This window comes from Conexibacter sp. JCM 18997 (assembly GCF_055391915.1).
This window is the reverse complement of sequence record NZ_AP043885.1, coordinates 1371795-1425983: the sequence shown is the minus strand read 5'-3', so window position 1 is coordinate 1425983 and position 54189 is coordinate 1371795. Positions and strand designations below refer to the sequence as shown.

Here is a 54189-nt window from a genome sequence, read left to right as displayed (position 1 = left end):
AGCCGCCGGCGGCCCTCGGCCGTCGCGCCCCGGGCCACGTCGTACTGGGCCAGCGTCACGTCGCTGAGCAGCGCGATCACGCCGCCCGCCTGGGCGGCCGCGACCTGCAGCTGGCCGACGGCGCGTTCCAGCAGGACGCGATCGCCGGTCATCGTCAGCGCGACCACCGCGTCGAGCAGCAGGCGCGCGGCCGCCTCGGCGTCGCCCGCCTCCAGGAGCTTCTCGGCCTCGGCGTCCAGCACCCGCTGCGCGCCGGCCGGATCCCCGCCGCGCAGGCGCAGGTGCCCGCGCAGCCCGAGCGCCAGCGCGGCGTCGGTCGGGTCCAGGGCGCCGGCCGCGCGATCGACGAGCGCCAGCGCGCGTTCGGCGGCGCCCACGACCGCCAGCTCACGCGCGGCCTCGAGCTGCAGGCGGGCGCGCGGGCGGCCCGCCGGCGAGAGCTCGGCGGCCCGCGCGAACGCCTCGGCGGCCTCGGCGTGACCGCCGACGGCGCGGGCGCTGACGGCGACATCGGCCAACGCGCCGGCGACGTCGGGATCGACGTCGTCGACGGACGCGGCCAGGTGCCAGGCCCGCCGGCGCGGATCGGCGGTCGTGGCGGCCAGCGCTCGATGTGCGCTGCGCCGCTCGGCGCCGTCGCCGGCGTGATAGGCGGCGGCGCGCAGCAGCGCGTGGTCGAAGCGGACCGTGCCCTCGGCGACCGTGAGCAGGGCGCGCCGCTCGGCCGCGTCCAGCGCGCGCTCCTCCAGGTCCAGCTGCGCCAGCGCGTCGGCCAGCCAGGCGGCGGGTCCGCGGTCCATGGCCGCTGCGACGACGAGCGCCCGGCGTTCGTCCCGGCTGAGCTCGCTGAGCTGGCGGTCGAACGCCGCGGCGATCTGCTCGCCCGGGTGCGGCGCGATGCCGAGCGGCTGGCGACCGGCGCGCTGCTCGTCGTTGATCAGGCGCGGCAGCTCGCGCAGGGCCAGCGGGTTGCCTGCGGCGCTGCGCACCAGCCGGGCGGCCACCCCCGGATCCAGACCGGCGGCGTGCGTGCGCAGGAGCGCGCCGGAGGCGTGGTCGTCCAGGCCGCCGAGCGTCAACCGCTGCAGACCCTCGGCATCGGGCATCGATCCCGCTCGCGCGGCGAGCACGAACCCGACCTGCGTGCCCGCGGCCCGCCGCGCGGTGTAGAGGATCGCCTGGCGCGAGGCGTCGTCGACCCACTGGAGGTCGTCGACCAGCACGAGGACCGGGTCGTCGCAGTGGCGCAGCAGCGCCAGCAGCGCCGCGAACACGGCGAACCGATCATGGGCGGCGGGCGGCGACAGGGCCAGGGCGGACGAGAGGGCCGCCGCCTGCGCGGGCGTGAGCTCGTCGCGCAGGCGCAGCAGCGGCTCGCTCAGGTTGCGCAGCGCCGCGAACGGCAGCTGCGTCTCGGACTCCGCGCCGTCCACGCGCAGCACCGCCACGCCGTCGGCGGCGCGGCCCAGCTCGCCCAGCAGCGCGGTCTTGCCGATGCCCGGCTCGCCGTCGACCAGCAGCGCGAAGCCCCGCCCGTCGCGCACGTCGTCCAGTCTCGCGCGCAACAGCGCGAGCTCGTCATCCCGGCCCAGCAGCACGCCGCGCAGTCTGGCCGCGCCCGCGTCGCGCCGCAACCGACGCGCGGGTGTTCCCTCATGCGCACTAGCCTGCCGGGCGCATGATCCATGGGCGCGAGCGGGAGCGCCGGCTGCTGGCCGAGCGGACGAGCCATCTGACGCAGGGAACCGGCTTCTCCGTGCTGCTGGAGGGGCCGGCGGGGATCGGCAAGACGACGCTGCTCGAGGAGGCCGCTGGGGCCGCCGGTGCCGTCGCCCGCCTGCAGGCCTGCGGCTACGCGTCGGAGATCGAGATGCCGTTCGGTGGCCTGCTCGGGCTGCTGGCGCCGGTCCTCGGCCACCGCGGCGAGCTGGTCGACTCCCAGCGCCGGGCGCTCGAGGTGGCGCTGGCCCTGACCGCGCCCGCGCCGTTCGACCCGTTCGCGCTGCGCCTGGCCGTCGCGTCGCTCCTGGCCGCCGCCGCCGAGGAGCAGCCGGTGCTGGTCACCGTCGACGACGCCCAGTGGCTGGACGAGGACTCGCTGGAGGCGGTCCTGTTCGCGGCCCGGCGCCCGGCCGGTCCGGGCGTGGGGATCCTGCTCGCCGCGCGCGCCGGGGAGGGCACCTCGGTCTCGGCCGTGGGGATCGAGCACATCCCGCTCGCCCCGCTGGACGACGCCGCCGCACGCGCGCTGCTGGGCGACGGCGCGCCGCTGGCCCCGTCGGTCCGCCAGGCGATCCTGTTGATGAGCGCGGGCAACCCGTTGGCGCTGCGCGAGCTGCCGCAGTCGCTCAGCACGCGGCAGCGCCGGGGCGAGCAGTCGCTCGGCGCGGCCTTGCCGGCCGAGGGCCGGCTGGTCGAGGCGTTCGCCCGCGAGCTGGCCGATCTGCCGGAGGACGAGACCGTCGCGCTGTGCGTGGTGGCGGCCGCGTCGGGCAACGGCGCCGACCCGATCGAACCGGCGCTGACCGCGCTCGATCTGCCCGCCGATGCGGTGCTCGAACGCCTGGCGACGCGCGGGCTCGTGGTCACCGGTGCGCGCGGCCTGCGGCTGCGCCATCCCCTGATGGCCTCGGTCGCCTACCACCGACAGCCGTCGTCGACGCGCCGCGCGGTGCATCGCGCGCTGGGCACCACGACCGACGACGCCGGCCGTCGCGCCTGGCACCTGGCCCATGCGGTCAGCGGCCCCGACGCCGAGGTGGCCGCGCTGCTGGCCGAGGTCGGAGCGGCAGCGCGTGCCCGCGGAGCGCACGTCGAGGCGGGGCGCACCCTGGCCCGCGCCGCCGAGCTGTCGCCCGAGCCGGCCGCGGCGGCGCGGCTGCGCGTCGAGGCCACCCAGGACTTCGCCGTCGCCGGCCACGGCGCGGCCGCGTTGGCGCTGGCCGAGCGCGCGGGAGCCGACGAGGCGCCGGCGGAGGTGCGGGCCGCGGCGCAGCATCTGCGCGCGCATCTGCTGATGCGCGGCGGCGACCCCGCCACCGCGCTGGCGATCCTCGAGCAGCTGGCCGCGCAGGCCAGCGCCGCCGGCGACCAGGATGGTGCGGCGCAGCTGCTGCTGGAGGCCTCGATGACCCACATGTTCGGCGGCGACATGCACGCGCTGCTGGACAGTGCGGCGCGGGCCGCCGAGCAGACACGCGACGCCAGCCCGCAGCTGCACCTGGTGGCCACGCTGGTCAGCGGCGAGGCGCTCGTCGCGCTGGGCCGGGCGGCCGACGGCGACGCGTTGATCGCCCGGGCGGCGCCGCTGCTGCTGGATCCCGACCCGCTGTCGCCGATCGCCGAGGTGATCGGCATGGGGGCGATGGCCTCGATGTGGATCGAGCGCTTCGACCGGGCCGAGCGGCCGCTGGACGTGCTCATCGATCGGGCCCGAGCGGCGAGCGCCGCGGGCCGGCTGCCCTACGCGCTGGCCGTGCGCTCGCAGCTGCGCTGGCGGCGCGGCCGTTGGCCGGCCGCGCTGTCCGACGCCCAGGAGGCGGTGCAGCTGGCGCGCGACACCGGCCAGGACGGGATGCTCGCGGTCGCGCTGCCGGCGCTCGTGCGCGCCGAGGCGGGCCGCGGTCGCCTCGAGCGGGCGCGCGAGCACGCGCGGGAGGGGGTGGCGGTGGGGGAGGCCGCCGCCGGCGACGCGACGGTCGTGCACTCCCTGGCCGCCCTCGGGTTCGCCGAGCTGACCGACGGGCGCCCCGGCGAGGCCGCGGTGGTGCTGGACCGGGCCGCCGAGATCGCCGCGCGCTACGACCACGGTGAGCCGGCCCTGACGCTGTTCGCCGGCGATCACATCGAGGCGCTGGCCCGCGCGGGTCGCCGCGAGGACGCGCAGGCGGCGCTGGCCCGCCTGGACGCGCAGGCGCGGCGCACCGGTGGCGCGTGGGCCGCCGCCGTGGCCGCGCGCGGGCGGGTGCTGCTGGCCCCGGCCGACGCGGTCGACGGACACGCCGCCGACGCGCTGGCCGCACACGCGCGCGTCGACATGCCCTTCGAGCTGGCCCGCACCCAGCTGGCGATCGGCGAGCGGTTGCGCCGGGAGCGCCGCCGGGGCGACGCGCGCGCGCCGCTCAGCGAGGCGTTGGCCCGCTTCGAGCGTCTGGGCGCCGCGCCCTGGCAGGCGCGCGCCCGGGCCGAGCTCGAGGTCGGCTCGGGCGCGGCGGCGGAGGCCGGCGACGCCCCGCTGGACGAGCTCACGCCGCACGAGCTGCAGATCGCGTTGCTCGTCGCCGGCGGCAGCTCCAACCCCGACGTGGCGGCCGCGCTGTTCCTCAGCCGCAAGACCGTCGAGTACCACCTGAGCGCGATCTACCGCAAGCTCGGCCTGCGCTCGCGCACCCAGCTGGCGGCGTACGTGGCCGAGGTCAGCCCGCCCGGGGCATGAGGCGCAGCGTGGACGCGCGCGCCTGGTCGTTGGTGACGCTGTCGACGATCCGGGCCGCGTAGCGCTGGTACTTCTCGCGATAGGCGGCGTCGACGGCGTCGTTGACCGCGTCGTCGGCGGCGACGATCACCACGTCCTTCTCGACCCCGCCCACGGAGACGTGGCCCTCGCCGCTGGCCCGGGCCACGCGGTGCCAGCCCGTGTCCGGTCCATAGGCGGCGCGCACGAACACGTCGTCGCCTTCGCGCACCGCCCAGATCGGCAGGGGCTTTCGCAGGGTGCCGTCGCGGCGGCGCGGCGCGATCTGGAGCTCGTCGGTCGTGGCGACCGCGTGCAGCTCGTCGCTGGTCCAGGTGGTGGTGTTCGGCGCAGGCGATTCCATGGCCTCATGACTGTGCCCGCCTGCGGCGTCGGCCTATCGCTCATGACGCCGTGAGCCGGCGCGGGCGCTACTCCGGGTGCTCGGTGCCGCAGAAGCCGGCCAGGTACTTGTCGATCGCCACGACGCCGCGCAGGCGTCCGTCGGCGTCGACCACCGGGAGCCGGCGGCTGTCGGTGGCCAGCGCGGCGTCGCGCGCGTCGGCGGCGGAGGCGTCCGGCCCGATCGTCGGCTCGCGCTGGGCGATCGACCGCGCGGGGGAGTCCGCCGGGGCCGTGAGATCGGTCAGGTCGTCGACCCCGATGGCGCCGACGAACCGCTCGCCGTCGACCAGCACGGCCAGGCGCCGGCTGGAGCTGGTCGCGAAGTACGCGCGCAGCTCGCCGACCGTGGCGGCGCCGTCGACGGTGCTCAGCGTCGGATGCATGACGTCGACCGCCTGCAGGCCGTCGACCTCGGTGAGCAGGATCTTGGTCACCGCCCGCAACTGTAGACGTCGGGCCGACACGGGATGATGCGAGCGTGCGTCACAGCCCCAAGCACGCGGAGACCGACGAGGACGTCGTCCGCACGCTGATCGCCGAGAACCCCTGGGCGACGATCGTCAGCACCGGCCCGGAGGGGATCGTGGCCTCGCACTACCCGGTGCTGCTCGACGAGGCGCGCGACGGGCTCGCCGTGGTGACCCACGTGGGCCGACCGGACGAGCGCATCCACGGCTTCCCCGGCGCGGAGGTCCTGCTGATCGTCGCCGGGCCGCACGGCTACATCTCGCCCAGTTGGTACAGCGAGCTGGGCACGCGCGCGCCGACGTGGAACTTCAGCGTGGCGCACTGCTACGGCGTGCCCCAGGTGCTGGAGGCCGACGAGAACGTCGCGGTCCTGCGCCGGCTGGTCGCCCACTTCGAGCAGCGCGTCGAGCACCCCGTGTGGCTCGAGGACGACGTCGCCGCGCGGCTCTCACCGGGCACCGTGGGCATCCGTCTGCCCATCGACCGCTTCGTCTGCAAGGTCAAGATGAGCCAGGACAAGGACCCGCAATCCCAGCGCCAGGTGCTGGAGGCGCTGCGCCGTCCGGGCCCGTACCACCAGCCGGCGCTGGCCGACGACATGGAACGCGCGCTGGGCGCGAGTCCGTCAGACTGGCCCCGATGAACAAGACGACGCTCAACTGGATCGCCGCCGGCGGCTTCACGGTCGCCGCCGTGCTCTTCTTCATCAGCGGATCGACGATCTTCGGGATCCTGTTCGCCGTGCTGGCCATCCTGTCGGCCATCCAGGCGGCACGCGGGCCCCGCGCCTGAGCTACGTTGGGGTCATGGCTCGCTACGAACGTGCACCCCGAACCGAAGCCGGTGGGCCGCCGTCCCCGGACGGCACCACGCCGAAGGTGACCATGCGCCTGGGCGAGGATGGGACGTGGGCCGCCGTGCGTGAGCCGCGCGAGCTCGTCGCCGAGCAGGAGCAGCGGCCCAAGCCGCCCACGGCGGACGACCCGCGCTCCGGCCTGATGCGCGACGTCCCGCCCTACGGCGCGGCCTGAACCTCACTCGCCGGCGGCGACGCTCTTCAGCGCGGCCAGCGACTCGCGGATGATCTGCGGCAGGTCGTCCTGCGCGCCGTCGCCGGCCCAGCGCTCGACGGCGATGCGGAAGACCGCCGCGCCCGCCTCGGCGGCCAGACCGGCGGCCGGGTCGCCGACGCCGCGCGCGTGCAGCGCCTCGGTCAGCGCGCCGACCAGCGCGGCGAGCTTGATCAGCTCGCGCTCGCGCAGCTCGGCGCTGGCGGCGATCACCCGGCTGCGCTCCCGCGAGTAGGCGCGGCGCTGCTGGAGCACCGCGCCGGCGGCCTCCAGCGCGGCGGCCACCGCGTCCAGCGGGGTGGCCGAGGCGGGCGCCTGCGCGACGGTGGTGACCAGCAGCTCCTGCAGGACACCGGAGCCGGCGAACAGCACCTCGCGCTTGTCGGCGAAGTGGCGAAAGAACGTGCGCTCGGTCAGCCCGGCCCGCGCGGCGATCTCGGCCACGGTGGTGTTCTCGAACCCGCGCTCGCCGTAGAGCTCCAGGGCGGCCTGGGCGAGACGCTCGCGACTGTCGGGCTGCCAACGGACCATCGGTCGATCCTAGTTCATGTCAGTCACTGACATGCCCGTGCTACGGTGATGACAGAAACTGACATCGCGCGACCAATGGAGGTCATCGCATGCGCGTCTTCGTCACCGGGGCATCCGGCTGGATCGGCTCCGCCACCGTTCCCGATCTCATCGCCGCCGGCCATCAGGTCACCGGGCTGGCCCGTTCGGACGCCGCGGCCCAGGTCATCGCCGCCGCCGGCGCGGACGTCCTGCGCGGCTCGCTGGACGACCTCGACAGCCTGCGGGCCGGCGCAGCGGACTCCGACGGCGTCATCCACCTCGGCTTCGTCCACGACGACTTCAACCAGATGGCCGCGGCCGCCCAGACCGACCTGCGGGCGATCGAGGCGCTCGGCGGCGCGTTGGCGGGCTCCGACCGCCCGCTGGTGATCGCCTCCGGCACGCTCGGCCTGGCGCCGGGCCGCGTCGGCACCGAGGAGGACACGCCCGACACCGCGGCCAACCCGCGGGCCGTCGCCGCCCAGGCCACCGTCGCGCTGGCCGAGCGCGGCGTGCGGTCGGTCGTCGTCCGGCTGCCGCCCACCGTGCACGGCGACGGCGACCACGGCTTCCTCGCGGTCCTCGTCGGGATCGACCGCGACCAGGGCGTCTCGGGGTACGTCGGCGACGGGAGCAACCGCTGGCCCGCGGTGCATCGCATCGACGCCGCGCGGCTGTTCCGCCTGGCCGTCGAGTCGGCCCCCGCGGGGTCCACGCTGCACGCCACCGACGACGAAGGCGTGCCCGTGCGGACCATCGCCGAGGTGATCGGCCGCCAGCTGGACCTGCGGGTGGCCTCGATCGCGCCGGACGACGCGATCGAGCACTTCGGCTGGCTGGGCCGCTTCCTGGCCGCCGACGCGCCGGCGTCCAGCACCCTCACCCGCGAGCGGATGGGGTGGGCGCCGACGCAGCCGGGGCTGATCGAGGACCTCGACCAGGGTCACTACTTCCGCACGTAGCGCCCGCGCAGCCGCTGCTTCTGGGTGCGCGTCGCGGAGTCCGCCGCGCGCACCCGGACGATCGCGGTGGCGCGAGCCGTGCGGCCGTGGCCGCGGGCCACCGCGGCGCGCGCCGTGCGCGTCAGCGCCACCGGCACGACGCGGGCCTTCCCGGCGCCGACGGTGAAGCGGGCCGAGCCCAGCGACCGCAGCGTCAGCGTGCCCCGGCAGGTCGCGCCGGGGCGCGTCGGGCAGGCGATCCGCACCCGCGCGCTGCGGGAGCCGACCGACAGCAGCCGCAGGCCGACCTTGGGCGCCACGGTGCGGGGCGTGGGTCCGGTCGTCGAGGCGGTGCCCGGCGTGGGTGTGACCGGCGGCCCGGCCTCCGTCGCGGCCGGCGGCTCGCCCACCGGCTGGACGGCGCCGCCTCCGCCGCCTCCGCCGCCACCCGACGGCGGCTGGATCGGCGCGATGGCCGGGCCCCGGGCGAACACCTGTCCGGGGATGTGGATCTCCGCGGTCAGGTTGAGCGACTCAGAGTCGAACACGGCCGTCTGGCCGTCGGCGGAGAGGTCGGCGTAGTTGACGTCGTCCTCGGCCGGCGCGCCCGCATCGCCGGAGGCACGGCTGACCAGCGTCGTCGTGCTGCCGACGATCTGGCGCACGTAGGCCTTGATGGTGGCCGCCGGTGCGTCGGGCACCAACGGCGCGGTGGACAGGAACAGCACGCTGCCGCCGCTGGCCGAGATCGAGGCGTCCGACGCGAGCTCGGCGTTGGCGGCGCCGTTGGCGCCGGTTGCGCGGCTGATCAGGATCGTCGTCTGGGTCAGGCGGTCGCGGCGCAGGACGCGGCGGCTGACCGCGTCGACGTCGTCGTCGACCAGGTTGTCGGCGTTGGTGTCGAAGGCGATGAAGCGGCCGTCGACCGAGATCGACGGATCGTCGGAGGCGCTGTTGCCCGCGGCGCCTCCCGGGCCGGTGGCCCGGCTGACCAGCTGGGTCGTGTTGGTGGCCAGGCTGCGGGCGAAGACGTCCTGGGCCGCCGTGTTGTCGCCGGTCAGGCTCGCGTGGGAGGCGAACGCGACGACCAGGCCGTTGCCCGAGATCGCCGGGTCGGAGGAGTCCGCATCGGCGGGGGCGGCGCCGCGGCTGACGTGGATCGTCTGCCCGGCGGGGATGTCGCGCACGTAGACGTTGGAGAACGCGTCGTTGTCGCCGGCCACGAGGTTGTTGGACTCCGAGGTGAAGGCGACGCGGCTGCCGTCGGCGGAGATCGACGGCGCGCTGGACATGTCCAGGCCGCCAGCCCCGTTGACGCCGTCGGCGCGGCTGACCAGCTCCGTCGTCCCGGTCTGGGCGTCGTAGACGAACACGTCGGCGTTCCCGCCGTTGGCGTCGGCCGGCGACAGGTTGGTGGCCAGCGAGACGAACGCGACGTAGCGTCCGTCGTCGGAGACGTCGGGGAACAGCGACGCGTCGTTGGCCGCGGTGGCGCCGTTGCGCGACACCAGCTGCACGGTGCCGGTCGCCCGGTCGCGCAGGTACACGTTGGCCACCGAGTCGTCGTCGACGTCGCTGAGGCCGTCGGCGTGCGACGTGAAGGCGACGAACCGCCCGTCGGCCGACGACGTCGCCATCGTCGAGACGTCGCCCGCGGGGATGCCGGTCGGCGTGCGGCTGACGAGCGCCGTCTCCGGCGCCGCCAGCGCCGTCGATGTGAGGGTCAGGGCGACGGCTGCGCTGACCAGTGGAACGAGGAATCGCTGGTTCATGGCACCAGGCTGGCCTGGGGCACCACCGGCCGCATGAGGGGGAATCCCTCAGATCGGCGCGAGACACCGCTTCTCGGCATGGCATGCTTGCGCGCACATGGACGGCACGACGCTCGAGCGGGAGCGGGAGCTGACCCGGCTGGGCGAGGCGCTGGCCTCCGCCGCGGGAGGGCTGGGCACGCTCGTCGTGATCGAGGGGCCGCCGGGCATCGGCAAGACGGTCCTGGTCGAGCACGTGCGCGCGCTGGCCAAGGCGGACGGGTTCGGCCGCCTGCGCGCGGTCGGCGACGAGCCCGAGCGCTCGGTGCCCTGGGGCGTGGTCCGCCAGCTGGTGGAGCGCTCGATCCTGCGCTACTCCGGTGACACGCGGGCGGCGATCCTCGACGGGCCCGCGGGTGCCGCCCTGGCCGCGCTGGATCGCGCGCCCGACACCGACGAGGCCGAGCTGGCCCGCACGCTGCACGCGCTGTGGTGGGTGGCCGCGGACCTGGCCGCCGACCGCCCGCTGCTGATCACCGTCGACGACGCCCAATGGGCCGACGGCGCGTCGCTGCGCTTCATCGCCTATCTGGCCCGGCGCATCAGCGACCTGCCCATCGCGCTCGTGGTGGCCACCCGCCCGCCGAACGCCGACGCCGGCCCGCTGGCCGACATCGCCGCCGGCCGCGCCGGAGAGCGCCTGCTGCCCCAGCCGCTGTCACCCGCCGCGCTGGCGGTGATCGTCGGCCAGCACGAGGGCGTCACGCCGGCCTCCGAGGTCGTCGCCGCGCTGCACTCCGCCAGCGGCGGCAACCCGTTCCTGGCCGGCCAGCTGATGGAGGAGCTGACGGCCACCGGCGGCTCGGTGGCCAACGCCGGCGCCGCCCGGTCGGTTCGCGAGCTCGGCCCGCGGACCGTGTCACGCGCGCTGCTGGTGCGGCTCTCGCCGGACGCGCTGGCGCTGGCCGGCGCCGCGGCCGTGCTCGGCGCGCACTCCGACGTCGGCGCCGCCGGGGCGATGGCCCAGCTCGACGAGGCGACCGTCGCGGCAGCCGCCGGCGAGCTGCGCCAGGCGCACATCGTCCGGCCCGAGGCCAGCGGACTGGAGTTCGTGCACCCGGTGATCCGCGAGGCGATCCTCGGCGAGCTCCCCGCCCACCAGCGCGGCGCGCTGCACGCCGCCGCCGCGCTGGACCTGCACGCGCGCGGGGCGACCGCCAGCCGTGTGGCCGCGCATCTCGTCGACGCCACGGCAGGCACGCTGGCCGACGCCCCGCGGATCCTGCACACGGCCGCGCGGTCGCTGCTGGTCGACGGCGACGCGGCCACTGCCGCGCGCTACCTGATGCGCGCGCTGGATCAGGCTCCCGGCGACGACGTGCTGGCCGCCTCGCTCGGCGAGGCCCTCCTGCGTGACGGTCGCCCGGCCGAGGCGCGCACGCTGCTGCACGAGGCGCTGCAGGCCACGACCGAGGCCGAGCCGCGCGCCGAGCGCGCGGCGCTGGTGGCCGACGCGACCCTGGAGATCGACGGGGCGGCCGCGGCGGTCACAGGGCTGCGCAGCGCTCTGGACGAGCCGTGGGCCCAGGCGGAGCCCGCGCGACTGGTGCTGGAGGCCCACCTGGCCGGCATCTCCACCTATCTGCCGGCCGAGCGGGAGCGCTCGGGGCGGCGCCTGGCCGTCTTCGCCGACCGCCCGGGCGCCAACGCGCACGAGCGCATGCTCCTGGCGCTGAGCGCCCAGTGGCACTTCGGCGCGGCGGTCGATGCCGCGGGCGTGGTCGAGCTGGCCCGGCGGGCCCTGGGGGACGGGGCGTTCCTGCGCTCGGGCGGCGACGTGCTGGTGTGGGGCCACGCGATGCACGCGACCGTCTTCGCCGACGGCCTGGACCTGGTGGACCGCGAGCTGGACCAGGCGCACGCCAAGCTGCTGCCCCGCGGCGCGCCCCGGGACTTCGGCGCCGTCGCCTGCATCGAGATGCTCGCTGCGTGGCGCACCGGGGACGTGGCCACCTGCGAGAGCCGGGCCGCCAGCGCGCTGGAGGCGCTGGCGTTCGACGATCCCAGCGCGTTCGCCGCCGGGCTGCGCGCCGTCTGCACGCGCTTCCACGCGCTGGCCAGCATCGAGCGCGGGCAGCTCGACGTGGCCGCCGAGGTGCTGGCGCGCTGGGATCAGGACGTGGCCGCGTCCACGCCGGTCGTGACGGTGTCGCGCATCGGCGGCGCGCGCGCCGCGCTGGCCCTGGCCCGCGACGACCCGCGCACGGCGTTGCGCGAGGCGCGCGCGGCCGGCGCCGCCGAGGCGGCCAGCGGCGACAACCCGGCGATCGCCTGGCGGGTGCCCGCGGCCATCGCGGCGCTGCGCCTGGACGACCTCGCCACCGCCCGCGAGCTGGCCGCCGAGCAGCTGGCCCGGGCGCGTCGCTGGGGTGCGCTGAGCGACATCGGGGCCGCGCTGCGCCTGGCGGCGCGGGTCGACGAGGCGCAGCGGCTGGCGCTGCTGGAGGACGCGGTGGCCGCGCTCGAGGCGTCGCCCGCGCGCCTGGAGCTCGCCGCGGCGCTGTGCGATCAGGGCGAGGCGCTGCGCGTGGACCGCCAGCGACGCGCGGCCCACGTTCCGTTGGAGCGCGCGGCGGAGCTGGCGCAGACGCTGGGCGCGCACGTGCTGCACACGCGCGCGCTGGACAGCCTGGCCGCGCTGGGCGACCGGCCACGCCGACTGGCGTTCTCCGGGGCCGACGCGCTGACCGCCAGCGAGCGCCGCGTGGCCGAGCTGGCCGCCGCCGGCCGGTCCAACCGCGACATCGCGGTCGAGCTGTTCGTCACGCCCAAGACGGTCGAGAACCACCTCGGGCGGGTCTACACGAAGCTGGGCATCGGCGGCCGCCGCGAGCTCGGTGACGTGCTCGCGGCGGTCTGACCGATGCGGGTCAGCGGCCGCGGACGGTGAAGCCCGCGGTGGCGGCGGCCGAGGTGGCGCCACCCGCCTGCCCGGTGACGACGACCCGGTAGCGCCCGGGACGCAGCGTCTTGCTGGCGCTGATGCGGCCCTGGAAGCGGACGCGGTGGGCGCCGTCGCGCGGCACGGGCACCGAGAGCGTGCCGCTGACCGGCACCCACCGCGCGCACCGGTTGCGCCCACGGTTGCGCCTGGTCGGCGCGACGCAGCGGCCGCCGACGCTGCGGCCGGTCGCGCGGCGCAGGAACCGGAAGGCCACGGTGCCCGCCGCGCTGGTGGTGAAGCGGATCTGCGGACCCCGGGCGGTCGTGGTCAGCGCCGGCAGGGAGGTCCCGCGCCGGAAGGCCGACGGGGTGACCGTCAGGCCGCTGATGGTCGGCGCCGCGACGACCGGCGGCAGCGGGGGCGGGAGCACGGGCGGAACCGGCGTCGGCGGCACGGGCACCGGCGGCGGGGGCGGGGCGGAGACGCCGCTGACGCGGGCCACCTTCATCGCGGTCTCCAGCCCGACGAACAGCGTGTCGCCGGGGCCCTTGGCGATCTGGCGCGGGCCCGAGGCGGCGGGCAGCGCCAGCGCGGTGACGGTGCCGTCGGGGGCGATCCGCCCGACGTCGGCGCCGGCGAACCGGGCCACCCAGTAGGCGCCGTCGTTGCCGAGCACGAGCCCGAACGGGTCGGTCAGGGGCATCGGCGACGTGCCGCTCACGGCGCCCGCGTCGATGCGGCTGACCGCCTGCGGGACCGCACCGGGGTTGGCCACGGCGACCTGGGTGCCCGGACCCGCCGCCACCTCCTGCGGACCGCCGCCCGTGGCCGTGAACGTGACGACGCCCGCCGTGGTGACGCGCACGACCCGCTGGCTGCCGAAGTCGGCGATGTACAGCGCCCCGTCACCGCCGGAGGCGATGCCGCGGGCGCCCATGCCGGCCACGGTCTGCGTGGTGAACCCGGCCGGGTTGGCGGGCGCGAAGTGCACGACCTGGTCGCCGCTGCCGGTCCACAGGTTCCCGTCGCTGCCCAGCGTGATCGCGCGCGGGTCGGTGATCGCCGCGACCGGCGTGGCCACCGCGCCGGCGGGATTGGCGGGCGCGAACTTGACGACCGCGTTGTTCTTCGTGGCCCACATGCTGGTGCCGTCGCTGGCGATGCCCTCGGCGCCGGCCAGCGTGTCGACGTCGTACTCCGTGACGGTGCCGTCCGGGGCGATCCGGGCCAGCTCCATCGTCGAGTCCGACAGCGGCGTCCACACGTTGCCGTCCGGGCCGAGCGCCAGATGGCGCGGCTTCCCACTGAGGTTGGACAGCGTCGGCTCGACGGTGGGGACCGCGAGCGCTGGGCCGGCGGTGACGCCGACGGCCGCCGCTGCGGCGGCGAAGGCCGCGACACGACTGAAGGTGATGGCAGACATGCGGCATCGCTCCTGGATCGGTTTGGTGCGCACAGTCTTCCCGCGCCCCCGCAGGTCGAGTGTCGCACTCGCGACACCCGGTGTGTCAAGTCCATGGCGGATCGCACCGGTAGCGTCGGTGGCGCATGCCGATCCAAGCAAGCCAGCCCTACTTCTACGACTACGACGGACGAGCGCTGGCCGGCCGGGCCCAGGCGGTCGAGCTGCCGGCCGACGACCCTCGCTACGAGACGGTGCTCAAGCTGCAGCAGCGCCGGCGCCTGGGGGACGCCGAGGAGCTGGCCCGCCGCGCGACGGACGGCGACCGCCGGGCCGAGCAGATCCTCGGCCTGCTGCGCCTCGGGCATCCGCTGGCCTGGTGGCTGGGCAGCCATCCGGACCTCGTCGTGACCTTCGATCGGCCGGGCATCCCGGCGTCCTCGGTCTCGCTGGAGCGCTGGCGCGACCGCGACCCGCAGTCGACGCTGCTGCGGGTCGGGACGGTCGCCGTCGCGCGCGAGCTGTACGACGCGCGCGTCGCGGCGGGCGCGGACCCCTTCGACTCAGCGGAGACCTAGGACGGCCATCGTCTGGGCGGCCATCTGGGACTCGCCCAGCGCGTTGGGGTGGACGATGACCGGGTTGGTGCCCTGGAGCACCGGCTCGACCCAGCGCACGCCGATCGGCTGGCAGGCGTCGTGGCCTTCGGAGACCGTGTTGAGGTCGACGTAGGTGGCGCCCGTGGCGGCCGCCGCGCGCCGGACCGCGTCGTTGAGCGTGGTCTGGATGCCGCGCACGTAGGGGACGTCACCCTGGGCGATCGGCATCTTCGTGAAGCAGCCCCCGGACGCCGGCATGATCCACGGGTAGCCGAGGATCGCCACCTTGGCCGCGGGCGCCTTGGCCCGGACCGCGGCCAGCGCCTTGACGATCGCGGGGTAGGTCGTGGTGCGGATCGTGTCCTCGAAGGAGCTGCCGTAGCGGTCCTTGCACGGGCTGCCCATGCCGAGGGTCGACAGTCCGGCGCTGCCGCACTGCAGGATCGTGTTGATGAAGACGCTGCTGTCGTTGCCGCCGATCGTCATCGTGACCAGTCGCGTGCGCTTCTTGACGGCATCCAGCTGCGGCGCGACGCCCGGGTACTGCGCAGCGGCGAAGTGCGTGGTGTCGGCCGCGCCGCAGGTCACGTCGGTCAGCTCGGCGCCCAGCGCGTTGGCGATCACGTGCGGGTAGTTGACGCTGGCCCGCAGGCACTGCGGCGGTGCGGTCGGATCGGGAGGCAGGACCCCGGACGCGGCGCTGTAGGAGTCGCCCAGCGCGACGTAGGGCAGCGGGCCGGCGGTGGCCTGGGCGGCGGTGCTCGCGAAGGCCAGGACGGCGAAGACCGCGGCGAGCGTGAGCCGGCGGGCACGGGTGGGACGTCGGGTCATGCTCTCTCCTCCGGGGACCGAGAAACAGCGTTGCCTGCAATGAGTACCCGGGCACGCGCTGATCCAGTCGGACCGGGCTCGCGTTAGGACCGGTGATGCGTTCCTCGCCGCTGGCCAGCTCCTCCGTCCGTCGCCACTACGTGCGCGGCGCGCTCGGTCTGATCGCGCTGATCGTGGCGGTCGCCGGTGCCGCCTTGGTGACGCCGATCGCGCTGCTGGGACTGCTCGTCACGGTGGTCGCGTGGCGCGGCTGCCCGACCTGCTGGGCGCTCGGGCTGATGCAGACGCGCCAGACGTGTGCCGACGGTTCCTGCCGGAACTGAGAAGCTCACTGGTCGTGAGCGAATCCAAAACAGCGGCCGATCAGTTCGACGCCTTCATCAAGACCGAATGGCAGGACGTCTTTCGGACGGAGGTCCACGTCAAACTCGACAACGGATCCCGGTACGTCCCCAACGGCGGAGCCCAGGGCGTGCAGCTCCTGCGCAAGAACGTCAACGCCTTCGACGCGGCGCTGCGCCTGTGGGGCGGCCCGACCGACGAGCCGCCGCGCACCACGCCGGGCTATGACCGGATCGTCGATCAGGCCGGCATCCGGTACACGTGGGAGTGGTTCCTGATCGAGCCGACCCGCCCTTGGGCCAGCGGGGTTCCCGATCTGGTGCGCGAGCGGATCGAGGCCGACCTCGCGCGTCGCGAGATCGAGGCGACGGCCCGCAACAAGACCCGGGCCGAGGAGCACGGACGCATGACGCGGGCCGAGGACGACGCGGTCATCGCGCGCATGAACGACCGGCGCGCGGAGCAGGGCAAGCCGCCGCTGGACGAGCAGCAGGAGGCGTCGGTGCGCGAGAACCGGCGCAAGTCCCACACGCCCGTCTAGCGCACGGTCTGCGCGGAGGCCACCGTCGGCTCCAGCCCATCGGGGATCACGTCCTTGGGGCGGCGCGACATCGCCGCGAAGCCGCGCAGCACCCGCACGAGCTGCACGATGCCCTTCGGCGACCTGAGGTTGATCGCACTGAGCAGCTGCCGCAACAGCGACAGCTGGTCGAAGTAGACGCGCTCGGCGATCAGCTCGTCGTCACCGGCGAAGACGAAGAACGCGGTCATGCGGACCTTGAAGGAGCCGCCCGTCGGCGGCACGACCCCGAGCGGTCCGCGGTGGGTGCCCAGCAGGTAGAACTCGACCACCACCGCGTCGTCGCAGTGCCGGAGCGCGATCATCTCGTGGCGCTGGTCGGGGAAGGCGACGCGCGTCTCCTCGTAGTAGCCGCGCACGGCCGCGTCGCCGTCGTAGACGGTCTGCGTGGGGATGATCTCGTAGCGCGGATGCGGGAAGGTCGACAGGACGTCGTCCCACTGCTGTGCCACCTCGTCGCGGAAGTGGTCGAGGACGATCTCCTGGCGCCGGGCGCGGACCTGTTCGTCGAGCACGATCGGTGCGGCTCCTTCGTAGTGGGCGCATGATCATCTCGGTATCGACCCGCCGGTGGCCGGCGACGACCTAGTGCCCTGAGTCAGAAATTCGCCCGCATCTGGCGGCGGCGGCATCGTGCCTGCCCGCACCCGCCATCCACAGCCGTACCACCAGTACGACGGTGGATGGCGGTCACGGGCAGGCCCGCCCCGCCATCCACCAGTTGCACACGAATTACCGACTCAGGACACTAGGGCCAGCCCCAGATGCGGCGCAGCGACGCGCCGAGGATCTGGGCCTTGTCGGCGGGTCCGAGCTCGTCGGTGGCGCGGATGACGTCGATCGTCTCGCCGTAGTCGTGGGCGAAGACCGTCTGGTCGCTGCCCCACATCAGGCGCTCGGGCCCGAAGGCCGCGATCACCCGGTGCACGTGCGGCCAGACGTCGGCGTGTGGGTAGGCCTCGCGCGAGAGCAGGGGCAGCGAGGTCAGCTTGACGGCGACCTGCTCGAAGGCGGCCAGCTCGAGCAGGCCGTCCAGGCCGGCGAACGTGTCGCCGTAGTCGGCGTCGAGCATGGCCATGGAGAACAGCCCGACGTGGTCGACGATCAGCGGCAGGTCCGGGAAGCGCTGGGCGATCCGGCCGAGCAGGTCGAAGCGGCCGGGCGCGTTGACGCACACGCGCAGGCCGGCGCGCTGGACCGCGCCCAGCAGCCGGTCGTCCGCTCCGTCCAGGAACCGGTCCACGGCCTCGGGCGCCCACAGGTTGACGCGCACGCCGACGTAGGCCGGATCGGCGGCCAGCGCCGCCAGCGCGTCCTCGACGTCGGGGCGAGCGGCGTCGACCCGGGCCACCACCCGGAAGCGATCGGGGTGCGCCGCGTGGGCATCGGCCGAGTACACGTCCGTGTAGCCGTAGATGGCGGGGGAGACGACCAGCGCGCCCTGCACGCCGTGGGCGTCCATCAGCGCGAGCATCGCCTCGGCCGACGCGTCGGGCACGTGCGCCTCAAAGCGCGCGCGCATCGGCGCCAGCGCGGGGTCGGCCAGGACCGCCGGATCCCACGGATAGCGCTCGCTGTCCGCCGCGTACAGATGGACCTGCGCGTCGAGGATCTCCAGATGGGCCGCCATATCCAGCACTGATATCACATAGGATCATCGACTCCCGGCCACCTGCGATGCTCGCGCCATGCAACGTGTGCACGTGATCCAGGACTTCCAGCAGCCCGTCGAGGAGCTGTTCGCCTACCTCAGCGAGCACGAGAACCTCGAGCCGCTGTTCGGCGCCAAGGTGCGCCGCCTGACCAACGGCACCGACGGCACGCGCAACGGCGTCGGCTGCTCGCGCGAGCTGAAGGTCGGCCCGACCCCGCCGTTCGTCGAGACAGTCGTCGAGGTCGTTCCCAACGAGCTGATCCGCTACCGGATCACCAAGGGCGGCCTGCTGAAGAACCACGAGGGCATCATGCGGTTCTCCTCGACGCCCACCGGTTCGCGGCTGGACTACACGATCGACTTCGACGGCAAGTACCCGGGCCTCGGCCCGATCGTGCGGCGCGGGCTCTCGGCCAACGTGAAGAAGGGCCTCAACGCGTACGCCGCGCGGGTCGCGTCGAGCGCGACGACCTAGTGCCCTGACACTAGTCGGCGCCCGCCCGGGCCGGCGCGGCCACCGCGGCGGCGTGCCGTCCGTAGGCCACCGAGGCCAGCGCGATGACCAGCCCGGCCAGGCTGAGGCCGACGCCGACCCACGCGGTCGCCCGGTAGCCGTACCCCGCGGCGATGACCAGACCGCCGAGCCACGCGCCGGCCGCGTTGCCGATGTTCAGCGCCGAGTGCGTCGAGGAGGCCGCCAGCGACGGCGCGTCGGGTGAGGCGTCCATCAGCCGCACCTGGAGCGCCGGGCCCAGCACCTGCGCGGTGAACCCGACGAGGAACACGAACGCGATCGCGGGCGCGGCCATCCCGGCGGTCAACGCGAAGCCGGCCAGCGCGAGCGCCGAGGCGATCAGCGCGCCGCAGATCGTGCGCATCACCCCGGAGCGATCGATCAAACGCCCGCCAACCAGCAGCCCGGTGGTCATGCCCACGCCGAAGGTGGCCAGCACCCACGGGATCGCGTCGTCCGACAGCCCGGTGACGTTCGTCATCGTCGGCGAGATGTAGCTGTAGAGCGCGAACATCCCGCCGAACCCCACCATTCCGGTGACCAGGGCGAACCACACCTGGGGCCGGCGCAGCGCGCCGAGCTCGCGGCGCATCGAGGCGTCGCCGGCCGCGGCGACCGGCGGCACCCAGCGCTCGAGCGCCAGCAGCGTCAGCACGCCGGTGACGGCCACGACGACGAAGGCCGAGCGCCAGCCCAGCGCCTGGCCGAGCACGGTGGTCAGCGGCACGCCGACGACGTTGGCCAGCGCCAGCCCGACGAGGATCATCGCCACCGCGCGCCCGCGCCGCTCGGGCGGGACGATCGCGCTCACGACCACCGCGGAGATGCCGAAGTAGGCCCCGTGGGGGAGGCCGGAGACGAACCGGGCGACCAGCAGCAGGCCCATCGACGGCGCCAGCGCCGACAGCGCGTTGCCGATCGTGAACGCGAGCATCAGCGCGATCAGCAGGCGCTTGCGCGGCACCCGTGCGCTCAGCGCCGCGATCAGCGGGGCGCCCACGACGACGCCCAGCGCGTACAGCGTGATCGCGTAGCCCGCCGTGGGGATCGAGGCGTGCAGGCCGTCGGAGATCTGCGGCAGCAGCCCCATCGTCGCGAACTCCGTCGTCCCGATCCCGAAGCCGCCCAGCGCGATCGCGAACTGGGCCTTGGCGACGGACGAGGGCATCCCACCCAGCGTAGGAGCGGACCGGCTAGTAGTGCTGGGCGCGCACGACGACCGACCGGCGCAGGGTGCGCACGCCGGCGCCCGGCCCGCGCAGCTGCACGGTGACGCTCGCCCGCACGCGGGTGCGGTCGGCCAGCCGAGCCCGAGCGCGCGGCCGCAACGCGACACGCAGCGTGGTCGGCCGACCTGCGCGCAACGACCGGCTGGTGACGCCGACGACCTGGCCGTCGACCCGCACGACCACGCGCGCCTGACAGGCGGTGGCGCAGGACAGGCGCAGCGGGAGACCGCGGCGCAGGACGTTCTCCAGGGAGGTGCGGGCCGACGGTGACAGCACACCCGTGGGCGCGGCCGGCGCCGGTGGGGCGGCCGGCGTCGGCGTCGGGGCGGCGGCCGGCGGGTCCGGCGCCGGCGGCGTGACCGGTGCGGGCGGATCGCTGACCGTCACCGGCGCGGGGGTGGGGTAGACCGGGATCGCCGGGGTCTGGCCGAGCTCGACGTCGAGCGTGCGGCTGCCCGCGGCCGGCACGGCGACGTCGCGGCTGGCCACCGGGCTGGCGTCGGTCGGGGTCACGTACACCCGGGCGTAGGTTCCGCTGGGCAGCGTCAGCGCGTAACGCCCGTCGGGATCGGTCGTGGTCGCCAGACCGGCGTCGACCCGCACCCGGGCGCCGTCGACGGGCGCGCCGTCCAGCGTGACCCGACCCGACAGCGTGCCGCTGGTCAGCGGGCGCGTCGACGTGTCGGCGATCGGCGTGACGTCGTCGCCGTTCTGCGCCGAGGCGAACCAGCCCATGCCGCGCCCGGCGAACACCGACCAGATCGCGTCCAGATCGGCGCCGGCGAAGAACGTCGTGTCGGCCTGCAGGATCGCGTTGCGCATGTCCAGGAACGACGGATACGGCGCCGACAGCTGCATCCCGCGCGTGATCAGCGTGCGTGCGCGCGGGGCGCCGACGGCCTGGCGCAGGTCCCACAGCGTCTCGCCCCAGATCTCGCCGTCGTCGTGCGGCTGCGGACCACGCGCGCGGACCGTGCCGTAGTCGGCGTAGGTGTAGCCGCCCGGACCGGCCGTCGCGCTCCCGGGGCAGGCCGCGGCGGCCGTCCCGACGGGGCAGTCGATCGGCTGGGTGCGCACGCGCGGGTCCGTGTTCAGCGGGCCGCCGCGGACGTCGCCGGCGATCGCCGGGTCGTCGGTCTGGGCGCCGTGGGCCACGAGGTAGTCCTGGGCGTACCAGTCGCTCCAGCCCTCGCCCATCGCGCGCGACTCGCGCTGGCTCAGGGTGCTGTAGCCGTCCCCGTCGATGACGAGCCGGTTGGACAGCCCGTGCGTGTACTCGTGGAGCACGATCACGCCGTCGGCGCTGCCGAACACGTCGGGGAAGACGAAGCCCCACACGTACATGCGCATGTCGGGCGAGTAGCCGTCGGGCGGCGTGCTCATGTTGGCGTTGTTGCGATAGGCCGTCGACGGCAGGCCGCTCTCGGTGTCGGCCCCGAAGCTCGTGTGCACCTGCACGGCGTCCAGGTCCCAGCCCTCACCGGTGGTGTTGACCGTCTGGAAGTTGCCGGCCGCCTCGTCGAAGCCGATCGCCGGCTGCTCCAGCCAGTCGTGCATGCGGTTGGTCAGCGAGAAGATCTGCGTGGCGTCCTGGCGCTTGTTCGTCTCCCACGAGCCGGGCGTCGTCTCGTCCCACGAGCAGCCGATCGGCAGGCACGCTCCGCCGGAGCTCACCGGGGTGAACGGGTAGCGGTAGTCGGTGCCCGACGACGGCGCGATCTCCTCGCTGGGCTGTGCCGACCCGTCGCCATCGACGTCGGCCCACGCGTGCGCGTTGTTGCCTTCCAGCGCGGTGGTGCTGGTCAGCCAGGGGGTGAAGTCCTCGTCGACCTGGGTGCCGCCGACGGTGGCCCCAGGCCAGGCCGGGAAGACCGACGCGGTCGAGGCCTCCGAGACCAGCGAGGAGCGCAGCAGCACCGCTCCGTCGCGACCGTCGACCACGACGTCCCACAGGCCGCCCGACCGCGCGCGGTCGTCGAGCAGGAGCCGCCAGGCGATCGTCGCGGCGCCGTCGGCCGTCGGGTAGCGCACGAGCGCGGCGGCCGAGCCGTCCGCGAAGCGCCACCGGTCGCGGGCGCCGCCGAGCTCGGTGGCCGCGGGCGCCGTGTCGGGCAGCCCGGCGTCGGCGCGGGCGGCGGCCAGCGCGGCGGGCGCCGACACGGCCGGCGTCAGCGTCGGCGCCTGGACATCCGCCGTCGGGGCGCCCGCGGACGCGAGCACGCGGCCGTTGGCGGCCACGGCGACGCGCACGTCGGAACCGAACAGCGGGATGCCCTGCTGCTCGTCGGCCAGGATGACGCTGGTGGCGCCGGACGGCAGCGGCGTCGTGTGCTGGACGTCGAGGCCGTAGCGCTCGGCGACCTGGTCAGCAGGTGTGGCGGCGACGGCGGATGAGGCGAAGCCCAGCGCGGCGACCACGGCGCTGAGCCCCAGGCGCAACGGCAGGGACATTCGTCTCTATTGTCGTGCATCGGGACGCGATCCTTGAGCCAGCGCCCGCCACGTCGGTCCGGCCTACCGCACGCCCACGAGGTCGACGACGAAGACGAGCGTCTCGTCGGGCCCGATCACGCCGCCCGCGCCCCGCTTGCCGTAGGCGAGCATCGGGGGGATGGTCAGCCGGCGGCGGCCGCCCACGCGCATGCCCGCGACACCCTGGTCCCAGCCGGCGATGACCTGGCCCTGGCCGAGCTTGAACTTCAGCGTGTCGCCCCGGTCCCAGGACGCGTCAAACTCGCGCCCGTCCTTCCAGGCGACGCCCACGTAGTGGACCTCGACGACCTGACCGGGCTGCGCCTCGGCGCCGTCGCCGACCGTGAGGTCGTCGATCTCGAGCTGGTAGGAGGGCGGCTGGTCGGACGGGACCTCGACCACCGGCTTGGTGTTGGACATGGCCCGCACGGTATCCCGCGCGACCTCTACCGTCGACGGGATGGAACTTCGCCCGCTCGGACGCACCGGCGTCCAGGTCTCCCCGCTGTGTCTCGGCACGATGATGTTCGGCGCCTGGGGCAACCAGGACCACGACGACTCGATCCGGATCATCCATCGCGCGCTCGACGCGGGGATCAACTTCGTCGACACGGCCGACGTCTACTCGGCCGGCGAGTCGGAGGAGATCGTCGGCAAGGCGCTCAAGGGCCGCCGCGACGACGTGATCCTGGCCACGAAGTTCTGGGGACCGATGGGGGAGGACGCCAACCAGCGCGGCGTGTCCCGCCGCTGGATCATGCGCGAGGTCGAGAGCTCGCTGCGGCGGCTGGGCACCGACTGGATCGACCTCTACCAGATGCACCGCCCCGATCCGGCGGTCGACATCGAGGAGACGCTCGGCGCGCTCACCGACCTGGTGCAGCAGGGCAAGGTGCGCTACATCGGCTCGTCCTCGTTCAACGGCGGCCAGATCGTCGATGCGCAATGGACGGCGCGCGATCGCGGGCTGCAGCGGTTCCGCACCGAGCAGCCGCCGTACTCGCTGCTGGTGCGCGGCATCGAGCTCGACGTGCTGCCCACCGCGCAGCGCCACGGCATGGGCATCCTCACCTACAGCCCGCTGGCCGGCGGCTGGCTGTCGGGCAGCTGGACCGCCGACAGCTCACCGACCTCGCCGGCGCGCCAGCGGCTGGCCGCGCGCTTCGACATGGCGCTGCCCGAGAACCAACGCAAGCTCGAAGCGGTCGAGCAGCTTGCCGCGGTGGCCGATCAGGCGGGGTTGTCGATGATCGAGCTGGCCATCGCGTTCGTGGCCAACCACCCGGGCGTGACCTCGGCGATCATCGGCCCGCGCACGATGGAGCAGCTCGAGAGCCAACTCCCGGCCGGCGACGTCCAGCTCAGCGCCGAGGTCCTGGATCGGATCGACGCGATCGTCAAGCCGGGCGTGAACCTCAACCCGGCCGACACGAGCTACGGCGAGCAGGTGCTGCTGCCCGAGCTGCGGCGGCGGTAGCGCGCTACTCGGCTAGTGCCCTGAGTCACGAATTCGCCCGCATCTGGCGGCGCCGGAATCGTGTCTGCCGGCACTCGCCATCACCACCCGTACCACCAGTACGACAGGTGATGGCGATCACCGGCAGACCCGCCCCGCCATCCACCAGCTGCACACGAATTACCGACTCAGGACACTAGGACGACGACGGCGTAGGAGCCCACGCCGACCAGTCGCGCCCCGGCGATCTCGGCGTCGCCGATGACGATGCCGGTCACCGTTCCGCTGTCGGCGTCGAACGCGACGTCGTCGACCTTGCCCAGCTCGTCACCGGCGCTGGAGAGGACGCGCTTGCCCAGCACGTGATGCTCCTTGCCCAGCAGCCCGGCCACGGCCGGGCTCGCCTCGGCGATCCGCTCGGCGCCGCTCACGGTGACGGCGTCGGCGCCGAAGGCGAGCATGTCCGCCCAGGCCAGCACGTCACCGCCATCGGTCTTCTTCAGCTCGAGCGCCACGACCGCGCGGTGGGCCGGGTCGACGACGAACCCGTCGACCTTGCCGACGGTCTCCGCGGTCGCGGTGCTGACGACCTTGCGGCCCTTGGCCTCGGAGAACCGCATCACCGCCCGCCTTCCAGTTGGGTGCGGAACGCGTCGATCGCCGCACCGAAGCCAGCCAGGTCGTCGGCGACGAAGTCCTTCGCGCTGGCCGGCACCATCAGATGCTCGCCCGAGGCGGCGATCGTGTCCGGCAGCGGGATCAGCAGCTTCGTGCCCTTGGTGCCCAGCGCCTCGGAGGCCTCGATCTCGTAGCCGACGACGTCGCACTGCCCGCCGAGCACGTCCTCGACCTCGACGATCACGTCGACCACGGTGCCGAGGTCGACGCCGGAGTCCGTCAGCGCCTGCGAGCCCAGGACGTTGCCTCCAGAGCCGCCAGACGCAGCCGATGCGTCGAGCACCGACTGGCGCGGCGTGAGCGCCGTCTCGTCGTCGATCATCACCGCGTCGGCGCCGAGCGCCGCCACCGCGCTCCAGGCCAGTCCCTCGTTCAGCGAGCCGGAGAACAGCCCTCGCCCGGCCAGCGTGAAGCCACCGACCGCCCCGCCGCCCGCCGAGAACACGATGTCCTTGATCTGGGCCACGTCCTCACCGGCCATCGTGACCACCGGCCGCTTGGCGATCTCCGAGGTGCGCATCAGCCGGCTCATCGGCGGTCCTGCGGCGGGCCCGCGGGCCCGGTCGGATCGACGATCACGCCGCCGCGGCGCCGCCGCGCCTGCAGCGCCAGAACGCCGCCGACCACCACGATGAGCACGACGACGATCAGGACCAGCCACAGCCACCACTGCACGGCGAACCTCCATGTTGCGAGCGTGTCGGGCCGCCTGGTGCGGTTGATCCACCCTCGCCTCTCTCATCCCCGATCCATCCGGGGCCGAATCCCGCGGGCGGGCCGAACCGGTCAGGCCCGCGCGAGCGCCTGCTCGAGCTGGGGCACGACCTGGCGCAGGCCGTAGGGGATGCTCAGCGCGGACGGGAAGGCAAGCGCCAGGGCGGTCGGCAGATCCAGCGCGACGTAGCGGCCGTCGCGCACCGCCGGGATGCGCTGGAACAGCTCCTGGGACTCCAGCGTGCTCTTCGCGGCGGGCGAGTTGTAGGTGAGCACGAGGACGTCGGCGTCGAGCAGGTCCAGCCGCTCCGGGCTGATGACCGCGCGCCCCGGGATCGCCGACTGCTTGAGCCCGGTCACCCGCTTGGACAGCCGCAGGCCGAGCTCGGAGAAGAAGATCACCGAGGCGTCGGTCTCGCTGTTGATCGTGTTCACCGTCCCGTCGACCCCCACCGGGCCGAACGTGAACGTCTTGCCCGCGAAGCCCGGATGGTCGTCCTTGGCCGCACGCACCTGTGCTTCGACGTCCTCGATGAGCTCGGCGGCGCGCGTCTCGCGGTCCAGCGCGGTGCCGATGCGCTTCGTGGTCGTCTGCCACGGATCCTTGTTGTAGGCCTTGGCCGGCGAGAGGGTGGGGGCGATCTGGCTCAGCGAGTCGTAGCTGTCCTCGACCGACAGGAGGTCCGTGGCCAGGATCAGGTCGGGGCGCTGCGCGGCGATCTTCTCGATCGGCAGGCCGTCGGTCACGTCGAACCGCTCGGGCGTCGTGCCGGACAGCCGCGACTTGACCCACGGGGCCACGCCACCGGGGATGAACGTGCTCAGATCCGGCGACATCAACGGCACGGTGCCGAGCGCGACGGCGGCGTCGGTGTCGCGGTACTGGCCGACGGAGACGATCCGCGTCGGGCGCCTGGGGATCGTCGTGGTGCCGAGCTGCCCCGGGATGCGCTTCGGGTACGCCGCGGTCGTCGCCCCGACGGCGGTGGTCGGTGCGGTGTCGTCGTCCCCGCACCCGGCCAGCGCCAGGCCGGACGCACCGGCCGCCAACAGAAATCCCCGACGTGTCGTTGCGCCACTCGTAGCCATTAGGGCATCCTAATACGTGGACGGGCGGCGCCGGTGGCCCGCTTCCAGGCGTGGCGCACTACATTGGCCGCCCATGGCTCGGAAGCTCTCTGTCTTGCTCGCCGGAACGGTGGCCGCTGCCGCCGCGCTGGCCACCGCCACCTCGGCCCAGGCCGCCGGCACGCTCTACGTCCAGCAGGCCTCCAGCGGGACGCTGCAGGGCTCCAAGCTCGTGCTGCACGGTGTCTCGGCGCGCACGACGACGTTCGCCGACCGCCCGGTGCGGCGTGGCGGGTCGATGCCCACCAGCGGCTTCGTCTCGACGTTCGCGCGCACGTTCGCCCAGAGCGCGCCGAACGCGGCGATCGAGATCGTGGGCGCGCCCGCGGCGCGGGACGTCGTCCTGGTCGAGCTGCGCGCGCCCCGCTACGACGCCAAGCGCCACACCCTGACCTACACGGTCAAGCGGCTGCGCGCCACCAAGACGCCGGGCCTCGCGGGGTTCGCCGGGCGCGCGGACGGCGGGGTGGCCAGGCACTTCGGGCGCACCTCGCTGTTCATCGACGACGGCAGCGCGGCCACCGAGCAGAACCTGATCCTGGCCGTCACGGTCCCCGCGGGCGCGACGCTGTCGCTGAGCCTCGACAACGGCACGTTCGACTACAACACGTTCGGCACCGAGCTGACCAACCTGAGCACGCCGATCCTCTACTCGCAGAACGGCCAGGTCGCACAGGTGGCCGACGGCGAGGCCGAGCTGCAGGCGTCGCAGATGGCGTTCGCCGCGGCGCCCAGCGGCAACGGGCTGACCATCGACGTCGTCGTGGGGCTGGCACCCAGCTCAGGCACCGGGCCCGTGACCGGCACCGCGACGATCCCCGCGGGCGGGACGGCGACCGCGACCGTCATCGGCGGCGCCCCCGTGGCGATCGCCAACGGCGCGTTCAGCATTCCGATCCCCTAGCGCGCAGCGCCCTCGATCCGTAGCGCGGCGCGCGCGCGAAAGCTATGGTCGCACCATGACCGAGAACGCCTGCTCGGAGGACCCCGCCGGAGTGATCGGATCGGCCGGCGTGACCGGCGCCGCGGCGATCGTCGGCTCGTCGGGTGTCGTGGCCTCGGCCGGCGTCGTCGGCTCCGCGGGCGTCGCGAGCAGCGCCGGCGTCATCGGCAGCATCGGCGTCGCCGGTTCGTCGGCCGTGGTCGGAAGCGCGGGGATCGCGCTGAGCGCCGGCGTCGTCGGCTCGGCGGGCATCATCGCCGGGCTGGCCAACGTCGGCTGCTCGGGCTGCATCGGCTGCATCGGCTGCGTGAACTGCCACGGCTGCGTCGGCTGCATCGGGTGCGTCGGCCTGACCGGCGCGGTCGGACGCATCGGCGCACACTGAGCGCTGTGCCGGGCGGCGAGCGGTGGAGCAACTGGGCCGGTGACCAGCACTGCGCACCGGTCGAGATCGCGCGGCCGACGAGCGAGGACGAGCTGGCCGACGTGGTCGGGCGCGCGGCCGCACGCGGCCTCTCGGTCCGGGCCACCGGCAGCGGCCACTCGTTCACCGACATCGCCTGCAGCGACGGGGTACTGATCGACACGTCGGGCCTGCAGCGGGTGATCGCCGTCGATCGCGAGGCAGGACAGGTCACGGTCCAGGCCGGGATCCGGCTGCACGCGCTCGGACCGGCCAACGCCCGCCACGGGCTCGCGCTGGAGAACCAGGGGGACATCGACGCGCAGGCGCTGGCCGGCGCGCTGGCCACCGCGACGCACGGAACCGGCGTGCGGTTCGGCAACCTCTCCACCCGGGTGGTCGGGATGCGGCTGGTGACGGCCGCGGGCGACGTGGTCGAGCTGACCGCGCAGACGGACGCCGAAGGGCTGCTGGCGGCCCGCGTGTCGCTGGGCGCGCTGGGCATCGCGTCGCAGGTCACCATCGCGTGCGTGCCGCTGTACACGCTCGAGCGCGACGACCGGCCGCTGCCGCTGGACGAGACGCTCGACCGCCTCGACGAGCTGGTCGACGGTCACGACCACTTCGAGTTCTTCCTGTGGCCGTACACGCGCACCGCGATGACGCGCTCGACGATGCGCACCGATGCGGCTCCGCAGCCCACGCCGCGGTGGCGACGAACGCTCGAGGAGGACGTCGTCGAGAACGGCGTGCTCAGCCTCATCTGCCGGGCCGGCCGCCGGTTCCCGGGGCAGGTGCCGCGGCTGAACCGCCTGATGGCCTCCGCGCTGTCGCCCCGCCGGGCGCAGGACCACGCGTACAAGGTCTACGCGACGCGGCGGGCCGTGCGCTTCACCGAGACCGAGTACGCGATCCCGCGAGCGCACGCCCGGGAGGCGCTGACCCGCGCGCTCGCCCTGGTCGAGGGCCGGCGCCTGCCGATCCTGTTCCCCTTCGAGGTGCGCTTCGCCGCCGGCGACGACGCGTTCCTGTCCACGGCGCACGGGCGCGACACGTGCTACATCGCCGCCCACCAGTACGCGGGCATGGCGTTCGCGCCGTTCTTCCGTGGGTTCGCCGAGATCATGGAGTCCTACGGTGGCCGGCCGCATTGGGGCAAGCGGCACGAGCAGACCGCGGCGACGCTGGCCGAGCGCTACCCCGGCTGGGGGCGGTTCCAGGCGGTGCGAGCGCGGCTCGATCCCGACGGCGTGTTCGTCAACGACTACACGCGCCGGGTGCTCGGGCCGGTGAGCCCCTGATGTTCGACCCGGCCGCCCGCGGCTCGCGCTACGCGACCGCCTTCGCCGGCCTGGATGGGCCGTTCGCGTTCGTCGACCTCGACGCGATGTGGCGCAACTCGGACGCACTGCTGGCGCGCAGCGCGGGCAAGCCGATCCGCGTCGCGTCGAAGTCCGTGCGCTGCCGATCGCTGCTGCGGTCGATCCTCGACCGCGATCCCGGCTACCGCGGGCTGCTGACGTTCACACTGCCCGAGACGCTGTGGCTGGCGGGGGAGGGGTTCCGCGACCTGGTCGTCGCCTACCCGACGACCGACCGCAACGCGCTGCGCCAGCTGGCCGCTCTGACGGCCACCGATCCGGCGGGCGCGCCGGTCGTGATGGTCGACTCGACCGAGCACCTCGACCTGATCGACGCCGCGGTCGGTCAGGCCGCGGCTCCGCTGCGCGTGTGCCTGGACTTCGACGCGTCGCTGCACCTCGTCGGGGGGCGCGTGCGGATCGGGGCCAAGCGGACGCCGATCCACGCGCCCGGCCGCGCCCGCGAGCTGGCCGAGGAGATCGCCCGACGACCGAACGTCGCGCTGGTGGGGCTGATGTCCTACGAGGGTCACATCGCGGGCCAGGGCGACCGGATCGCCGGTCACCCGCTGAAGAGCGCGGTCCTGGGGCGCGTGCAGCGCGTCTCCTACCGCGAGCTGCGCGAGCGCCGCGCGGCCGCGGTGGCCTCGGTGTCGGCGGTGGCCGCGCTGGAGTTCGTCAACGCGGGCGGCACTGGGGACCTCGAGCTCGTCGCCACCGAGCCGGCGATCACGGAGGCGACGGCGGGCTCGGGCTTCTACGCGCCGACGCTGTTCGACAACTACGCGTCCTTCTCGCTGGAGCCCGCGGCGATGTTCGCCCTGCCCGTCTCCCGCCGCCCTGGACCCGGCGTCGTCACCGCGCTCGGCGGCGGCTATCTCGCCTCCGGCCCGGGCGGCAGGGACCGCGCGCCCAGGCCCTACCTGCCGCCGGGCCTGCGCCTGGATCCGCTGGAGGGCGCGGGGGAGGTGCAGACCCCGCTGCGCGGCGAGCCGGCGGACCGGCTGCGCGTGGGCGACCACGTCCACTTCCGTCACGCGAAGGCCGGCGAGCTGTGCGAGCGCTTCGATCGCCTGTACCTGGTCTCGGGCGACGCGATCGTCGACGAGGTCCCGACCTACCGCGGCGAGGGCCGCTGCTTCCTCTGAGGAGAGACGATGACGGACGACGCGGAGACGGTGGCGCTGGTCACCGGTGGGGGGATGGGCATCGGCGAGGCCTGCGTGCTTGAGCTCGGCCGGCGCGGGGCGGCGGTGGTGGTGGCCGATCTCGATCTGGCCCAGGCCGAGCGGGTGGCCGCGGCGGCATGCGCGGCGGGCGGCACCGCGCTGGCCGTCCGGGCCGACGTGAGCACGGAGGACGATTGCGCGGCGATGGTGCAGGCGGCGGTGCAGGCCTATGGGCGCCTGGACGTCGCGGTCAACAACGCCGGGATCGGCGGGGTGCGCGGTCCGGTCGATGCGCTGACGCTGGCCCAGTGGCGGGCCACGCTGGGCGTCAACCTCGACGGCGTGTTCCTGTCGATGCGCGCCGAGCTGCGGACGATGGTGGCGCAGGGCTCGGGGGCGATCGTGAACATCGGCTCGATCCAGAGCAGCGTCGCGCTGGCCGACACCGCGGCCTACACGGCATCCAAGCACGGCGTGCTGGGGCTGACGCGCAGCGCCGCGATCGACTACGCCGCCGCGGGCATCCGGGTGAACTGCGTCGGCCCGGGCTTCGTGGCCACGCCCGGCGCGCTGGCCAAGCTGACCGCCGACACGCGCGCCGACGCGGAGGCGCTGCATCCGCTCGGCCGGCTGGCCGAGCCCGCGGACGTGGCCAAGCTCGTCGCCTTCCTGGGCTCCGATGACGCGGCCAACATCACCGGCGCGTACTACCTGACCGACGGCGGCTTCACCGCGCAGTAGGGCGCGTCAGCGGCCCGCGGCCGCGGCCTCCCGGCGAAGCTCCTCGGCGAGCCCGTCGGCCTGGCTGAGCTGCTTGCGCAACTTGGCACAGCGCTGGGCGGCGTCCTCGGCATAGGCGCCCAGCTGCTCGCGCGCCGCCTCACGGTCCGCGAGCGCGGTACCTGGATCGCGCACGGCGTCGCGGGCGTCGAGCAGGTCGCGCATCTCCTGCACCGTGAACCCGATGGGCTTCATCTGCTTGATCAGCTCCAGCCGGCGGACCTGCTCCTCGCTGAACAGGCGAAAGCCGCCGGTCGTGCGCGACTGTGGCGTGAGCAGGCCCTGCTCCTCGTAGTAGCGCACCGTGCGCAACGACAGCCCGACCCGCTCCGCCACCTCGCCGATCTGCAGGAGCGCGTCGGTCATGCGTTGGCCAGCTGGCCCGACAGGGTGCTGTGCAACTCGTGGCTGGCCTCGTTGAGACCGGTGATCTGCACGTGCGCGCCGTGGTGGGCGTAGCGGGTCTGCACGGCGTCCAGGGCAGCGACGGCGCTGGAGTCCCACACGTGCGCGGCGGACAGGTCGATCATGACGTCCGCGGGATCCTCGCCGATGCGAAACGCGCTGACCAGGTCCTGGTCGGAGGCGAAGAACAGCTGGCCGCTGACCACGTACAGAACGGAAGCGCCGTCGGGCGAGACGATCCGCCGCACATCGACCAGCCCGGCGGCTCTGCGCGAGAAGGCGATCATGGCCACGATCGTCCCCAGGACCACGCCGATGGCCAGGTTGTTCGTGGCCACGGTGCCCGCGACGGTGACCAGCATCACGATCGTCTCGTCCACCGGCATCCGCCGCAGCGTGGCGGGGCTGACGCTGTGCCAGTCGAACGTCGACCAGGCGACGAACACCATCACGGCAGCGAGCGCCTCCATCGGGATCTTGGCCACGACGTCGCCCAGCACCACGCAGAGGATGAGCAGGAACACGCCCGCGGAGAAGGTCGACAGCCGCGTCCGCGCGCCGCTGATCCGCACGTTGATCATGGTCTGGCCGATCATGCCGCAGCCGGCCATGCCGCCGAACAGGCCGGTGACGAGGTTGGCGATGCCCTGTCCGCGGGCCTCGCGGTCCTTGTCGGACGGCGTCTCGGTGATGTCGTCGACCAGCCGTGCGGTCATCAGCGACTCCAGCAGGCCCACCACCGCGAGGGTCAGCGAGTAGGGCGCGATCACCGTCAGCGTGTGGAGGTCGAACGGCACGGACGGCAGCCCGAGGACGGGAAGCGCGTCGGGCAGCTGGCCCTCGTCGCCGACGTTGGGGATGTCGATGCCGCCGATCAGCACGAACGCGGTGAGCACGACCACGGCGACCAGCGGGCCGGGGATCGCGCTGGTCAGGCGCGGAACGACCAGGATCATCCCCAGCCCGACCACGGCCAGGGCCAGGCCGAGCACGCCGCCCTCGCGCAGATGCGGGATCTGGGCGACGAACAGGAGGATGCCCAGCGCGTTGACGAAGCCCGTCATCACCGCGGTCGGCACGAACCGCATCAGCTTCGCGATGCCGACCGCACCGAGCAGCACCTGCAGCACGCCCGCCAGCAGCGTCGCGGCGAACAGGTACTCGACCCCGTGGTCCCTGACCAGGCCGACGATGACCAGCGCCATCGCGCCCGTGGCCGCCGAGATCATCGCCGGGCGTCCGCCCACGATGGCGATGGTCATGGCCATCGTGACGGACGCGAACAGCCCGACCTTGGGGTCCACGCCGGCGATGACCGAGAACGAGATCGCCTCGGGGATCAGCGCGAGGCCGACGACGAGGCCGGCGAGCAGCTCGACGCGCAGAAGGGCGGGCGGGGGCAGGCGTCGCAACTAACCCTTACGTTAGCGGAGGGTTGTCACGGCACCTTCGGCCTCACCGCGTTCCAGCAGCGCCACCGGAGGGCCGGGAAGTTGAGTGCGCAATCATGGAGCGATGGACATCGCAATCATCGGGGCGGGCCACATCGGCGGCTCGCTGACGCGTCTGCTGACGCCACTCGGCCACCACGTCAAGGTGGCCAACTCGCGCGATCCGCAGACGCTGGCCGAGCTGGCGGCCGAGACCGGGGCGACCGCGGTCTGGGCGGCCGACGCCGCCGCGGATGCCGACCTGGTGATCGTCAGCATCCCGCAGAAGAACGTGCCCGACCTGGCGGCGGGCATCGTCTCCAGCGCGAAGGCGGGCGCGCCCGTGATCGAGACGAACAACTACTACCCCCGCGAGCGCGACGGGCGGATCGCCGCGATCGAGGACGGCCAGACCGAGAGCGATTGGGTGGCCGAGCACCTCGGCGTGCCCGTCTTCAAGGTGTTCAACGGGATCTTCTGGAAGCACCTGCTGGAGCGCGGCGTGCCGCGCGGCGGGGAGGGGCGCATCGCGCTGCCGGTGGCCGGGGACGACCCGGCCGGCAAGCAGACGGTCATGTCGCTGGTCGACGAGCTCGGCTTCGACCCGGTGGACGCCGGCCCGCTGGCGCAGTCGTGGCGCCAACAGCCCGGAACGCCGGTGTACGGCACCGACCTCGACGCCACCGGCGTCGCGGCGGCGCTGGCCGAGGCGTCACCGCAGCGCCCCGAGAAGTTCCGCGCAGAGAACTAGAGGGCGCACTCGCAAAAGTAGAGGGTCAAGGTTTGGCGGCGTCTGCCGATACTGCGGCGATGCCTTCCGTCGCTCTCTCCCCCGTACGCCGGCTGGTCGCGGCGCTGCTCGCCGCGATCCTCGTCGCGTTCGTCGCCCTGGCCGGCTCCGCCCGCGCCGACGACCCGGCCTTCGTCTTCGAGAAGCTCGGATGTGGCACCCGCCACTTCCAGAAGACGTTCACGACGCCGGCCCACCCGTCGCGGCTGGAGCTGTCGGTGCGCCACTTCCCCGGTCGTTGGGGTCAGATGACCGTCCGCAACAGCGCCGGCACGGAGGTGTGGTCCTTCCGCCAGTCCTACGCGTGGATCAGCGGGTCCTACGAGCTGAGGTCCGCCGAGCTGGCGCCGGGCTCCTACACCGTCGACTACTGGTCCGACAACCTCGCCCAGATCGCCGACTTCTGCAACGGCACGCTGGGCTGGTCGGACTGATGCGGCGCGCGTTCATCGGCGCGACGGTCCTGGCCGCCACGGCCGCCGTCGCCACCGCACCGGCCTCCGCCGCCCCCAAGCAGGCGATCGTCGCCGGGCCGATCACCGTCAAGGGGTACGAGCTCAGCATCCTGGGCATCGCCGGCGACCGGGTGCTGAGCGTCATGCTCGAGCGCGATCGCGGCACCACCACGCAGGTGCACATCTACTCCGTCACGTCGGGCGTCCACACCACGACCAAGCGCATCCGGGCCGACCTCGGCGCGCTGGGGTCGATCGACCTGCGGCTGGCCAGCAAGCACGCGCGTCACCTGCCCGCCGGCTGTCGCGGGACCGAGCAGCGCGTGGGGACCTGGACCGGCTCCCTGCACCTGGTTCCCGACACGACGTTCTTCAGGACGATCAACGCACGCAGCCTGCCCGGCTCGGTGCTGAAGGACCAGCGGATCGAATGCGTGGAGCCCGGCAGCTCCACGTCGACCACGGGCGAGACCGGGCCTCAGCTGGTGACCGGCGGCCGCGGTCCGGGCATCGCCGCGGACACGACCTCGACGACGTTGATCGCCAACGGCCGCCGCGGCCCGGCGACCGTCGTGCACCTGCTGACCGAGAAGAGCACGCTGGTCACCGCGCCCGATCTGACGAGCGCGACGCTGACGCCGATCGGCTCGGCCATCACCGGCTCGGCGACGTTCGCCGGGACGCCCAGCGCGGCGACGACCGACGACGGCCCGCTCGGCCTGACCTCGAAGGGCACGCTCTCGGGGACGCTGACCGCCCACTTCGACTCCATCGGCGACGTGTCGGTCGGTCCGTCGACCACCGCCGTGCTGGAGCAGCTTCCCTAGGTCACTCCGTCGCCGACCCGTAGGACGCGTCAGCGCAGAGCTGCCGCGGGGAGCTCGACCGTCACGCGCAGCCCGCCCTCGGGCCGCGGGGCCAGGGCCAGGGTCCCGTCGTGGGCCTGGGCGATGCTCTTGACGATGGCCAGGCCCAGGCCGACGCCCGCGTCACCGGTGCGGATGCGCTTGCTGCCCCGCTGAAACGGCTCGGCCAGCGTGGCCACCAGCTGCGGGGTGAGCAGGTCGCCGGCGTTCTCGACGGTCAGCACCGCGCGGTCGGGCCGCACGCTCGTCGTGACCCACACGGTGCCCTGCTTGGGCAGGTTGTGGACGATCGCGTTGTGCACGAGGTTCGTCGTCAGCTGCAGCAGCAGGGCGGGCGAGCCGACGGCGGGGGTCACCTCGCCGGAGGTCTCGATCGTCACCCCGCGCTGCTCGGCCAGGGGCAGGAGCGTCTCGGTGGCCTCTTCGGCCAGGAGCGACAGGTCGACGTGCTCGCGGACGAAGGCGCGCTGGTCGGCGCGGCTGAGCAGGAGCAGCGCCTCGGTCAGGTCGATGGCCCGCGTGTTGACGGCGTACAGGCGATCGACGAGCTCGGCGTCGTCGTGGCTGGGGTCCTTGCGGGCGACGTCGAGCAGCGTCTGCGTGACGGCCAGCGGCGTGCGCAGCTCGTGGGAGGCGTTGGCGGCGAACCGCTGCTGCTCGGCCACCTGGGCCTCGAGCCGCGCGAGCATCGCGTCGAAGGCATCGGCCAGCTCGCGGAACTCGTCGCTGCGGCCTTCGAGGCGAATCCGGTGGGACAGCGAGCCGGTCGCCGCCAGGCGCGTCGCGTCGGTGATGCGGGTCAGGGGGGCGAGCATCCGCCCGGCCAGCAGCCACCCGCCGACCAGCGAGAACACCAGCAGGAACGCCAGCATGACCGCCGCCTTGGGCCAGAACGCGTCGAGCAGGTCGGAGCGCGTGGGGCTGAACGGGGCGCGGATGCCGACCATCACGTTCGGGCGGTCGGGCACGTAGCGCAGCAGGAACACCCACACGACGGCGAGCAGCAGCGCGCCGGCGAGCATCAGGAACCCCGCGTAGCTGAGCGTCAGCTTGAGGCGGACGCTCGGCCCGGGCGCCCTATCCACGATCCGGGTCCTCGATCCGGTAGCCGGCGCCGGCCACGGTGGCGATGATCCACGGCTCGCCGAGGCGCTTGCGCAGCCCCGACACCGTGATGCGCACGGCGTTGGTGAACGGGTCCACGTTCTCGTCCCACGCCTGCTCCAGGAGCTGCTCGGCGCTGACCACCCCACCTTCGGCGGCGACCAGGACCTCGAGCACCGCGAACTGCTTGCGGGTCAGCGCCACGTAGCGGCCGTCGCGGTAGACCTCGCGGCGGAACGGATCGACGCGCAGCCCGGCCAGCTCCCGCACCGGCGGGCGGTGATGGGCGCGCCGGCGGTCGAGCGCCCGCAGCCGGAGCACCAGCTCCTGCAGCTCGAACGGCTTGGTCAGGTAGTCGTCCGCGCCGAGCTCGAATCCCGACGCCTTGTCGTCGAGGCGGTCGGCCGCGGTGAGCATGAGGATCGGCATGCCGCTGCCGGAGGCGACGATCCGCCGGGCGACCTCGTCGCCGGAGGGACCGGGGATGTCGCGATCGAGGACGGCGATGTCGTACGTGTTGACGGCCAACAGCGCCAGCGCCGCGTCGCCGTCGCCGGCGATGTCGGCGGCGATCGCCTCCAGGCGCAGGCCGTCGCGGATCGCCTCCGCCATGTAGGGCTCGTCCTCGACGAGCAGCACGCGCATGCTCGGAGGCTAAAGCGGGGGCATATCGCGGGCATATCGAAAACCGCATACGGCCTGGCAACGCCCCGCGGCGTTCACTGACCGGCGTGTCCTACCGCCAACCCGCCCGCCTGCAGATCCGCTGGATCCGCGTCACCGTCCTGCTCATCGCGCTCGCCGCCTTCGCCGTCGTGCTGGGCGACCGTCTGCCGGGCTCGTCCTCGTCGACGGCGACCTCGATGTCCACCCCCGCGGCGCCGATGGGCGTCCTGCGGGGCGACCCCGGCGAGCTGCCCCGCCAGCGCGGCGTGCTCGGTGAGGTCGACGGCGCCATCCCCGACGGGACGACGGTCTTCGACGACCAGGTGCCGGGCGTGGCCAGGGTCCAACCGGCGCTGCTGGACGCGCTGCGCGCCGCGGCGGCCGACGCCGCGGGCGACGGGGTCGACTTCGTCGTCGACAGCGGCTGGCGCTCCCGCGCCTACCAGGCGCAGCTCTTGCGAGACGCGGTCGCCCGGTACGGCTCCGCGGCCGAGGCGGCCCGGTGGGTCGCTCGCCCCGGCGTGTCCGAGCACGTGTCGGGCGGCGCCGTGGACCTGGGCAGCGACGCCGCGCGCTGGCTGTCGGAGCGCGGCGCGGCCTACGGCCTGTGCCAGATCTACGCCAACGAGTCGTGGCACTACGAGCTGCGCCCCGACGCTCCCGCACACGGCTGCCCGGCGCTGTACGCCGACCCCACCCACGATCCAAGGACGCAGGCATGAACCGACGACTGCGCCCGCTGGTCGCCCTGACCGTGACCGCCGCGATCGGCCTGACCGGCGCGGGCTGCGGTTCGGATGCGCCGCCCGATCCCGCCGATACGGCCGCCGCGACGAGCAGCGCCGGCAGCGACCGCGACCAGGGGATCAAGTTCGCCGAGTGCATGCGGGAGAACGGGCTGAGCGACTTCCCGGACCCCGACGCGAAGGGCGAGTTCCAGTACGGGATCAGCGTGAGCGCCGAGGTGTGGCAGAAGACGGTTCAGGCCTGCAAGGCGCTGCAGCCCCCGGGCAGCCTGAGCGCGAAGCGCACGCCCGAGCAGCAGTCGGCCGGTCTGCGGTTCGCCGCCTGCATCCGCGACCACGGCGTGAAGGACTTCCCGGATCCCGTCAACGGGGAGCCGCTGATCAACACCTACCGCATCCCGTCCAGCAACCAGCCCGGCGGGATGGCCATCCTGAACGCCGCGATCGACCAGTGCCGCGATCCGCTGGATCAGGCCGCGACTGGCCAGTAGTGCGGCGTGCGACCTGGATCGTGGCCGGGGCGGTCGCCCTGCTGGCCGTGGTCGTCCCCGGCGCAGTGCTCGTCCGCTCGGGCGGTGAGCAGGCGGGACCGGCCGCTGCCAGCGCACCGGTCAACACGGCCAAGGTGGAGCGGGGAGCGCTGTCTGACCGGGTGTCGCAGTCCGGGGTGCTGACCTTCCGCGCCCGTCCGGACGGCTCGCCGTACGCCGTGATCAACCAGGCCGCCGGCGTGTACACGGCGCTGACGGAGAACGGTGGCGCGGTCGGTTGCGGCGGCGTGCTCTACCGGGTCGACCAGCGGCCGGTGCTGCTGCTCTGCGGGCCGGTCCCGGCCTACCGCGGCCTGCACACCGGCGACACGGGGCCGGACGTGCGCGCGCTCAATCGCGCGTTGCACGTGGCCGGCGACGTGTTCACCGCCGCGACGACGGCGGCGCTGGAGGCCCGCCAGCGCCAGGTCGGGGCGCGCGTGACGGGATCGCTGGCCCTCGCCGACGCGGTCATCCTGCCCGAGGCGGTGCGCATCGCCAAGGTCGACGTCCAGCCCGGCGGGCCCGCGCGGCCCGGCACGCCGGTTCTGTCGGCGACGTCCGAGACGCCCGAGGTGCAGCTGAACCTCGATCCCTCCCAGCAGGACGCGCTGAAGCGGGGCGATCGGGCGCAGGTCACCCTGCCCGACAACACGACCGTGGCCGGACGCGTCGACCGCATCGGCGCCGTCGTGCGGGCGCCGGCCGGTCAGGACGGCGGCCCGGCCGGCGTGACGATCCCCGTCTCCGTCCGCCTGGACGATCCGGGCCGGGCGCGCGGGCTCGACCAGGCTCCGGTGCAGGTGGACATCACCACGACGGGCGTGGCGGATGCGCTCAGCGTCCCGGTGACCGCGCTGGTCGGCACGTCGGGCGACGGGTTCGCCGTCGAGGTCGTGCGCGCCGATGGGCGGCGCGAGCTGGTCGCGGTGCAGCTGGGCCTGTTCGACTCGGCCGACGGCCGCGTCCAGGTCGACGGCGAGCTGCGCGCGGGCGACGACGTCGTCGTGCCGTCGCCATGAGCGCCGAGGCCGTGTTGGAGCTCGATGCGGTGACCAAGGTCTACGGCGCTTCGCCGCCGGTGGCCGCGCTGCGGGGTGTCTCGTTCTCCGTCCGGCGCGGCGAGCTGGTGGGCATCGTCGGCCCGTCGGGATCGGGCAAGACCACGCTGCTGCATGTCATGGGAACGCTCGAGCGGCCCAGCAGCGGCGTGGTCCGCATCGGCGGGGTGGACGCCGCCCGTTTGGGCGACCACGAGCTCTCCCGCCTGCGGGCCCGGGAGATCGGCTTCGTCTTCCAGCAGTTCTTCCTGGCCGAGCACGCCACGGTCCGCGAGAACGTCGCCGACGGGCTGCTGTACGCCGGCGCACCCGTCGCCGAGCGCCGCGACCGGGCCGCCGAGGCGCTCGACCGCGTGGGCCTGTCGCACCGGGCGACGTTCAAGCCGACCAAGCTGTCGGGCGGCGAGCGGCAGCGGGTGGCGATCGCCCGGGCCCTGGTCGGGCGCCCGGCGATCGTGCTGGCCGACGAGCCGACCGGCAACCTGGACAGCGCCAACGGCGCGGCGATCATGGCGCTCATCCGCGAGCTCAACGCGGCCGGCGCGACGATCCTGATGATCACGCACGATGGCGACCTCGCCGGCCAGCTCCCGCGTCAGATCCGTGTGCTCGACGGCCAGGTCGTCTCCGACACCGCCGCGCGGGCATGAGGGCCGACGCGGGACGCCTGCGGCCGCAGGACGCACTGCGGGTGGCCAGCGTCGGGCTGCGCGCACGGCCGCTGCGGGCGGCGCTGTCGGCGCTGGGGATCGCCATCGGCACGGCGGCGATCGTCGCGGTCCTCGGGCTGTCGGCCTCCTCTCAGGCCGGGCTGCTGGCCCAGATCGACCGGCTGGGCACGAACCTGCTGACGATCGAGGCGGGGGAGAGCCTGACCGGTGGGCCGGCGATCCTGCCCCGCGAAGGCCCGGCACGGATCACCCTCCTGGGCAACGTCGAACGGGTGGCCGACACCGCCTTCCTGCCCGATGCGAAGGTCTACCGCAACGCGAGGATCCCCACGGCCAACAGCGGTGGGCTGCAGGTGCGGGCGGCCAGCCTCGACCTCCTGTCGGTGCTCGGCACCGGGGTGGCCCGCGGCCGCTGGCTCAACGACGCCACCGCGCGTGTGCCGGTCGCGGTGCTGGGCTCCGTGGCCGCCGAGCGCCTGGGGATCGATCGGATCCACGCCGACCAGCGGATCTGGCTGGGCGGTCAGTCGTTCAACGTCGCCGGCATCCTGCATGCCTCACCGCTGGCCCCCGACATCGACAGCAGCGCCCTGGTCGGCTACCCGGCGGCCCGGCGGTTCCTGGGCTACGTCAGCGTGGTCGGCGGCCGACAGCGGCTCGGGCCGCCGAGCTCGATCTACGTGCGGGCGGCCACCGGTCACGAGGCGGCGGTGCAGTCCGTGCTCGCTCGTACCGCCAACCCGCAGGCCCCCAACGAGGTCAACGTCAGTCAGCCGTCGGACGTGCTGACCGCCCGGGCCGCGGCGGCGGGAGCGTTCGACAGCCTGTTCCTCGGGCTCGGGGTGGTGGCGCTGATCGTCGGCGCCGTCGGCGTCGCGAACATCATGATCATCTCGGTGCTGGAGCGCCGCTCGGAGATCGGCCTGCGCCGGGCGCTGGGGGCGACGAAGGCCCAGATCCGCACGCAGTTCCTGGTCGAGTCGATCCTGCTCGCGCTCATCGGTGGGGTGCTCGGCGTGCTGGCCGGCATCGCGGCCACGGCCATCTACGCCAGCGCCAAGGGCTGGGCCGTCGTGATCCCCATCGAGGCGTGGACGGGCGGCATCGCCTCGGCCCTGCTGATCGGCGCGTTCGCCGGGCTGCTGCCCGCCGTGCGCGCGTCGCGGATGCCGCCTACGGTCGCGTTGCGGACGGCGTGAGGTCGAGGATCAGATCGCGGACCGCAGCCGGCTGGGACAAGAACGGGTGGTGGCCGGCCTCGAGCTCGACGACGGTCGTGGCGCGCGTGGCGAACGCGCGTTGACGTGCGGCCGGGGTGCCGCGGTCCTGCGCGCAGACCAGGTAGGTCGAGGGCACGTCCGGCCAGGCCGCCGACCGCACCGGCGCTTGGAGGACGGCCAGGCTCTGATGCGCGGTTCGCTCGACGGCCGCGCGTTGGATGTGCGGCGCACAGTCCTGCAGGAACGTCTCGGCCAGGGCCTCGGCGCGGACCGTGAACGTGCCGCGGTCGGGATCGATCTCCAGGAACGGGGCGGGCTCCTCGCCGCCGAACGAGGACAGGCTCTCCCCGACCGCGGGCAGATAGCTGGACACCAGCAGCAGATGACGCACGCTGTCGACGCCGGCCGCGGCCTCGGCGGTGACGATGCCGCCGTAGCTGTGGGCGACGACCACCGTCGGCTCGTCGCCGGCGGTCAGGACGCGGCGCACCGCGGCGACGTCTTCGGCCAGCCCCGGTCCTTGCGCGCTGGGGGACTGGCCCGTCTCGCCACAGCTGGGCAGGGCGGGCGCCGCGCTGGTGACGCCCCGCTCGGCCAGCAGCTCAGCGGTCGGGTGCCACCACCACGATCCGTCCTTGACGCAGGCCCCGTGCACGAACACGACTCGCATGGCACCCACGGTAGACGGACCTGGCGTTCCGTGGTCCTGGCCACGATCGCTACCGCTCGCTGACCTGGACCCGCCAGAGCAGCAACCCCAGCGCCGCGCCGAACAGGAGGAAGCCGCCCCCGACGACCAGCCGGAAGGTGGTGTCGGCACCGGACAGGAGCGCGCCGACGCCAATCGCGGCGAAGAACGCCAGGAAGAACTGCCAGCCCTGGACCGGGTTGCGGTCCGACAGGCCGGAGCAGATCGCCATCGCGAACCCGGCCACGAGCAGGGCGACCCACCACCCGGCACCACCGGGACACTCGGGCGCCGGACCCACGCTCGTGTAACCGGTCGACGAGCAGTAGCCGGCGCTGAGCAGGTGGTCGATCGCCACGACGACGGCCACGAGCCCGAGCCCGAGCAGCGCCACCCACGGGGCCGCGGCGATGACGGCATCGCGATCGGTCGGCGTGTGCACGGCCGTATCGTGCCACGGCGCTAGTGCTGTGGGCGAAGTCCGTCGAGGATCAGCCCGAGCATGCGTTCGGCGCGGCCGTCCTGCTCCGGCGCGCGCCAGAGCGAGCCCGTCAACAGCAGGAAGTCGGCGGCGTCCGCGTCCACGCGGATGCTCCCGTCGCGCTTGCCCGCGTCGAGGAACTGCGTGATCGCCCCGATCACCGGTTCGTAGCTCTGCTCCGCGACGGCCTGGCTCGCGCCTGGGCTCAGCGCATCACCCAACCCGTGCTTCATGCGCATCGACTTGACCAGCTCGCGCGTCCAGCGCCGCAGTCCCTCCAGGGGCGGGTCGGTGGCCAGCAGATCGGGTGCGGACTCGGCGAGCTGGGTGACCTCGAACTGGTAGACCGCGAGGACGAGCGCCTCGCGCGTGGGGAAGTGGCGATACAGCGTGCCCGGTCCGACGTTGGCCCGGTGGGCGATCTGGTTGAGCGACACCTCGCCCTCGTCCTCGAACGCTTGGCGCGCGACCTCGAGGATGCGCGCGCGGTTCTCGCGCGCGTCCGAGCGGACCATCTGCTGACTCCTGGTTCGGCGTTTCGTCTATCCGGAGAGCTCTCCGCTAAGCTGTAACGGAGACCTCTCCACTTCAGTCTACGGGAGCATCATGCGCTACATCAAGCTCGGCAGCACCGGCCTGGACATCTCGCCCATCGCCATCGGCGCGATGACCTACGGCGACCCCGCCCGAGGCCATCCCGACTGGTCGTTGGACGAGGAGACCAGCCGGCCGCTCATCAAGCACGCCCTCGACGCCGGGATCAACTTCTTCGATACGGCCAACCTCTACTCGTACGGCTCCAGCGAGGAGATCCTCGGCCGCGCGCTCAAGGACTTCGCCAACCGCGACGACGTGGTGATCGCGACCAAGGTGCGCAACCCGATGCGGCCCGGACCCAACGGCAAGGGGCTGTCGCGCAAGGCGATCATGAGCGAGGTCGACCACAGCCTGCGGCGCCTGGGTACCGACTACATCGACCTCTACCAGGTGCACCGCAACGATCAGTCGACCCCGTTGGAGGAGACCCTCGAAGCCCTCCATGACCTCGTCAAGGCGGGCAAGGTCCGCTACCTCGGCGCCTCTTCGATGCACGCCTGGGAGTTCGCCAAGGCCCTCCACCTGCAGCGCGAGAACGGCTGGGCCCGGTTCGTCTCGATGCAGGATCACTACAACCTGCTGGCCCGCGAGGAGGAGCGCGAGATGATCCCGCTGTGCCGCGACGAAGGCGTCGGCACGGTGGTGTGGAGCCCGCTGGCCCGCGGGCGCCTGGCCCGACCCTGGGACGAGGCCACCGCGACCACGCGGTCCGAGAGCGACGGCTGGTACGCCGACCTCCTGTACAGCCCGCTGACGGCCGACAGCAATCGCGCGATCGTCAACGCCGTGGGGGAGATCGCCAACGCTCGCGGGGTGTCTCGCGCACAGATCGCGCTGGCCTGGCTGCACAGCAAGCCGGTGGTGAACGCGCCGCTCGTCGGGGCCAACACGGCCACGCAGATCGACGATGCCGTCGCCTCGTTGGACATCGACTTGACGTCCGAGGAGGTCGAGCGGCTCGAGGGGCCCTACACGCCGCGGTCGGACTTCCAGGGCGTCTCGGACGAAGCCGAGATGCAGAAGCTCATCGCCGGGATCCCTGGCTACGCGAATCGCTAGGTCGACGCTCGCGAACGAGGCGGCCGCCCGATGCCCGATCGACGAGGACCGCATGCGGGTCCGTCCGATTCTGGTGGCGCTGACCTCGGTCTCAGGCCGGTTGCTGCTCCTCCGTGGCGCGGGAGTCGGTCAGCATGAACGCGCCGGCGCCGGCGATCACGGCGACGATCGCGGCCAGCGCGGCGTAGGTGATCCGCTCGCCGTGGAAGAACGACGCGACGAGGTCGGGGCTCCAGGTGCCGGCCGGCAGCGTGGTGGTGACCAGGACGGCGATCAGGGTGCCGATCACGGCGGTGCCGACGCTGGTGCCGACCTCCTGCGCGGTGTCGTTGAGCGCGGCGCCGATCGACGTGCGGTTGCTGGGCATCGCGTCGATGAGCGCCACCGCGCAGATCGTCATGACGGTGCGCAGACCGGTCGTCATGACCACCATGCAGACGGCGATCGCCAGGTAGCCGTGGTCGACGGCCCATGACAGCCCGGCCAGGGACGAGGCCAGGAGGGCGGCGCCGACCAGGCAGGCGATGCGATGGCCCCAGCGCCGCGCGAGCGCTTCGGAGACCGGGGTGGCGGCGAGCATCGTCACGATGATCGGCAGGTTCGCCAGCCCGGCCTTCACCGGGCTCCAGCCGTAGGCGTACTGGAAGTGCAGGATCAGCCCGAACATCACGCTGGCCATGGCGATCGAGGTCCCGACCTGCGCGATGGCGGCGCCCCGGACAGGGCCCGTCGAGAACAGGCTGAGGTCGAGCATGGGGGACGCGCTGCGGCGCTCGTGCCAGATGAACGCCACCACCGCGCCGACGGCGCCGAGGACCGCCGCGACCGTGATCGCCGACAGCCAACCGTGCTCGACACCGCTGGTCAGCGAGTAGCAGGCCAGGCCGATGGCGGTGACGCTCAGCATCGCGCCCGGCAGATCGAGCTTGTCGCGGGTCAGGTCCTCGGGGCGGTCGGGGGCGACACCCAGCCGGACGCCGATGCAGGCGATCAGCGCGATCGGCGCGTTGACGACCAGCAGCCACTCCCAGCTGACGTGAGCCAGCGCGGTGCCGCCGAGCAGCGGGCCGAGCACGAACCCGGACATGCCGACGACGATCATCACGGTGATCGCGCGCATCCGCAGGTCCTTGTCGTCGAACAGCCGGAAGACCAGGGAGTTCGTGATCGGCGCCATGGCCGCAGCCGCGACGCCGAGCGCCGCGCGCAAGGCGATCAGCTCACCCGCGGAGGTGACGAAGACGACCAGCAGGCTCAACGAGCCGAAGACCGCGAGCCCGACCAGCAGGACGCGCCTGCGCCCGAGGCGGTCGGCTATCGCACCGGACGTCAGCAGCAGACCACCGAACGTCAGCGAGTAGGCGCCGGTGACCCACTGCAGCCCGGTGGTGCCGCTCCCAAGATCACGCCCGATCGTGGGCAGGGCGATCGACAGCAGCGTGTTGTCGACCATCTCGACGAAGAAGGCCAGGCAGAGCGCGGCCAGCGGGATCCACGCCGCGCGCAGCGACGTGTAGGTGCGTGGGAAAGCGGGGGTCAGGGCGGTGGCGGTCGTGTCCATGCTCGAAGCATCGGCCCGGCCCCTCACAGGACCGACACACGCCGCACACACGGCCCTCACGCGCCGCGGCGCTTGCCACCGCTAGCGCGCTGGCGTGACCGACGGATCCTTCGACGGATCCCAGGCGAACCCGGCCGGGCGCCAGCAGTTCGTCCGATGGCGCCTGAGGCAGGCGATCAACGCCTGCTCGCCCGTGAACGTCGTCGCCTGGTCGGTCGGCGTGATCTGCCCGCGCCATCGGCTCACCTTGTCGCTCCAGCTCACCGCACAGACGGCGGGCAGGCCGGCCTTGCACGTCGCGGTCAACAGCTCCGCGTCGGCGCTGAACTGCTGGATGGAGAACAAGGCGTCCGACTTCGCGTCGTAAGCGGTCCAGGGCTGTGGGGGAGGCGGGGGCGGGAGGGCACCCGTCACGTCGGCCCGAGCCGCCGCGGTCCACTCGCCGGTTGACTGGGAGTACACCCACAGGCAGAGGGTGAGCTGCAGTCCCGGCAGTATCGGCGCGGTCACCGACCGATCGATGACACCAGCGGCGGTCTTGAGCCCGGAGCTCCAGAGCACCGTTCCGTTGGTCGGGTCGACGCAGGGGGTGTCCGGCTCCTGGAAGCGCACCGACGCGGCCCAGGTGCAGATTGCCGCGCCGAAGCGGAAGGTCTTGCACTCCGACCAGTCAACGTGAAGGTCGAACGTGTACTGGTCGGTGGTGGCCACGATGTTGGTCAGCGTCGCCGAGCTCGCCTGGGCGCTGGCGGCACCACCCAGGAGCGCGCCCACGGTCAGCAGGCCGAGGATGAACGTCCGCATCCAGGGCATGTCAGCCGGCCCCTTGCGTGGTCGTCTTGTCCTCGCCCCAGGCGGCACGCGTCGCGCGCCAGCAGGTCCGGCGGTGTCGCTTCAGGCAGGCGTTGGCGGCCATCGATCCGACGAAGGACGCTTTCTCGCCGTCGAACGTCAGCTGTCCGCGCCAGCGCCAGGTCCGGGTCATCCACGACGTGGTGCATGTGGCGGTCGGCCCACCGGTGCAGCTCGCGCTGATGCTGGCGGTGTCGTCGCTGAGCCCTCCGATGAAGTCGATCGCTGCCGCCTTCGCGGTGACCGGCGTCCAGTCGATAGGGCCGGGCGGCGGAGCGTCGGGGACGACCACATCGGCGCGCGCGAGCGCGACGTAGTAGCTGGGAACGGCGCTGGAGGCCACCCACAGGCAGAGGGTCATGTGTTCGGGCCCGATGGTCCGGGCGACCGGGAAGTCAGCGGGGCCCGCCTGCTTCTGCGTGGCCGACGCCCACATCAGGGTTCCCGCCTTGGGATCGGCGCAGATCGTGTCGGCCTCCTGTCGGCGTACCGATGCGGTCCAGTCGCATACGGGCAAGCCGGTGTTGTACGTGATGCACGAGGTCCAGTCGACGTGCACGGTGAAGGTCAGCCGGTACGGCGACGGGGCCACGTCGTTGAAGGCCCCACTGTCCGCCTGCGCGCTTCCTGCTCCGACCAACAGCGCCACCGCGCTGGCCAATCCGACGACGATCCGACGCATCCGTGCCCTTCACTCGACAGCCGCGAGCGTGCAGCCTCCCCGACCGCTCGGACGAACGCAAGCGCCTCGCGGTTCGCAACCGGCTACGGCGCTGCGCAACCCGGGGCGGACGTCGTCTCGCCGCGGGCCGCCGGCGCGGCGCCCTGGCCCTGGTCGGCGCCGATGTTCGGCCGCTGCCCAGGAATCGGGTTGCCGAAGAAGTCTCGCCCGCCGTCGCCGGCGATCGGTGTGCCGGCGCCGATCGCCGGCGAGCCGCGACGCAGGCGGTAGCCCTGCGCCGTCGCCAGCGAGCGCGCCCGCCCGGGATCAGCGAGACCGGGGTCCGCGATGACGGCGTGCGGATCCGGGTGGGCGATGTTGCACGTGACGTTCGCGAAGAGGTTGTGCTCGAACGTCGCGACGGCGTCCTCGATCTGGGAGGCGGTGCCTGGGCCGACGAACAGGTTGTTGCGGAACGACACGACCGACCCGGTGACGTTGCGATCGAGGAAGCTCGACTCCGGGTCGCGCGTGTAGATCGTGTTGTTGTAGAAGCTGATGCCCTGCTGGGGGCCGCACGGGGAGCCGATGACGCCGTGCCACGAGTCCCCGTCGTTCTGGCTGATGTTGTAGCGGACGACGCTGTCCACGACGTCGGACGTCTCCGGGTCGCCGCACCACATGATGAACCCGCCGGCGTTCTCCCGGCTGAGGTTGTACTGGAACGTGATGCGCCGGTTGCCGCCGTCGATGTCGTAGGCCATCCCGTCCTTGTCGCCGTTCGCGCCGTGCGAGACGTCGTTGAACTGGAACGTGACGTCGGTCGACTCGTAGGACCAGATGCCCGCGTTGGACACGAGGCCGTGGAGGTTGAACCCGTCGACCACGTTGCGCTCGACGAGCGCGCCGCTCCCGCGCACGACCACGATGCCGTCGCCGACGATCTGCTGCAGCGTGTTGGCGCGGATCACCAGCCGTTGCGTCGGTGTGCCGCCCCGGACCATGATGCCCTCGCGCCCGACGTCTCGCAGCGTGTTGCGCTCGATGCGCACGTCGGTGAAGCCCTGGGGCGCGGCGGCGTTGAACTGGATGCCGCCGGCCACCTTCGAGTAGTTGAGCGCGTTCACCCCCTCGGGGGAGGTTCGGGCCGTGTCGACATCGGTGATGAGGTTGTCGACGATCGTGAACCCCGCCGCCACGGGGAGGTGCTCGTTGTCGATCTGGATCCCCGAGCGCAGCACCCCGACGTCCGTGGTCGGCCCCGGGTTGCGGATGGACAGCCCGCGCACGGTCCAGCCCTGGACGTCGTGGAGCACGATCGCCGCACGCGCACCGCCGCCGTCCACGATCGGGCGGGCGCCGCGACCGTAGGCACCGAGCACGATCGGCCGGCGGACCGTGCCCGAGCCATTCGCCGTGAACACGCCGCCGCAGCGGGTCCCGCGTCGCAACAGGAGAGCGTCACCGGCCCGCAGCGTGGTCTGACCGGCACGGTCGAGCGTCCGCCACGCGCTGGAGGAGGACGTGCCGGCGCTGCTGTCGCGGCCGTGCGCGCAGTCGACGTGGTAGGTCCGGGGCGCCGCGGGCTTCGCGGAGCTCTCGGGCGCGGTCACCAGCACGAGCGCGCAGCAGGCCGCGGCCGCCGCTGCGCCGGCCCGCCACGCGGTCACCGTGCGCCGCACCACATGAGCTTCAGCGTGTGCATCCGCTGGGAATGTACGTCACGGTCGGATACATGATGTTCGCGGGATCCTTGCTGTGGTGGTGGCCGTTGAGGTGGCCAACCTCGTGCACCAACAAGGCGCAGAACATCGGATAGTCCTGCAAGTAGGTCGCGCCGGGGTTCAGGCGGATCTTGCACTTCCTGAACTTCGATGCGCGTGAACCCTGCCAGGTGCTGTACGCGCCGTCTCCGCTCTTTGGCGCCTCCCAGACGATCTTCACGTCTCCCGAGCAGGGAGTGACGTTCCAGTAGCTGACGGCCGTGGCGAACGCCTTCTTCTGCGCGGCGACGCTGTGAAACGGTCCGGGCTCCAGGATGCGCACCTTGGCGTGCGCACTGACGCCCAAGCCGAGCAGGAACGCGCAGGTAACGGCGCCCATGACAGCGAATCGACGCGACATCTGACGGAGCCGGTTGCGTCGGTGGTTCTCGGTGACGTTGGCCGCGATCACCGAGGGATGGTTCCCGGTTGGAGCGATGGGCACACGCTCAGCGCGGCAGGCGCAGCAGCCGCCGGGCGCCCTCGGGCATCCACCAGTTCCAGCGTCCGAGCCACGAGACGGTGGCGGGCACGAGCAGCGAGCGCACGATGAGCGCGTCGATGAGGACGCCCGCCGCGAGTCCGGTGGCGAGCACCTGCAGGTCCGTGTCCCCGGCGGTGGCCATCGACGCAAAGGCCAGGAAGACGATCAGCGCCGCGCTGGTCACGAGCCGCCCGGTGCCGGCGATCCCGCGCACGACCGCCTCGTCGGTGGAGCCGGTGCGGTCGTACTCCTCGCGCATCCTGGCGATGATGAACACCTCGTAGTCCATCGAGAGCCCGTAGATGAACGCGAACACGATCACCGGGGCCCACGACAGCACCGCGCCGGTGGGGCCGTGGCCGAACAGCAGCTCGGTGCCGACCCCGTGTTGCCAGACGAGCGTCATCACGCCCCAGGTGGCAAACACCGACAGCAGGTTCATCGCGATCGCCTTCGCGGGCAGCACGAGCGAGCGGAACGCGCGCGCCAGCAGGACGAACGTGACGACGCAGATCAGCGCGAGCATCAGCGGGAAGGATCCGTAGACGCCGTCGATGAAGTCCATCGTCTCCGCGGTGCCTCCGCCGACCGTCGTCGCGGGCAGCCCGGCGGCGGCATCGCGCACGGCGTCGACCGCCGCGCGTCCAGCCCGCGAGTTGGTGTCGGCGCGGGGGAGGACCTCGACGACCGCGTCACCATCAGCTCGCCACGCGCCGCTCGGTGCGCTGGCGGCGCGGACGCCGTCGACCGTCGCCAGACGGGCGGCGGTGTCGTCCACGCCGGCGGCCGAGGTCAGGACTTCGATGGGCGCGAGCGGCGCGGCGCCGATGCCGGAGCGATCCAACTGCCCGAGCGCGGTGCTCGGCGCGCCGGTGCCGCCGAGTGATCGTGCTTCCGGGGTGCCGAGCAGCATGCCCGACGCGACGATGCACAGCGCGACGAGCACGGCCGTGCCGGCGAGCGCGGCGGCGACGCGGTGGCGGATGACCAGGCGCGCCCAGGCGGCCCAGTGCTGCTCGGCGCGGTTGGTGCGTCGCAGCCGGCGGCGGTCGGCGACCGGCCCGACCGTCGCGAGCACGACGGGCAGCAGCGTCAGCGCGACGGCGACGGACACGAGCGGGATGAGCAGGCCGCCGTAGCCCATCGAGCGCAGGAACGGCACCGGCAGCACGAGCGCCGAGAGCAGTCCGATCGCGACCGTCGTGCCGCTGAACAGCACGGCGCGCCCGGCGCTTGTGGCCGCGTGCACGATCGCCTGCTCGTTGCTCTCACCGCGCGCTCGCTCCTCCCGCCAGCGCATGACGATCAGCAGCGCGTAGTCGATCGCGATGCCGAGGCCGATCAGCGAGACGAGGAAGACGACGACCAGGTTGACCTCGGTCAGCGCGGTGAGCCCCCAGACGGCCAGCAGCGTGACCGGGATCGCGACGATCGCCATCAGCAGCGGTACGAGGGCGAGCGCGGACGCGAAGACGAACACGAGCACGATCAGTGCCCCGACGCCGGCGATCAGCGTCTCGTTCAGGAAACTGGGGCCGCCGCTGTCACCTGGCGCCTCACGGGCCAGCAGCGCGGCACCCGTGAGCCGGACCTGGGCGCCGCCCACGCGCGCGCCGGCCACGGCTTGCTCGGCCCGGGCCAGCGTCGCGTCGCTGATCTCGTTCCCGCTCGGCCCGGCGTCCTCGACCACGGCCGACGGCGGATGCACGATCGCGAACGTGGTGCGGCCGTCGTCGGAGACGTAGGCCGGCTCGGGTGTGGAGCCGAAGGATGCGATGCGGGCGCCGGGAACGGCGCGCGCGAGGTCCTGCTCGAGCGCCCGCAGGTCGGCGCGGACCGCCGGAGCACTGGCCGTCGTTCCGGGTGGGAGCGTGACGACGGCCACGAGCGGCGGGGTTGCTCCACCCGTGTCGAAGCGACTGACGATCCGCTCGTTCGTGATGGTGCTCGCGCTGTCGGGCATCGTGAAGTTCTCGTTGAGCGCGTCGGTGACCTTCGCCGAGCCGTAGAACCCGACCAAGGTGAGCACGAGCCAGCCGACCGCGACCAGGCGCTTGTGGCCGAGCACCCAGCCGGTGAGGCTGGCCAGCCAGCGCCCGGTGCGGTCGACCGGCTGGGCGGAGATCAGTGTCGTTCCCATGGCCGGCGACGCTAGATCCGCCGCGGTCCGCGCGAAACGTCCGCTTGGCGGATCCTCGGTCTCCTCCCGCGGGAGGAGCCACCTCCTCCCGTGGGAGGTGTCCGGGCACCGGGCACGCGATTAGGCTCCGCCTCGTGTCGACGATCAGGTCCGCGCTGAGCTCGCGCCAAGTCGCGCTCGACGTTGCGCTCGCCGCCGCGGTGTTCGGATTCTCGGTCGCGCAGCTGGCCAGCCAGGCGTTCGGCGGGAAGGCCGGCCAGGCGCGGGGAGCTGACGTGGTCGGCGTTGCCCTCTGCCTGCTCTCCGCGCTCCCGCTGCTGGCGCGTCATCGGGCGCCGCGAGCGGCGCTGGTGGCGGCTCTCGCGGCCGCCGTGGCGCTCGTCGCGCTCGACTACGCGGTGCTGACCGTGCCCGCGCCGGCGCTCGTCCTGGCCACGCTCGCCCAGCGCGACCGCAGACCGGACGCGTTCCTGATCCTGCTCGTCTGCGTCGCCGCCTTCGCGGCGTTCGTCGCCGTGGCCTGGGCGCGCATGGAACCCGAGCCGGGCGACTGCGCGATCACCGCGCTGCTGTGGGCGGGCGGCTGGATCGTCGGCGACCGCCGCCGCCTGGCCCGGCAGCGGGCCGCGCAGGAGCGGGAGCGCACCGCGCGCGAGCAGCGCATCGCGGTCGCCGAGGAGCGGACGCGCATCGCTCGCGAGTTGCACGACTCGGCCGGACACGCGATCAACTCGATCCTCATCCAGGCCGGCGCGGCGCGGCTCGTCCAGGACAGTCAGCCGGAGCGCAGCCGCGAGGCGATCGCCACCATCGAGGCGATCGCGCGCGAGAGCATGCAGGACATCGACGCGATCCTGGGCGGACTGCGCGATGGCGCGCCGGCCGACCTGGAGCCGTTGCCGGGGATGGACCGCATCGCCGCGCTCGTCCAGCGCCACCAGGCCGCCGGCCTGGACTTCACGCTGGACGACCGCACGAGCCCTGATCTGCGACTGCCGCCACCGATCGACCGCGCCGCCTATCGCATCGCACAGGAGGCGATGACCAACGCCGCGCGCCATGGAACCGGCGCGGCCGAGCTGACGCTCGACAGCCGGGACGGCGTGCTGACGCTCGCCGTGGCCAACCCCGTCGCCGACGGCCGTCCGGAGCTCACCACGGGCGGCCACGGCCTGACCGGGATGCGGGAGCGCGCCGCGCTGCTCGGCGGCACGCTGGACGCCCGCCGCGTCGGTGACCGCTTCGAGGTCCGCGCGACGCTGCCCCAAGGCCCAGACGCGCCGTGACCGAAGCGACCGGCGTGACCCGCGTGATGCTCGTGGACGACGACGACATCGTCCGCCGCGGCCTGCGCCTGATCCTCTCCAGCGACCCGACGCTCGACGTGGTCGGCGAGGCAGAGGACGGCGACGTCGCGCTGCGCCGCGCGCCGCACCACCGCCCCGACGTCGTGCTGATGGACGTCCGAATGCCAGAGATGGATGGCATCACCGCGACTCGCGAGCTGATCGCACGGCTGCCCAACGCGCGCGTGCTCATCCTCACGACCTTCGACGAGGACGAGTACGTCGTCGGCGCGCTGCGCGCCGGCGCCAGCGGCTTCCTGCTCAAGCGCAGCACCCCGGAGGATCTGCTGCGCGCGATCCATGTCGTGGCCGTCGGCGACGCGCTGCTCTCACCCGCGGTGACCCGGCGCGTGATCGAGCGGGTGGTCGAGCAGCCCATCCTGAGCTCGTCCCCGGATCCTCGCCTTGCCGACCTCACGCCGCGCGAGCTCGAGGTGTTCCTGCTCATCGCCCAAGGGCACTCCAACCGCGAGATCGCCGCCGCGCTGACGGTCGAGGAGACGACCGTCAAGAGCCACGTCCGCAACGTGCTGACGAAGCTCGGCGCCCGCGACCGGATCCACGCCGTGATCCTCGCCTACGAATGCGGCGCGGTCCATCCCGGCAGGCGGACGGCGACCAGACCTGACGAGGGGTAGCGGGGTTCGCGGGGTGGAGGCACCCACGCGTAGGATCTCCGGCCCATGCCCGACACCGGGACGCTGCTGATCTTCACGCTGGTCGCCGCCGGGTTCGTCGCGATCCCCGGGCCGACGAACCTCTACGTCCTGGGCCGCGGGCTGCAGAGCGGCACGCGCGCGGCGGTCGCCGGTGCCGGCGGCACAGCGAGCGGCGCCATGGTCTACGTCGCCGCCACCGCCGCCGGGCTGTCGGCGCTGATCGCGTCTTCGCAGATCCTGTTCGCCGCGCTGCACTACGCGGGCGCGGCCTACCTGTGCTGGTTGGGCATCGCCGCCTGGCGCTCGGCGGACCGGGCGCAGGCGCCCACCGCTGCGGCGCGGCCGGCGTCCGGTTGGCGCTCCTATCGCCAGGGCGTGCTCGTCGAGCTCGGCAACCCCAAGGCGGCGCTGTTCTTCCTCGCGCTGTTCCCGCAGTTCATCCACCACGACGCCGGCTCGGCCGCCGTCCAGGTCCTGGTCCTCGGGGCGGTGTTCGTGACGGTCGGCTTCGCGTCGGACTGCGTCTACGCCGTCGGATCGGGCCAGTTACGCGCGTGGCTCGTGCGCAAGCCGGGCCGGCTGCCGCGTCAGCAGCGCCTCACCGGCGTCCTGTACGTCGGCCTCGGCGTGTGGGCCGCACTGGCCGGGACGAGCCGCGCCGACGCTCGAGTCATGGCGAACCCGTAGTCCGGATCCGCCGCCGGTTCACTCGTCGAGGTCGAACGCGGCGTGGATCGCCTCGGTGAGCGCAGGCTCCTGCGCGTCGAGCAGTTGCCCGATCTGCCGACCGAGGCTGGTCGAGGGGATCGTGGTGATGTGATCGCAGGCGATGGCGCCCGAGCGCTCGAGCCCATTGGTCGGTCCACACGGGACCTCGGTCGAGAGACCTCGCACCATCGTGGTGATCGGCGCGATCGTCACCGTGGTGAGATGCGGGCGAACAAGCTCGCGGGTGAGGATCAGGACGGGCCTGGTCTTGTCGAGATGAGCCAGATGGATCGGACGCATCACTTGGTCGAGGCAACGCCGGCGGCGAACTCGGCCAGGCCCACCAGATCTGGATCGGGCCCCGAAGCCGCCAGCACCTCGGCGTCACGGGCGGCGGCAACCCTTCG

At 73.4% G+C, this 54189-nt stretch carries 59 protein-coding genes (2 of these 59 running past the window's edge); 28 read left to right on the top strand and 31 right to left on the bottom strand.

Going from position 1 to position 54189, the window contains the following annotated elements; all coding sequences use genetic code 11:
* Positions 1-1598, bottom strand: the 5' portion of a protein-coding gene (locus ACZ5UI_RS07410; RefSeq protein WP_464195783.1) for a helix-turn-helix transcriptional regulator. The gene continues 1117 nt to the left of window position 1, outside the view; 1598 of the gene's 2715 nt are visible here — the first part of the coding sequence; the start codon lies at positions 1596-1598; its stop codon lies off the left edge, out of view.
* A gap of 80 nt (positions 1599-1678) precedes the next feature.
* Here ACZ5UI_RS07410 and ACZ5UI_RS07405 point away from each other — a divergent pair, with 80 nt between their 5' ends.
* Positions 1679-4435, top strand: a complete 2757-nt coding sequence (locus ACZ5UI_RS07405; RefSeq protein WP_464195781.1) for a helix-turn-helix transcriptional regulator — start codon at positions 1679-1681, stop codon at positions 4433-4435.
* Here ACZ5UI_RS07405 and ACZ5UI_RS07400 read toward each other — a convergent pair.
* A complete protein-coding gene (locus ACZ5UI_RS07400) occupies positions 4416-4817 on the bottom strand; it encodes a DUF2255 family protein (RefSeq protein WP_464195778.1) in 402 nt (133 codons plus the stop codon). The two genes, ACZ5UI_RS07405 and ACZ5UI_RS07400, sit on opposite strands and share 20 nt — an antisense overlap.
* Positions 4818-4884: 67 nt before the next feature.
* A complete protein-coding gene (locus ACZ5UI_RS07395) occupies positions 4885-5292 on the bottom strand; it encodes a CBS domain-containing protein (protein WP_464195776.1) in 408 nt (135 codons plus the stop codon).
* A gap of 44 nt (positions 5293-5336) precedes the next feature.
* Here ACZ5UI_RS07395 and ACZ5UI_RS07390 point away from each other — a divergent pair, with 44 nt between their 5' ends.
* The 3 genes from ACZ5UI_RS07390 to ACZ5UI_RS07380 are packed head-to-tail and all read left to right on the top strand — an operon-like array spanning position 5337 to position 6357.
* A complete protein-coding gene (locus tag ACZ5UI_RS07390; RefSeq protein ID WP_464195774.1) occupies positions 5337-5969 on the top strand; it encodes an FMN-binding negative transcriptional regulator in 633 nt (210 codons plus the stop codon).
* Positions 5966-6118 carry a hypothetical protein gene (locus ACZ5UI_RS07385; protein WP_464195772.1) on the top strand — a complete coding sequence of 51 codons (153 nt, stop codon included), beginning with the start codon at positions 5966-5968 and terminating at the stop codon, positions 6116-6118. The genes ACZ5UI_RS07390 and ACZ5UI_RS07385 overlap by 4 nt, the downstream gene beginning before the upstream one ends.
* 14 nt (positions 6119-6132) lie before the next feature.
* Positions 6133-6357, top strand: a complete 225-nt coding sequence (locus ACZ5UI_RS07380; protein ID WP_464195770.1) for a hypothetical protein — start codon at positions 6133-6135, stop codon at positions 6355-6357.
* A 3-nt stretch (positions 6358-6360) separates the two neighbouring features.
* On the opposite strand, the gene ACZ5UI_RS07375 is transcribed toward ACZ5UI_RS07380, so the two are convergent.
* The gene (locus ACZ5UI_RS07375) at positions 6361-6927 is read right to left on the bottom strand and encodes a TetR/AcrR family transcriptional regulator (RefSeq protein WP_464195768.1); all 567 of its coding nucleotides are present in this window, start codon (positions 6925-6927) and stop codon (positions 6361-6363) included.
* An 89-nt stretch (positions 6928-7016) separates the two neighbouring features.
* Here ACZ5UI_RS07375 and ACZ5UI_RS07370 point away from each other — a divergent pair, with 89 nt between their 5' ends.
* Positions 7017-7910, top strand: coding sequence for an SDR family oxidoreductase (locus tag ACZ5UI_RS07370; RefSeq protein ID WP_464195766.1), 894 nt, complete (start codon positions 7017-7019; stop codon positions 7908-7910).
* Here the strand turns inward: ACZ5UI_RS07370 and ACZ5UI_RS07365 are convergent.
* Positions 7895-9661, bottom strand: a complete 1767-nt coding sequence (locus ACZ5UI_RS07365) for a TolB family protein (RefSeq protein WP_464195764.1) — start codon at positions 9659-9661, stop codon at positions 7895-7897. The genes ACZ5UI_RS07370 and ACZ5UI_RS07365 overlap by 16 nt on opposite strands.
* A gap of 97 nt (positions 9662-9758) precedes the next feature.
* On the opposite strand from ACZ5UI_RS07365, the gene ACZ5UI_RS07360 reads away from it, so the two are divergent.
* Positions 9759-12560, top strand: a complete 2802-nt coding sequence (locus ACZ5UI_RS07360; protein WP_464195762.1) for an ATP-binding protein — start codon at positions 9759-9761, stop codon at positions 12558-12560.
* Between the two features lie 10 nt (positions 12561-12570).
* Here ACZ5UI_RS07360 and ACZ5UI_RS07355 read toward each other — a convergent pair whose 3' ends face one another.
* Positions 12571-14007: a Vgb family protein gene (locus tag ACZ5UI_RS07355; protein WP_464195760.1), complete on the bottom strand. Its 1437-nt coding sequence runs from the start codon at positions 14005-14007 to the stop codon at positions 12571-12573.
* Positions 14008-14132: 125 nt separating this feature from the next.
* On the opposite strand from ACZ5UI_RS07355, the gene ACZ5UI_RS07350 reads away from it, so the two are divergent.
* Positions 14133-14564 (top strand): hypothetical protein, encoded by a 432-nt coding sequence (locus tag ACZ5UI_RS07350; RefSeq protein ID WP_464195758.1) that lies wholly within the window; start codon positions 14133-14135, stop codon positions 14562-14564.
* On the opposite strand, the gene ACZ5UI_RS07345 is transcribed toward ACZ5UI_RS07350, so the two are convergent.
* Positions 14550-15416: an SGNH/GDSL hydrolase family protein gene (locus tag ACZ5UI_RS07345; RefSeq protein WP_464195756.1), complete on the bottom strand. Its 867-nt coding sequence runs from the start codon at positions 15414-15416 to the stop codon at positions 14550-14552. The genes ACZ5UI_RS07350 and ACZ5UI_RS07345 overlap by 15 nt on opposite strands.
* A gap of 95 nt (positions 15417-15511) precedes the next feature.
* Between ACZ5UI_RS07345 and ACZ5UI_RS07340 the strand changes: the two genes are divergently transcribed.
* Both ACZ5UI_RS07340 and ACZ5UI_RS07335 read left to right on the top strand, forming a co-directional pair.
* A complete protein-coding gene (locus ACZ5UI_RS07340; protein WP_464195754.1) occupies positions 15512-15739 on the top strand; it encodes a hypothetical protein in 228 nt (75 codons plus the stop codon).
* Positions 15740-15753: 14 nt separating this feature from the next.
* A complete protein-coding gene (locus ACZ5UI_RS07335; RefSeq protein WP_464195752.1) occupies positions 15754-16299 on the top strand; it encodes a hypothetical protein in 546 nt (181 codons plus the stop codon).
* Here ACZ5UI_RS07335 and ACZ5UI_RS07330 read toward each other — a convergent pair.
* On the bottom strand, positions 16296-16853 hold the full coding sequence (locus ACZ5UI_RS07330; protein ID WP_464195750.1) for an ester cyclase: 558 nt from the start codon (positions 16851-16853) through the stop codon (positions 16296-16298). The genes ACZ5UI_RS07335 and ACZ5UI_RS07330 overlap by 4 nt on opposite strands.
* 233 nt (positions 16854-17086) lie before the next feature.
* Positions 17087-17968 (bottom strand): amidohydrolase family protein, encoded by an 882-nt coding sequence (locus ACZ5UI_RS07325; RefSeq protein ID WP_464195748.1) that lies wholly within the window; start codon positions 17966-17968, stop codon positions 17087-17089.
* 58 nt (positions 17969-18026) lie between these two features.
* Here ACZ5UI_RS07325 and ACZ5UI_RS07320 point away from each other — a divergent pair, with 58 nt between their 5' ends.
* On the top strand, positions 18027-18467 hold the full coding sequence (locus tag ACZ5UI_RS07320) for an SRPBCC family protein (RefSeq protein ID WP_464195746.1): 441 nt from the start codon (positions 18027-18029) through the stop codon (positions 18465-18467).
* A gap of 10 nt (positions 18468-18477) precedes the next feature.
* Here ACZ5UI_RS07320 and ACZ5UI_RS07315 read toward each other — a convergent pair whose 3' ends face one another.
* The 3 genes from ACZ5UI_RS07315 to ACZ5UI_RS07305 all read right to left on the bottom strand — a co-directional run bounded on the left by ACZ5UI_RS07315 (position 18478) and on the right by ACZ5UI_RS07305 (position 22627).
* Positions 18478-19674: an MFS transporter gene (locus tag ACZ5UI_RS07315; protein WP_464195744.1), complete on the bottom strand. Its 1197-nt coding sequence runs from the start codon at positions 19672-19674 to the stop codon at positions 18478-18480.
* 25 nt (positions 19675-19699) lie between these two features.
* Positions 19700-22186, bottom strand: coding sequence for a M36 family metallopeptidase (locus ACZ5UI_RS07310; RefSeq protein ID WP_464195742.1), 2487 nt, complete (start codon positions 22184-22186; stop codon positions 19700-19702).
* Positions 22187-22249: 63 nt separating this feature from the next.
* Entirely contained in the window at positions 22250-22627 is a 378-nt protein-coding gene (locus ACZ5UI_RS07305; RefSeq protein WP_464195740.1) for an FKBP-type peptidyl-prolyl cis-trans isomerase, read from the bottom strand.
* 40 nt (positions 22628-22667) lie between these two features.
* Here ACZ5UI_RS07305 and ACZ5UI_RS07300 point away from each other — a divergent pair, with 40 nt between their 5' ends.
* Positions 22668-23684 (top strand): aldo/keto reductase, encoded by a 1017-nt coding sequence (locus ACZ5UI_RS07300; RefSeq protein WP_464195738.1) that lies wholly within the window; start codon positions 22668-22670, stop codon positions 23682-23684.
* Between the two features lie 167 nt (positions 23685-23851).
* Here the strand turns inward: ACZ5UI_RS07300 and ACZ5UI_RS07295 are convergent, their stop codons facing one another.
* From ACZ5UI_RS07295 to ACZ5UI_RS07280, 4 genes are all read right to left on the bottom strand, one after another.
* Positions 23852-24283: a PRC-barrel domain-containing protein gene (locus ACZ5UI_RS07295; RefSeq protein ID WP_464197776.1), complete on the bottom strand. Its 432-nt coding sequence runs from the start codon at positions 24281-24283 to the stop codon at positions 23852-23854.
* Positions 24283-24873: a PRC-barrel domain-containing protein gene (locus ACZ5UI_RS07290; protein WP_464195736.1), complete on the bottom strand. Its 591-nt coding sequence runs from the start codon at positions 24871-24873 to the stop codon at positions 24283-24285. The genes ACZ5UI_RS07295 and ACZ5UI_RS07290 overlap by 1 nt, the downstream gene beginning before the upstream one ends.
* Positions 24870-25016: a hypothetical protein gene (locus tag ACZ5UI_RS07285; protein ID WP_464195734.1), complete on the bottom strand. Its 147-nt coding sequence runs from the start codon at positions 25014-25016 to the stop codon at positions 24870-24872. The genes ACZ5UI_RS07290 and ACZ5UI_RS07285 overlap by 4 nt, the downstream gene beginning before the upstream one ends.
* 111 nt (positions 25017-25127) lie before the next feature.
* Positions 25128-26105, bottom strand: coding sequence for an ABC transporter substrate-binding protein (locus tag ACZ5UI_RS07280; protein WP_464195732.1), 978 nt, complete (start codon positions 26103-26105; stop codon positions 25128-25130).
* Between the two features lie 133 nt (positions 26106-26238).
* On the opposite strand from ACZ5UI_RS07280, the gene ACZ5UI_RS07275 reads away from it, so the two are divergent.
* The 5 genes from ACZ5UI_RS07275 to ACZ5UI_RS07255 are packed head-to-tail and all read left to right on the top strand — an operon-like array spanning position 26239 to position 30800.
* A complete protein-coding gene (locus ACZ5UI_RS07275) occupies positions 26239-27087 on the top strand; it encodes a hypothetical protein (protein ID WP_464195730.1) in 849 nt (282 codons plus the stop codon).
* A 55-nt stretch (positions 27088-27142) separates the two neighbouring features.
* The gene (locus ACZ5UI_RS07270) at positions 27143-27511 is read left to right on the top strand and encodes a hypothetical protein (protein ID WP_464195728.1); all 369 of its coding nucleotides are present in this window, start codon (positions 27143-27145) and stop codon (positions 27509-27511) included.
* Positions 27512-27516: 5 nt separating this feature from the next.
* Positions 27517-28830 carry a D-arabinono-1,4-lactone oxidase gene (locus tag ACZ5UI_RS07265; protein ID WP_464195726.1) on the top strand — a complete coding sequence of 438 codons (1314 nt, stop codon included), beginning with the start codon at positions 27517-27519 and terminating at the stop codon, positions 28828-28830.
* Complete coding sequence (locus tag ACZ5UI_RS07260) at positions 28830-30038, top strand: amino acid deaminase/aldolase (protein WP_464195724.1); 1209 nt, start codon at positions 28830-28832, stop codon at positions 30036-30038. Before ACZ5UI_RS07265 ends, ACZ5UI_RS07260 begins: the two co-directional genes overlap by 1 nt.
* A gap of 9 nt (positions 30039-30047) precedes the next feature.
* Positions 30048-30800: an SDR family NAD(P)-dependent oxidoreductase gene (locus ACZ5UI_RS07255; protein ID WP_464195722.1), complete on the top strand. Its 753-nt coding sequence runs from the start codon at positions 30048-30050 to the stop codon at positions 30798-30800.
* Between the two features lie 6 nt (positions 30801-30806).
* Here the strand turns inward: ACZ5UI_RS07255 and ACZ5UI_RS07250 are convergent, their stop codons facing one another.
* Positions 30807-31205 (bottom strand): MerR family transcriptional regulator, encoded by a 399-nt coding sequence (locus ACZ5UI_RS07250; RefSeq protein ID WP_464195720.1) that lies wholly within the window; start codon positions 31203-31205, stop codon positions 30807-30809.
* Complete coding sequence (locus ACZ5UI_RS07245; protein ID WP_464195718.1) at positions 31202-32656, bottom strand: SulP family inorganic anion transporter; 1455 nt, start codon at positions 32654-32656, stop codon at positions 31202-31204. Before ACZ5UI_RS07245 ends, ACZ5UI_RS07250 begins: the two co-directional genes overlap by 4 nt.
* A 103-nt stretch (positions 32657-32759) precedes the next feature.
* Between ACZ5UI_RS07245 and ACZ5UI_RS07240 the strand changes: the two genes are divergently transcribed.
* The 3 genes from ACZ5UI_RS07240 to ACZ5UI_RS07230 are packed head-to-tail and all read left to right on the top strand — an operon-like array spanning position 32760 to position 34746.
* Positions 32760-33425, top strand: coding sequence for an NADPH-dependent F420 reductase (locus tag ACZ5UI_RS07240; RefSeq protein ID WP_464195716.1), 666 nt, complete (start codon positions 32760-32762; stop codon positions 33423-33425).
* A 59-nt stretch (positions 33426-33484) separates the two neighbouring features.
* Positions 33485-33898, top strand: coding sequence for a hypothetical protein (locus ACZ5UI_RS07235; protein ID WP_464195714.1), 414 nt, complete (start codon positions 33485-33487; stop codon positions 33896-33898).
* Positions 33898-34746: a hypothetical protein gene (locus ACZ5UI_RS07230; RefSeq protein ID WP_464195712.1), complete on the top strand. Its 849-nt coding sequence runs from the start codon at positions 33898-33900 to the stop codon at positions 34744-34746. Before ACZ5UI_RS07235 ends, ACZ5UI_RS07230 begins: the two co-directional genes overlap by 1 nt.
* A 29-nt stretch (positions 34747-34775) precedes the next feature.
* Here ACZ5UI_RS07230 and ACZ5UI_RS07225 read toward each other — a convergent pair whose 3' ends face one another.
* Positions 34776-35870 carry a sensor histidine kinase gene (locus ACZ5UI_RS07225; protein WP_464195710.1) on the bottom strand — a complete coding sequence of 365 codons (1095 nt, stop codon included), beginning with the start codon at positions 35868-35870 and terminating at the stop codon, positions 34776-34778.
* The gene (locus ACZ5UI_RS07220; RefSeq protein ID WP_464195708.1) at positions 35863-36534 is read right to left on the bottom strand and encodes a response regulator transcription factor; all 672 of its coding nucleotides are present in this window, start codon (positions 36532-36534) and stop codon (positions 35863-35865) included. Before ACZ5UI_RS07220 ends, ACZ5UI_RS07225 begins: the two co-directional genes overlap by 8 nt.
* Positions 36535-36620: 86 nt before the next feature.
* Here ACZ5UI_RS07220 and ACZ5UI_RS07215 point away from each other — a divergent pair, with 86 nt between their 5' ends.
* From ACZ5UI_RS07215 to ACZ5UI_RS07195, 5 genes are read left to right on the top strand one after another with little or no spacing between them, the layout of a single operon-like run.
* On the top strand, positions 36621-37277 hold the full coding sequence (locus ACZ5UI_RS07215; protein WP_464195706.1) for a D-alanyl-D-alanine carboxypeptidase family protein: 657 nt from the start codon (positions 36621-36623) through the stop codon (positions 37275-37277).
* Positions 37274-37792 (top strand): hypothetical protein, encoded by a 519-nt coding sequence (locus ACZ5UI_RS07210; RefSeq protein ID WP_464195704.1) that lies wholly within the window; start codon positions 37274-37276, stop codon positions 37790-37792. The genes ACZ5UI_RS07215 and ACZ5UI_RS07210 overlap by 4 nt, the downstream gene beginning before the upstream one ends.
* Positions 37792-38853, top strand: coding sequence for an efflux RND transporter periplasmic adaptor subunit (locus ACZ5UI_RS07205; protein ID WP_464195702.1), 1062 nt, complete (start codon positions 37792-37794; stop codon positions 38851-38853). Before ACZ5UI_RS07210 ends, ACZ5UI_RS07205 begins: the two co-directional genes overlap by 1 nt.
* The gene (locus tag ACZ5UI_RS07200) at positions 38850-39542 is read left to right on the top strand and encodes an ABC transporter ATP-binding protein (protein WP_464195700.1); all 693 of its coding nucleotides are present in this window, start codon (positions 38850-38852) and stop codon (positions 39540-39542) included. The genes ACZ5UI_RS07205 and ACZ5UI_RS07200 overlap by 4 nt, the downstream gene beginning before the upstream one ends.
* Entirely contained in the window at positions 39539-40762 is a 1224-nt protein-coding gene (locus ACZ5UI_RS07195; protein WP_464195698.1) for an ABC transporter permease, read from the top strand. The genes ACZ5UI_RS07200 and ACZ5UI_RS07195 overlap by 4 nt, the downstream gene beginning before the upstream one ends.
* Here ACZ5UI_RS07195 and ACZ5UI_RS07190 read toward each other — a convergent pair.
* Genes ACZ5UI_RS07190 through ACZ5UI_RS07180 form a run of 3 tightly spaced genes read right to left on the bottom strand, consistent with a single transcriptional unit; the run spans position 40737 to position 42467 of the window.
* Complete coding sequence (locus ACZ5UI_RS07190; protein ID WP_464195696.1) at positions 40737-41453, bottom strand: alpha/beta fold hydrolase; 717 nt, start codon at positions 41451-41453, stop codon at positions 40737-40739. The genes ACZ5UI_RS07195 and ACZ5UI_RS07190 overlap by 26 nt on opposite strands.
* 49 nt (positions 41454-41502) lie before the next feature.
* A complete protein-coding gene (locus tag ACZ5UI_RS07185; protein WP_464195694.1) occupies positions 41503-41913 on the bottom strand; it encodes a hypothetical protein in 411 nt (136 codons plus the stop codon).
* 20 nt (positions 41914-41933) lie between these two features.
* Positions 41934-42467 carry a TetR/AcrR family transcriptional regulator gene (locus ACZ5UI_RS07180; protein ID WP_464195692.1) on the bottom strand — a complete coding sequence of 178 codons (534 nt, stop codon included), beginning with the start codon at positions 42465-42467 and terminating at the stop codon, positions 41934-41936.
* Positions 42468-42558: 91 nt separating this feature from the next.
* Here ACZ5UI_RS07180 and ACZ5UI_RS07175 point away from each other — a divergent pair, with 91 nt between their 5' ends.
* Positions 42559-43608 (top strand): aldo/keto reductase, encoded by a 1050-nt coding sequence (locus ACZ5UI_RS07175; RefSeq protein WP_464195690.1) that lies wholly within the window; start codon positions 42559-42561, stop codon positions 43606-43608.
* A gap of 91 nt (positions 43609-43699) precedes the next feature.
* Here the strand turns inward: ACZ5UI_RS07175 and ACZ5UI_RS07170 are convergent, their stop codons facing one another.
* The 6 genes from ACZ5UI_RS07170 to ACZ5UI_RS07145 all read right to left on the bottom strand — a co-directional run bounded on the left by ACZ5UI_RS07170 (position 43700) and on the right by ACZ5UI_RS07145 (position 51069).
* Positions 43700-45169 carry an MFS transporter gene (locus ACZ5UI_RS07170; RefSeq protein ID WP_464195688.1) on the bottom strand — a complete coding sequence of 490 codons (1470 nt, stop codon included), beginning with the start codon at positions 45167-45169 and terminating at the stop codon, positions 43700-43702.
* 81 nt (positions 45170-45250) lie between these two features.
* Complete coding sequence (locus ACZ5UI_RS07165) at positions 45251-45943, bottom strand: hypothetical protein (protein ID WP_464195686.1); 693 nt, start codon at positions 45941-45943, stop codon at positions 45251-45253.
* 40 nt (positions 45944-45983) lie between these two features.
* Positions 45984-46703 (bottom strand): hypothetical protein, encoded by a 720-nt coding sequence (locus ACZ5UI_RS07160; protein WP_464195684.1) that lies wholly within the window; start codon positions 46701-46703, stop codon positions 45984-45986.
* Between the two features lie 83 nt (positions 46704-46786).
* On the bottom strand, positions 46787-48364 hold the full coding sequence (locus ACZ5UI_RS07155) for a right-handed parallel beta-helix repeat-containing protein (RefSeq protein WP_464195682.1): 1578 nt from the start codon (positions 48362-48364) through the stop codon (positions 46787-46789).
* Between the two features lie 10 nt (positions 48365-48374).
* Positions 48375-48857: a matrixin family metalloprotease gene (locus tag ACZ5UI_RS07150; protein WP_464195680.1), complete on the bottom strand. Its 483-nt coding sequence runs from the start codon at positions 48855-48857 to the stop codon at positions 48375-48377.
* A 37-nt stretch (positions 48858-48894) separates the two neighbouring features.
* Positions 48895-51069, bottom strand: coding sequence for an MMPL family transporter (locus ACZ5UI_RS07145; protein WP_464195678.1), 2175 nt, complete (start codon positions 51067-51069; stop codon positions 48895-48897).
* A 134-nt stretch (positions 51070-51203) separates the two neighbouring features.
* Between ACZ5UI_RS07145 and ACZ5UI_RS07140 the strand changes: the two genes are divergently transcribed.
* From ACZ5UI_RS07140 to ACZ5UI_RS07130, 3 genes are read left to right on the top strand one after another with little or no spacing between them, the layout of a single operon-like run.
* Positions 51204-52355 carry a sensor histidine kinase gene (locus ACZ5UI_RS07140; protein WP_464195676.1) on the top strand — a complete coding sequence of 384 codons (1152 nt, stop codon included), beginning with the start codon at positions 51204-51206 and terminating at the stop codon, positions 52353-52355.
* A complete protein-coding gene (locus tag ACZ5UI_RS07135; protein ID WP_464195674.1) occupies positions 52352-53053 on the top strand; it encodes a response regulator in 702 nt (233 codons plus the stop codon). The genes ACZ5UI_RS07140 and ACZ5UI_RS07135 overlap by 4 nt, the downstream gene beginning before the upstream one ends.
* A gap of 45 nt (positions 53054-53098) precedes the next feature.
* Positions 53099-53761 (top strand): LysE family translocator, encoded by a 663-nt coding sequence (locus ACZ5UI_RS07130; RefSeq protein ID WP_464195672.1) that lies wholly within the window; start codon positions 53099-53101, stop codon positions 53759-53761.
* A gap of 18 nt (positions 53762-53779) precedes the next feature.
* On the opposite strand, the gene ACZ5UI_RS07125 is transcribed toward ACZ5UI_RS07130, so the two are convergent.
* Both ACZ5UI_RS07125 and ACZ5UI_RS07120 read right to left on the bottom strand, forming a co-directional pair.
* The gene (locus ACZ5UI_RS07125; RefSeq protein ID WP_464195670.1) at positions 53780-54082 is read right to left on the bottom strand and encodes a type II toxin-antitoxin system PemK/MazF family toxin; all 303 of its coding nucleotides are present in this window, start codon (positions 54080-54082) and stop codon (positions 53780-53782) included.
* Positions 54082-54189, bottom strand: partial view of a ribbon-helix-helix domain-containing protein gene (locus tag ACZ5UI_RS07120; protein WP_464195668.1) — the end only. 123 nt of this gene lie beyond the right edge of the window; 108 of the gene's 231 nt are visible here — the last part of the coding sequence; its start codon lies beyond the right edge, outside the window — the gene reads right to left on this strand; it ends in the stop codon at positions 54082-54084. The genes ACZ5UI_RS07125 and ACZ5UI_RS07120 overlap by 1 nt, the downstream gene beginning before the upstream one ends.

Coding starts and splice junctions, on each gene's coding strand:
- ACZ5UI_RS07405 (WP_464195781.1), top strand. CDS start 1,679: ATGATCCATGGGCGCGAGCGGGAGCGCCGGCTGCTGGCCGAGCGGACG.
- ACZ5UI_RS07400 (WP_464195778.1), bottom strand. CDS start 4,817: ATGGAATCGCCTGCGCCGAACACCACCACCTGGACCAGCGACGAGCTG.
- ACZ5UI_RS07385 (WP_464195772.1), top strand. CDS start 5,966: ATGAACAAGACGACGCTCAACTGGATCGCCGCCGGCGGCTTCACGGTC.
- ACZ5UI_RS07380 (WP_464195770.1), top strand. CDS start 6,133: ATGGCTCGCTACGAACGTGCACCCCGAACCGAAGCCGGTGGGCCGCCG.
- ACZ5UI_RS07375 (WP_464195768.1), bottom strand. CDS start 6,927: ATGGTCCGTTGGCAGCCCGACAGTCGCGAGCGTCTCGCCCAGGCCGCC.
- ACZ5UI_RS07370 (WP_464195766.1), top strand. CDS start 7,017: ATGCGCGTCTTCGTCACCGGGGCATCCGGCTGGATCGGCTCCGCCACC.
- ACZ5UI_RS07365 (WP_464195764.1), bottom strand. CDS start 9,661: ATGAACCAGCGATTCCTCGTTCCACTGGTCAGCGCAGCCGTCGCCCTG.
- ACZ5UI_RS07360 (WP_464195762.1), top strand. CDS start 9,759: ATGGACGGCACGACGCTCGAGCGGGAGCGGGAGCTGACCCGGCTGGGC.
- ACZ5UI_RS07355 (WP_464195760.1), bottom strand. CDS start 14,007: ATGTCTGCCATCACCTTCAGTCGTGTCGCGGCCTTCGCCGCCGCAGCG.
- ACZ5UI_RS07350 (WP_464195758.1), top strand. CDS start 14,133: ATGCCGATCCAAGCAAGCCAGCCCTACTTCTACGACTACGACGGACGA.
- ACZ5UI_RS07345 (WP_464195756.1), bottom strand. CDS start 15,416: ATGACCCGACGTCCCACCCGTGCCCGCCGGCTCACGCTCGCCGCGGTC.
- ACZ5UI_RS07340 (WP_464195754.1), top strand. CDS start 15,512: ATGCGTTCCTCGCCGCTGGCCAGCTCCTCCGTCCGTCGCCACTACGTG.
- ACZ5UI_RS07325 (WP_464195748.1), bottom strand. CDS start 17,968: ATGGCGGCCCATCTGGAGATCCTCGACGCGCAGGTCCATCTGTACGCG.
- ACZ5UI_RS07320 (WP_464195746.1), top strand. CDS start 18,027: ATGCAACGTGTGCACGTGATCCAGGACTTCCAGCAGCCCGTCGAGGAG.
- ACZ5UI_RS07315 (WP_464195744.1), bottom strand. CDS start 19,674: ATGCCCTCGTCCGTCGCCAAGGCCCAGTTCGCGATCGCGCTGGGCGGC.
- ACZ5UI_RS07310 (WP_464195742.1), bottom strand. CDS start 22,186: ATGTCCCTGCCGTTGCGCCTGGGGCTCAGCGCCGTGGTCGCCGCGCTG.
- ACZ5UI_RS07305 (WP_464195740.1), bottom strand. CDS start 22,627: ATGTCCAACACCAAGCCGGTGGTCGAGGTCCCGTCCGACCAGCCGCCC.
- ACZ5UI_RS07300 (WP_464195738.1), top strand. CDS start 22,668: ATGGAACTTCGCCCGCTCGGACGCACCGGCGTCCAGGTCTCCCCGCTG.
- ACZ5UI_RS07295 (WP_464197776.1), bottom strand. CDS start 24,283: ATGCGGTTCTCCGAGGCCAAGGGCCGCAAGGTCGTCAGCACCGCGACC.
- ACZ5UI_RS07290 (WP_464195736.1), bottom strand. CDS start 24,873: ATGAGCCGGCTGATGCGCACCTCGGAGATCGCCAAGCGGCCGGTGGTC.
- ACZ5UI_RS07270 (WP_464195728.1), top strand. CDS start 27,143: ATGACCGAGAACGCCTGCTCGGAGGACCCCGCCGGAGTGATCGGATCG.
- ACZ5UI_RS07260 (WP_464195724.1), top strand. CDS start 28,830: ATGTTCGACCCGGCCGCCCGCGGCTCGCGCTACGCGACCGCCTTCGCC.
- ACZ5UI_RS07255 (WP_464195722.1), top strand. CDS start 30,048: ATGACGGACGACGCGGAGACGGTGGCGCTGGTCACCGGTGGGGGGATG.
- ACZ5UI_RS07250 (WP_464195720.1), bottom strand. CDS start 31,205: ATGACCGACGCGCTCCTGCAGATCGGCGAGGTGGCGGAGCGGGTCGGG.
- ACZ5UI_RS07240 (WP_464195716.1), top strand. CDS start 32,760: ATGGACATCGCAATCATCGGGGCGGGCCACATCGGCGGCTCGCTGACG.
- ACZ5UI_RS07235 (WP_464195714.1), top strand. CDS start 33,485: ATGCCTTCCGTCGCTCTCTCCCCCGTACGCCGGCTGGTCGCGGCGCTG.
- ACZ5UI_RS07230 (WP_464195712.1), top strand. CDS start 33,898: ATGCGGCGCGCGTTCATCGGCGCGACGGTCCTGGCCGCCACGGCCGCC.
- ACZ5UI_RS07220 (WP_464195708.1), bottom strand. CDS start 36,534: ATGCGCGTGCTGCTCGTCGAGGACGAGCCCTACATGGCGGAGGCGATC.
- ACZ5UI_RS07210 (WP_464195704.1), top strand. CDS start 37,274: ATGAACCGACGACTGCGCCCGCTGGTCGCCCTGACCGTGACCGCCGCG.
- ACZ5UI_RS07200 (WP_464195700.1), top strand. CDS start 38,850: ATGAGCGCCGAGGCCGTGTTGGAGCTCGATGCGGTGACCAAGGTCTAC.
- ACZ5UI_RS07195 (WP_464195698.1), top strand. CDS start 39,539: ATGAGGGCCGACGCGGGACGCCTGCGGCCGCAGGACGCACTGCGGGTG.
- ACZ5UI_RS07190 (WP_464195696.1), bottom strand. CDS start 41,453: ATGCGAGTCGTGTTCGTGCACGGGGCCTGCGTCAAGGACGGATCGTGG.
- ACZ5UI_RS07180 (WP_464195692.1), bottom strand. CDS start 42,467: ATGGTCCGCTCGGACGCGCGCGAGAACCGCGCGCGCATCCTCGAGGTC.
- ACZ5UI_RS07175 (WP_464195690.1), top strand. CDS start 42,559: ATGCGCTACATCAAGCTCGGCAGCACCGGCCTGGACATCTCGCCCATC.
- ACZ5UI_RS07170 (WP_464195688.1), bottom strand. CDS start 45,169: ATGGACACGACCGCCACCGCCCTGACCCCCGCTTTCCCACGCACCTAC.
- ACZ5UI_RS07160 (WP_464195684.1), bottom strand. CDS start 46,703: ATGCGTCGGATCGTCGTCGGATTGGCCAGCGCGGTGGCGCTGTTGGTC.
- ACZ5UI_RS07145 (WP_464195678.1), bottom strand. CDS start 51,069: ATGGGAACGACACTGATCTCCGCCCAGCCGGTCGACCGCACCGGGCGC.
- ACZ5UI_RS07130 (WP_464195672.1), top strand. CDS start 53,099: ATGCCCGACACCGGGACGCTGCTGATCTTCACGCTGGTCGCCGCCGGG.
- ACZ5UI_RS07125 (WP_464195670.1), bottom strand. CDS start 54,082: ATGCGTCCGATCCATCTGGCTCATCTCGACAAGACCAGGCCCGTCCTG.